The sequence below is a fragment of the Methylobacterium planeticum genome, from assembly GCF_008806345.1.
Taxonomy (GTDB): Bacteria; Pseudomonadota; Alphaproteobacteria; order Rhizobiales; family Beijerinckiaceae; genus Methylobacterium; species Methylobacterium planeticum.
Map to the genome: position 1 here is coordinate 111,026 of NZ_VZZJ01000007.1, position 55,147 is coordinate 166,172.

Consider the following 55,147-nt stretch of genomic DNA (forward strand, 5'->3'; position numbering starts at 1 on the left):
TGATCGGCGCGTCGAGGAAGTGGCGGCCGGTGGCCTCGAGGCGGGCCGCGAGGTCGCGGGCGACCGCCGGGTCCATGGTGGCGCAGGAGACGAAGACCGCGCCCTCCGGCATCGCCGCGGCGACGCCCCCGGCCCCGAACAGGACCGCCTCGGTCTGGGCCGCGTTGACGACGACGCAGACGACGATGTCGGCCCCCGCGGCGGCCTCGGCCGGCGCCCCGGCGCCGCTCCCGCCGGCCTCGGCGAACCGCGCCACAGCGTCCGGGTTCACGTCGAAGGCCGCCACCGACAGCCCCGCCCGCAGGAGCGAGAGCGCCATCCCGGTTCCCATCGAGCCGAGCCCGATCAGAGCGGCCCGGCCGGTCCGTGCTGGTTCAGTCATGACAGGTGTTCCGGTGTGTTGGAGCGGGATCAGCGGTTGACCATGCGGGCCGGCGTCACGAACACGCAGAGCGCGCCGACGACCAGCATCGCCGCGAGGGCGTACATGCCGGCGGCGGTGTTGCCCGTGAGGTCGCGCAGCGCCCCGATCACGTAGGGGCTCGCGAAGCCCGCGAGGTTGCCCACCGAGTTGATCAGCGCGATCCCCGCCGCCGCGCCGGTGCCGGCCAGGAACGCGGTCGGCAGGGACCAGAACAGGGGCGCGCAGGTGAGCACGCCGGCGGCGGCGACCGACAGGAACGCGATGGCGATCGTGGTGTCGGTCGCGGTCGCGGCCACGATGAAGCCGACGGCGCCGCACAGGGCCGGTCCGATGAGGTGCCAGCGCCGCTCCCGCATCCGGTCGGCGTTGCGGCCGAGGATGACCATCACGACCGCGGCGAACAGGAACGGGATCGCGCTGATCAGCCCGATGTTGAAGTTGCCCTGCACGCCCGTCGCCTTGACGAGGGTCGGCATCCAGAAGGTCAGCCCGTACTGGCCCGTGACGAAGGCGAAGTAGATCAGGCTCATGAACCAGACGCGGGGGTCGCGGAACACGGTCGCGATCGAGTGCGGGCTGTTGTCCTTGCCGGTGTTGTCCTGCGCGATGTCGCGCTCGATCACGGCCTTCTCGGCATCGGTCAGCCACTTCGCCTCGGAGGCGCGGTTGTCGAGGTAGAGGTAGACCGCCACGCCGACGAGGACCGCGGGGACCGCCTCGATCAGGAACATCCACTGCCAGCCGGCGAGCCCGTGCGCCCCGTTGAAGGCGTCCATGATCCAGCCGGAGAGCGGGTTGCCGAAGATGCCCGAGATCGGGATCGCCGACATGAACACCGCGATCACCTTGGCGCGGCGATGCGCCGGGAACCAGGCGGTCGTGTACAGGATGATGCCCGGATAGAAGCCGGCCTCCGCGAGGCCGAGCAGGAAGCGCATGATGTAGAAGCTCGTGGCCGAGTTCACGAACAGGAACGCGCCCGAGATCAGCCCCCAGGTGATCATGATCCGGGCGATCCAGACGCGCGCCCCGACCCGGTGCAGGATGACGTTGCTCGGCACCTCGAACAGGAAGTAGCCGATGAAGAACACGCCGGCGCCGAGGCCGTAGACGGTCTCGCTGAAGCCGAGCTGCTGCGACATCTGCAGCTTGGCGAAGCCCACGTTGACGCGGTCGAGATACGCGATGACGTAGCAGAGCATCAGGAACGGGACGAGCCGCCAGAACACCTTGGTGTAGGTCTGCTCGACGAAATCGGCCGGGGGAGCGGCAGCTCCCGGAATCCGGGCGGCTTGCACGGTCATGGACGTCCTCCTCAGCCGCGACGGAACGTTGTCCGCCACGGGCGCTTATGCTTTGCGCGACTCATTTTGGCAGCGCTTGCATCTTGCCTAACAGCATTTGGCAGCGCTGCCAATCTGGTTGTTCCGGAACCTGAAGCTTGGTATGTGCTCGGACGGGATGACGTCGTCTCCGCCCGGACGGCGGACGCCGTGTCCGGCTCGACGAGCCCGCAGGGTTTTGAGGGAGCGGTCATGAACGTTCATCAGCCGCGCCAGCGCCTCGTGACCCTCGCCGACGTCGCCCGCGAGGCGGGGGTCGGCGAGAGCACCGTCTCGCGGGTCCTGCGCAAGCACGGCTCGTTCTCGAAGGGCACGCAGGACCGGGTGGCCGAGGCTGTCGCGCAGCTCGGCTACGTGCCGAACCGCCTCGCCGGGAGCCTGGCGGGCTCGGCCACCTCCGCGGGCTCGCAACTCGTCGGCATCGTGATCCCATCGCTCACCAACATCGTCTTTCCGGAGCTTCTGCGCGGCATCGCGGGGGGCCTCGACGCGGTCGGCTTCCAGAGCGTCATCGCGGTCAGCGACTACGATGCCGAGCGCGAGGAGGCGCTGATCGGGGCGCTCCTGTCCTGGCGCCCGGCCGGGCTCATCGTCACCGGGCTCGAGCACACGCCGGGGGCGGTGGCGCGCCTCCGGGCGAGCGGCGTGCGCATCGTCGAGATGATCGACACGGACGGGCCGGGCCTCGACATCGTGGTGGGCTTCTCGAACCGCGCCGTGGGGCGCGTCAGCGCCGGGCATCTGCTCGGGCGCGGCTACCGCCGGATCGGCTTCGTCGGGCACGATCTCGATCGCGACCTGCGGGCGGGCAAGCGCCTCGCGGGCTTCGCCGAAGCCCTGGCGGCGGCGGGCCACCCGCTGCGCGACCGCGAGATCCTCGCCGGCCCCTCCTCGGCCGCCGCCGGCCGGGAGGCCCTTGGGCGCCTCCTGGCGCGCCGACCGGACCTCGACGCCGTCTACTTCTCGAACGACGACATGGCGCTGGGCGGCTATTTCCACTGCCTCGAGGCCGGCCTCTCGATCCCGGGGGGCATCGCGCTGTTCGGCTATAACGGCCTCGACATCACGGCGGCGATGCCGCAGCCCCTCTCCACCGTCCGGACCCCGCGCCTGCGCATCGGCGAAGTCGCGGCCGAGCGCCTGGGCGCGGGCGGCCCCTCGGAGACGGTGGATCTCGGCTTCGAACTCATCGAGGGAGCGACCGCATGAGCGAGGAGACGCGGCTTCGCGAGGAGATCTGCACTTATGGGCGCTCCCTGTTCGAGCGGGGCCTGACGCCGGGCTCCTCCGGCAACATCTCCCTGCGGCTCGACGACGGCGGCTGGCTCGTCACGCCGACGAACGCCTCCCTGGGCTTCCTCGACCCGGCCCGGATCTCCCGCCTCGACGCGGGCGGGAACCTCGTCTCGGGCGACAAGCCGACGAAGGAGATTCCGCTCCATGCCGCGCTCTACGACAGCCGGGTCGAGGCGCGGGCGATCGTGCACCTGCACTCGACCCACGCGGTCGCGGTCTCGATGCTGCCGGAGATCGACCCGAGGGCGGTGCTGCCGCCGCTGACGCCCTATTACCTGATGCGGGCAGGCGCGACGGCCCTGGTGCCGTATTTCCGGCCCGGCGACCCCGCGGTCGCCGACGCGATCCGGGGGCTTGCCGGGCGCTATGCCTCGGTGCTGCTGGCCAACCACGGCCCGGTGGTGGCCGGCAGCAGCCTGGAGAACGCGGTCTTCGCCACGGAGGAACTGGAGGAGACCGCCAAGCTCTACCTGCTCCTGCGCAATCTCAACCCCAGGACCTTGAGCCCGCAGCAGGTGCAGGACCTCGTCAGCCATTTCGGCCTGACCCTGCCGGAGGGGCAGGCGGAGGGGCAGGCGGAGAGGCAGGATTGTCCGTCATCGGGCGAGGGCCACCGGAACGGGTAGGCCGGCCCCCGAACCGCGGGGGTCAAGGCTCCGGGCGAAGCCCGACGCCGCCCCGGGATGGGGCGGGGCTTGAGCCCGCGCCCCATCCCGGGGGCGTGCCGGCCTCAGCAGAGCACCGAGGCGCGGTAGCGCGGCGCGCCGGAGGGGCCGAGCGGGACCGGCTGCGGATGCTGCAGTTCCAGGAGGACGTTCGAGCCGGCGACGATGTGGCCGGACGCGTCGCGCAACGGCGTCGGGTAGGGCATGAAGGGGACGCGCGTGCCGTCCGGGCGCTCGAGCACGGCCTGCACGCCGCGCACCGGCCGCCCCTCCCTCATGGCGACGGCCATCGGGCACTGGTCGAGGGGCAGGGGGGTTCCGTCCGGCCGGTAGATCCGCCAGGAGCCGCACCAGCGCTCGACGCCGAGGATCGGGCGACGCCCCCAGAGCTTGGCGGCGGCCTCGTTGTAATAGGTCAGGAAGCCGTCGGCATCGGTCGTGTAGACGGCGGATTCGATCTGCCGAAACAATTCCGCTCGGCTCGGCTCGTAGTTCCAGTCCGAGTCCGGCGCGTCAAAATCGTAGACCAGATCGTCATCGTCCATGGCGTTCTCCCACGACAGGCGGGCTCCGAAATGCCCGCTCTCAGCACTCCGTCTGCCCCCATCTGTCGTGGCCTCCTGGGGAACCGTTCCGGACCGACGTCGCGGACCTGCCCGGTTCTTGAGGCGGGCGCGCGAGCGCCCGGACTCCAGATCGTCCAACCATACGAGATTGTGCCTTGGAGCTTCCGGGGGCGGTCGCTCACTCGGCGCCATAACCGACGCTGCCGGTCTGGGCTCTCCCGTCTAGCCATGTACGGACGCGCCTCATTCGCACAAGATCTGACCAATGACAATACCCGAAGGCACAAATTGTTCTAACAAATGCTGGATACCGCATTGCACTGCGGTATGAAGGTATTTTGGAAAACAAATTTCTGTTCATATCCCAAGTGCCGCTTCGGTAATGCTCCGCAAATGCGATGCCGCGTGGATTGAATGCTCTCGCAATGCGTACGCCCTGGGCCGGAAGGGCCTGATGCGCGGCGCGGCTGGCGAGATCCGCATCCGCCAGGGACAGGCGAGGCGGGACAGGAGCGGCGCGGCGGGAACGGGGCTCACCTCCGCTCCCGGCACGGGTGACGGCGGCCCGGGCGCGCATTAATCTCCCGCCCGGAGACCCGCATGGCGCACGAACCCCACGATCCGCAGAACCACGACCACCCGCACGACCACCCGCATGATCACGCGCACGGATCCGGGAGCGAACTCTCCCCGATGGACCTGCGGGTGCGGGCCCTCGAATCGATCCTCGTCGAGAAGGGCTACGTCGACCCGGCCGCCCTCGACGCGCTGATCGAGACCTACGAGACGAAGGTCGGTCCCCATAACGGCGCTCGCGCGGTGGCCCGCGCCTGGGTCGATCCCGCCTTCCGGGATCGCCTGCTCGCGGATGCGACCCCGACCCTGCGGGAGATCGGCGTCGGCGGTCGCGGCGGAGAGCACATGGTGGTCGTCGAGAACACCCCCGACGCGCACAACCTCGTCGTCTGCACCCTGTGCTCCTGTTATCCCTGGCCGGTGCTCGGCCTGCCGCCGGTCTGGTACAAGTCGCCGCCCTACCGCGCGCGGGCCGTGATCGAGCCCCGGGCGGTGCTCGCCGAGTTCGGCGTGACGCTGCCCGGTTCCACCCGCATCCGCGTCTGGGATTCCACCGCCGAGCTTCGCTACATGGTGCTGCCGATGCGCCCGTCCGGAACCGAGGACCTCGACGAGGCCGGGCTCGCCGCCCTCGTCACCCGCGACAGCATGATCGGCACCGGCCTGCCGCGGCACCCCGGAGCGCGCGCATGAACGGCGGCCAGGATCTCGGCGGCATGCAGGGGTTCGGCCCGGTCGCCCCCGAACCGAACGAGCCGCGCTTCCACGCGGCCTGGGAGAAGCGCGTCTTCGGCCTCGCCATGGCGATGGGCCTGTCGGGCCGCTGGAACCTCGATGCCAGCCGCGCCGCCCGCGAGGCGCTGCCGCCCGGCGAGTACCTGACCTCGAGCTATTACGCGATCTGGCTCAAGGCCCTGGAGCGGCAGGTGACGGCCCACGGCCTCGCCACCCGCGAGGAAATCGCCTCCGGAACGGTCTCGGCGCCCGCCGCACCGGTGACGCGCGTGCTCAAGGGCGCGGAAGTCGAGCCGCTCTTCGACCGGGGCTTCCCGAGCGACCGTCCCCTCGACGTGCCGGCCCGCTTCGCGGTGGGCGAGCGCGTCCGCGCCCGGATCATCAACCCGCCCGGCCACACGCGCCTGCCGCGCTACGTCCGCGGCCGGACCGGCACGGTGGAGAGCGTGCACGGCAGCTTCGTCTTCCCGGATTCGAACGCATGCCTCGCCGGCGAGGCGCCGCAATGGCTCTACACGGTGCGGTTCTCCGGCGCGGAACTCTGGGGCGAGGCGGCCGAGCCCGGCCACGCGGTCTCGGTCAACGCCTTCGAGAGCTACCTGGAGCCGCTGGCGTGAGCGCGGATCCCATCCCGGTCGGCGCCGGCGCGGACCCGGTCTTTTCCGCGCCCTGGGAGGCGCAGGCCTTCGCGCTCGTGGTCTCCCTTCACGATCGCGGCCTGTTCAGCTGGAGCGAGTGGGCCGACGCCCTCGGGGCCGAGACCCGCCGCACCGGACGGGCGACCGATTACGCCGCCTGGCTCGCCACCATCGAGACGCTCCTGGCGGCCCGCGGCATCGCCGATCCCGACGCCCTCGCGGACCGCCGCGCCGCCTTCGCCCGCGCCGCCGCCGCGACACCGCACGGCGAGCCGATCCGCCTGGCGAACGACCCGCTCTCCCGGGACCGGGCCTGAGCGTGCCGTTGCTGACGCGCCCTCGTCACGGGGCGGGCGCTGGTCCACATTGAGGATCGCGCGTCGGGACCTTGCCGGCGGCGTCCCCGCGGGTAACTTTCGGGCCCGCGACGCGAGAAGCCTTCGCCGGCATGCGCTGGCCTCAGCCTCGAACCCGCTCGCCGCGCGAGGGCGCGAAGGAAGCTTGCCGGATGCGCGTCGTCGTCGACCTGAACCGCTGCCAGGGCTACGCCCAATGCTGCTACGCGGCCCCGGAGCACTTCGTCCTGCGCGGCCACGAGATTTTGTTCTACGACCCCGCCCCGCCCGACGCGAAGCGGGGCGAGATCGCCCGGGCGGTGCAGGCCTGCCCGGTCCGGGCCATCAGCGCTGAGGGGCTCGACGCGCCGGAGCGGCCCGAGGCGGGGGCCGCCTCGTGAGCCCGTCCCTGGATCCTGGGATCGTCATCGTCGGGGCCTCCCTCGCGGGGCTACGCGGGGCCGAGGCCCTGCGCCTGCACGGATACGCGGGCCCGCTCGCGATCGTCGGCGAGGAGCCGCACCCGCCCTACGACCGGCCGCCCCTGTCGAAGCACGTGCTGGCGGGCGAGCTGGCGCCCGGGGCGACCGCCCTGCCGAACCTCGTGCCGCTCCGGGCCACCTGGCATCTCGGCGTGGCCGCCACCGGCCTCGACCGGCCGGCGCGCACGCTCCGCCTCGGGGACGGGCGCGTCCTGCCCTACGGGCGCCTCCTCATCGCCACGGGCGCGCAGGCCCGGCCCTGGCCGGGATCCGAGGAGGCGGCCCTCGACGGCGTCTTCACCCTGCGCGGGCGGGACGACGCGGCGGCCCTGCGCGCCGTGCTGGCGCAGGGCCCGCGCCACGTCCTCATCGTCGGGGGCGGCCTGATCGGCTGCGAGGCGGCGTCCTGCTGCCGCGACCTCGGCATCGACGTGACGCTGGTCGACCCGAACCCGACGCCGCTCGCGCGGTCCCTCGGCACCTTCGTGGGCGGCGTCGTCTCGGGGCTGCTCGAGCGGGCCGGCGTCGATTTCCGCCCGGGCGTCCACGTGGAGCTGCTCGAGGGCGATACCTTCGGGCGTCTGCGGCGGGCGCATCTGCGGGGCGGCGAGACGATCGAGGCGGACGTCGCCATCGTGGCGCTCGGTGCCGTGCGCAGCACGGGTTGGCTCGCCGGTGCCGGCCTGATGGCGGATGCGGGCGGCCTCACCTGCGACGGCGCCTGCCGGGTCCTCGCGGCGGACGGTACGCCCTGCCAGGACATCTACGCGGCCGGGGACGTCGCGCGCTGGCCGAACCCCCATTACGGAGGGCGCCTCATCGCGGTCGAGCACTGGGGCAACGCCGTCGAGCAGGCCGGTCACGCGGCCCGCAACATGCTGGCCGCGCGCGAGGACCAGCAGCCCTACGCGCATCTTCCGGCCTTCTGGTCGAGCCAGTTCGGCGTCAACATCAAGGCGGTGGGCCTGACCGAGGGCGCGGACACGGTGGCGATCGTGCAGGGCTCCCGCGCCACGCGCCGCTTCCTCGCCGTCTACGGCCGCGCGGGGCGCAGCATCGCTGCGGTGTCCTTCGACGAGGGCCGCTGGCTCCCGGCCTATGCCGAGCAGATCCGGGCGGGCCGGCCCTTCCCGCCGATCCGCGACGCCACCGATCAGACCCGGATCGCGACCCACGTTCCGGGGTTCCCGGCGCCCCGCCGCGGACGCGCGGCGCCGGCCGAGACGGGAGGCATTCATGTCTGACACGCTTCTGGCCGAGGAGCCACGGGTCGCGCCCGCCGGGACGGCGCCCGCGCCGGACGACACCCTGTTCGCGCAGATCCTCGATCCGGCGAACCGGGCGAACCCGTACCCGCTCCTCGCGCGGCTGCGCGAGCGGCCGGTCGCGCGCCAGCGGGACGGCCGATACGCGGTCAGCACCCATGCGGAGATCCGCAGCCTGCTGTTCGACCCGCGGCTCAGCTCCGAGGACCTGCCGCCCTCGCGGCGCCCGCACACGGGACATGTCCTGAAGGACTGGATCCTCAACCCGATCAAGGATCGGGTCGCCACGGCGCACCGCCCGCTGATCTTCCGCGATCCGCCGGCCCACGACGCCCTGCGCCACCTCGTGATGCAGCAATTCACCGTGCGGCGCGTGCGCGGCACCCACGACCGGGTCACCGCGGTGGTCGACGCGCTGATCGAGCGCTGCCGGGGCCGCGACCGCGTCTGCCTTGTCGAGGACCTGTCCTACCCGCTCCCCGTGGCGGTGATCTGCGAGCTTCTCGGGGTGCCGGAGGCCGACGAGCCGCAATTCCAGGCCTGGGCGACGCAGCTCTCGACGGCGCTCGAGCCCGATGCGCGCCGCGACGAGGACACGCGCCGGGCCAACGTCGCCAGCTTCGACGCGATCGCGGACTACATGAAGCGGCTGATCGCCGAGAAGCGGCGCCGGCCCACCGACGACATGCTGAGCGGGCTCGCCAACCACGCCGACCCGGCGACCCCGAAGATGGGCGACTTCGACCTGATCTCGACCGCGATCCTGCTCCTCGTCGCGGGGCACGAGACCACCGTCAACCTGATCACCAACGGCATGCTGACGCTGCTGCGCCACCCGCTCGAGCTGGAGCGGCTGCGCCGGGACCCCGAGCGGGCGCCGCGCGTCATCGAGGAGCTGCTGCGCTACGAGCCGCCGGTGCATTTCCGGACCCGCAAGGCGCTCGGCGACATCGCCATCGCGGGCGAGACGATCCCGAAAGGCGCCGCCGTGATGCTGGTGCTCGCGGCGGCGAGCCGGGACCCGGCCTGCTTCCCCGATCCCGACACCTTCGACCCCGACCGGGCGGACAACCAGCATTTCGGCTTCGGGGGCGGCCTGCATTACTGCGTGGGCGCGCCGCTCGCCCGGATCGAGGTCGAGATCGCCCTGGTCAGGCTGTGCCAGCGCCTCGTCCGGCCGTGCCTCGCCCGGGATCCGCCGCCCTACCGGCCGGGGGCGGCGCTCCGCGGCCCCGCGAGCCTCGAGATCACGATCGACGGCATCCTCTGAGGCGGCCTCACTCCGCGGCCGGCTCCAACCAGGGGCGCAGCCCGTCCGCCGCGATGCGCTGCGCCGCGTGCCGGTAGCCGATCTCCGCCACGGCCGCGTAGGCGGCCCAGTCGCGCAGGTCGATGCCGGCGAGCGGCGGACGCAGGACCACGGCGGCGCGCTCCTTGGCCATCGCGGCCTGGGCATCGCTCGACACCGTCGCGGCCCGCAGCAGCAGCTGCGCGATGCCGGGCGTGGCTTGCGGCACGCCGAGGAGGCGCCGGATCATGCGGCCGCGCCAGGAGCGCATCGGCATCCGCGCGAAGGCGAGGTCGCTGCCGACGTCGACGGCGAGCACGCGGCCCCGCTCCAGGTCGGCGAGGAGGTCCGCCGGCAGGTTGTTCATGGTCCCGCCGTCGACGAGCACGCCGTCCTCGGCGATGACAGGGGGCAGCAGGCCCGGGATCGCGATGCTGGCGCGCAGGGCGCCGACGAGGTCGCCGCGGGTATGGACCATGGCGGCCCCGGTCGTCAGGTTCGCCGAGACGCAGAGGAAGGGAAGCCACAGATCCTCGATCCGGACCTGTCCGAAATGCTGGCGCAGGCGGGTGTCGACCTTGAGGCCGCGGGTGAGGGAGAGGACCGGCAGCGTGTAGTCGTTGAGGGGCGAGCTCGAGACGAAGGCCTCGAGGATGTGGGCCTGGATCTCGTCGAGGCTCCAGCCCATCGCGATGCTGGCACCCACCACCGCCCCGATGCTGGTGCCGCCGACGAAATCGATCGGATAATCCGCCTCGCGCAGCGCCCGCAGCACGCCGAGATGCGCGAAACCGCGCGCCCCGCCCCCGCCGAGCACGAGGCCGTGCGCCCGCCCGCTGACCAGCCGGCCGAGGCGCGCGTGGTCCGCGGCCCGGCCCGCCCGGACCTGATGGTGCATGGCGACGCCGAGGGCGTCGATGGCGGGGTCCGGCGCCCGGGGCACCGCCGCATCGGCGGCCTGCTCGATCACGAGATCGCAGCGCCGCCAGCCGTCCGGCGTGCCGAGGTCGACGCCCTGGAGCGCCGGGAAGGGCGGCTGGCCGGGCGCGGCGAGGAGCAGCACGTGGTCCGCCCGCCGCAGGCAGAGCCGGGTCCAGGCGCAGACCGGATCGTCGGCGGCGTAGACGACGCGCCCGTGCTCGGTCTCGTAGGCGTGGAACCAGGTCTCGTCGGCATGTTCCGGCCAGGCGGCGAGGCAGCCGGTGCGGGCGCCGAGGGCGCCCGCGAGGCTGTGGCCGAAGCCTGCGGCGGAGACCCCCGGCGTCACGCCGACCACCGCGAAGGTCATCGGCCGGTGCGGCGCGGCGCGGGCCGCGCCGCTGCGCAGCCGGTCGGCGAGGAGGCGGGCGAAGTAGAGCATCGCGCTCGGGTGCCGCGCCGCGATCTCGTCGAAGGCCTCCCGGCTCAGGCGCAGGAGGAGCGAGTCGCGCAGCACCGTGGCGGTCGCCGAGCGCGGCCCGTTCGACAGGAGCGCGACCTCGCCCACGGTCTCGGGGGGATACAGGCGGGCGATTCGCCGGATCAGGCCGGAGGCCGGATCGTGGTTCGCGACGCCGACCGCGCCCGAGACCAGCACGTAGAGGCTGTCGGCCTCCTCGCCCTCTTCGAACAGCACCCGGCCGCCCGCGATCGCGATGGGCTCGAGGCGGTCCCGGAGGGCGTCCGCCGTCACGGGGTCGAGGCTGTCGAGGAAGGGGACCCGGTAGGCGGTCCGCGCCAGGGTCTCGGCCGCGCTCATGCGGCGCCGGCCCCGAGCTTGCGCTTGAGTTGGGCCGCGGCCCCCGCGTAGCCGCCCTCGCCGCCATCGACGAAGTGGACATGGCCGCTTCCGAGCCGGTCGGGGGTGAAGCAGGTCACGACGGCCGATCCCTGGCGGACGAGGCCGTAATGCAGGAGCCCGTCCGCCTCGGCCTGCGCGAGGCGCGCCTCGATCGCCCGCGCCGTCTCGGGCGTGGCGTCGATCGTCATGCGCAGGCCGTCGTCGTATTTCCGGTAATCGGCGTTGGCGACGAGCTCGCGGAGATAGGTCGGGGCCGAGAAGCCCGGGACCGAGAGGCGCACCCGGAAGGCCAGGAACGAGGCGAGCGCCCCGGCGAGGCGCCGCCCCCGCGCGAGGAGATCCCGCAGGTGCCCGCCCCGCGCCGGCCTCAGCGCGACGGCGCCCGGGCGCCAGCCGAGATCCGGCCCGGCCTCCGGCAGCGGGCGCCCGAGGCGCGGGTCGGCCTGGACGAGCCCGATCACCGCAGCGAGGGTCCGCCGCAGCGCCGCCGCGTCGCCGCCCGCCCGCGGCACGACGATCAGCGACAGGATGAGGCCGTTCTGCGCCCGTGACGCCTCGAAGCGGCAGGACAATCCGGTGAGGTCCGGCTCCGTGCCGGGGGGCGCCGCCGGCAGGGCGTTGAGCCCGCCCTTGAGGGCCGCCTCCGCCCAGGCCAGGCCGCCGCCCCGGATCATCGCGTAGGCGACGTCGGGCGAGGGGGCGTAGCGCGCCACGCGGACGTCGTGGCCGGCCTCCCGCACGGTGCGCACGGGGATCAGGGCGGCGCGCAGGTCGAGGTCGAGACGCTCGCGCACGAAGGTGATGCAGGCCGACAGAACCGGGGCGGCGACCCGCTCCTCGCCCGGCGCCAGGAGGAAGCTCGCCCCGTCGCCGCCGAACACGAACGGGATCTCGGTGTCCGGCAGGGCGTTGCGCATCGCCGCGATGACGGCCGCGGCGGCGTAGTTCACCGCGCGGTAGCGCCCCGCCCCGATCGCCCGGGTCGAGCCGACGATGTCGCAGAGCCCGATCGTCCAGCCGGACGGAACGGGCCGAAACCGCGCCTCGTCGAGGACGTCGTCGAACCGCGCCAGGACGGGAAGATCCGCGTAGCGGAACCTGGCCTCCTCGGGCGTCCGCGTGAGCATCGCACCTGACCCCATGGGCCTCCCGTGCGGGGCGCGTCGAGGCCCCCCTCCCTGCATGCCAGCCTATCAGCCCATCGCCGCGAAGGCGCGTGCCTTCTCGCCTTCACCCGCATCGGTCCGATGGTTACGTCCCGGCGGATCGCGGGGCCCGCCGGGCCGTTGACGAGGCGATACCTCGTCCGGCGCCGGAGGGTTGTCGTGGCGCAGTTCGCCCGCCAGCGCGCCCACATGGTCGCGCGCCAGATCGCGGCGCGCGGCCTCACCGATGCGCGGTTGCTCGCGGCCGTCCGGGCGGTCCCGCGCGAGTGCTTCGTGCCCCCGCACCTGCGCGCCTTCGCCTACGAGGACGGACCGCTGCCGATCGCGGCCGGGCAGACCATCTCGCAGCCCTACATCGTCGCGCTGATGATCGATGCGGCGGCCCTGGCGCCGGGGGACCGGGTGCTCGAGATCGGCGCGGGGTCCGGCTACGCCGCGGCGGTGATGAGCCGCCTCGCGGCCGAGATCCTCGCCGTCGAGCGCCACGCGCTGCTGGCCGAGGAGGCGCGCCGATGCCTGGGGCGGCTCGGCTACGGCAACGTCGCGGTCCGCCACGGCGACGGCACCCTCGGCTGGCCGGAGGCGGCGCCCTTCGACGCCATCGTGGTCGCGGCCGGGGGCCCGGAGGTGCCCGGGCCGCTCCGCCGTCAGCTTCGGATCGGGGGACGCCTCGTGATGCCGGTGGGCGCGCGGCCGGGCAGCCAGCGCCTCGTGCGGCTGCTGCGTCGGGGAGAGGAGGATTTCAGCGAGGATGCGCTGGGGCTCGTCAGCTTCGTTCCGCTGATCGGAGCCGAGGGCTGGGCGGAGGATCCCGCCCGACGGGACGCGGGCCGGTATCAGGCCCGCTCGGAGGTCGAGTAGGACGGCGCCCGGGCGGCCCCGGTGTTCTGCTCGGCGAGCCGGCGGTCGAGCTCGCGCAGGATCGTGCATTTCGCCCGCAGGGCGTTCGAGCGCTTCATCCTGGCCTCCTCAGGCGCGGGCGACGCGGGGGTGGCGGACCACCACGGCCGGAGCCTCGCGCGGAACGGGCGGCAGGTCCGGGTACCACATCGTCACCCGCGTGCCGGCCCTGGAATCAATGATCGTGAGGGTCATCGTCGTCTCCACTCGTGATGCCCACAGGTTCGCCCGGTTTGCCGCCGGCGACTGTGAGCGGTCTCACGCATGGAGAGGATTCGAGACCGCCCACCCCGGTTTCGTCCCGATATGGGGATCCGCTGCCCGCGAAGCAGGTCCGCGGGCCGACGTTGCGCGGCCCGCGGTTACATCGAAGCCGCGTCGTTTCCGGTTGGATCGGTGTTTATTCTTGTCGCCTCTCCTCGCGCGGGCCAAGATCGCGCCGTGGCGGCCAGCCTTCAACGAGAGCCGTCCCGAGAGCCATGGACTGTCGACGCTCCGGGACATCGATCCCGGCGACATCCCGCACGAGCTTCGCGCCTGGACCGCACCCTCGCGGCGGCGTGGGAGCTGGGGCTCTGGCAGAGAAACCCTGGAGGAAACCACAGATGACACGACGCAATGGTCTGGCGCTCGCCGCGGCGCTGGCGGGCACGTTGACGCTGCCGCTCGGTGCCCACGCCCAGGACGCGGCCTTCTCGGGCGGCACGATCAAGCTCGGCATCCTGAACGACCAATCCGGCACCTATGCCGAGTTCGGCGGGCGCTCCTCCGTCGAGGCGGCCAAGATGGCGGTGGAGGATTTCGGCGGCAAGCTCAACAACATCCCGATCGAGATCCTCAACGCCGACCACCAGAACAAGCCCGACATCGCCTCCTCGATCGCTCGGCAATGGTACGACCGGGACGGCGTCGACGCGATCATGGACCTGACCACCTCGTCGGTCGCGCTCGCCGTCCAGGGCCTGTCCAAGGACAAGAAGAAGATCACCATGGTGACGGGCGCCGCCACGAGCGAGCTCACCGGCAAGCAATGCACGCCCTACGGCTTCCACTGGGCCTACGACACCCGCGCCCTCGCGGTCGGCACCGGCGGCGCGCTGGTGCAGCAGGGGGGCGACACCTGGTTCTTCCTCACCGCCGACTACGCCTTCGGCTATTCCCTGGAGGAGGAGACCAGCCGCTACGTGAAGTCGAAGGGCGGCAAGGTCGTGGGCGCCGTCCGCCATCCCCTGGCGGCGCAGGATTACTCGTCCTTCCTGCTCCAGGCGCAGGGGTCGGGCGCCAAGGTGATCGGGCTCGCCAACGCGGGCAACGACACCGCGAACACCATCAAGCAGGCCTCGGAATTCGGCATCTCCGAGGGCAACCAGCGCCTCGCCGCCCTGCTCTTCACCCTCGCCGAGGTGCACGGGCTCGGCCTCAAGGTGGCGCAGGGCCTGACCCTGACCGAGGGCTGGTACTGGGACCTCAACGACGAGACCCGCGCCTTCGGGCAGCGCTTCATGAAGCGCACCGGCAAGATGCCGAACATGGTCCACATGGGCACCTACTCGGCGGTCCTCCAGTACCTCAAGGCCGTGAAGGCCGCCGGAACCGACGAGACCGAGGCGGTGACGAAGCAGCTGCATGCCCTGCCGGTCGACGACGTCTTCGCCCGCGGCGGCAAGGTCCTGCCGAACGGCCGCATGGTCCACGACATGTACCTGTTCGAGGTCAAGAAGCCCGCCGAGTCGAAGTCGGAATGGGACCTCTACAAGCACCTCGCGACGATCCCCGGCGCCGAGGCCTTCGCCAAGGCGGAGGAGAGCGGCTGCCCCATGACCATGCGGTGACCGGGCCGGCGCGCTGATCTTTCTGGCGCGTTGACCTTGCCGACGCGCTGAGGCGGGTGGGCGGGCCTCAGCCCGCCCAGACCTCGCGGTAGAGCCCCACGATCTCCTCCGCGCTCGGCGCCGCCGGGTTGTTGGCGGGCGAGCCCGAGGCGAGCGCCTGCTCGGCCATCAGCGGCAGGAGGCGGGTCCAGCGCTCCGCGTCGAGCCCGTAGCTCTGCGGCGTCGGCACGTCGAGGTCGTCGTTCAGGGCGGTCAGGCAGGCGACGAGGCGCTCGCAGGCCGCCTCGTTGCCGTCCTGCTCGGAGGCGACGCCCATGGCGCGGGCGCAATCGGCGTAGCGGGCCGGCGCCGCCTTGACGGAGAACCGCGTCACGGCGGGCAGCAGCATCGCGTTCGAGAGGCCGTGGGCGACGTGGAAATGCGCCCCGATCGGGCGGCTCATCCCGTGCACGAGGGCGACCGAGCTGTTCGAGAAGGCGATGCCGGCCTGCGTCGCCCCGAGCATCATCGCCTCCCGGGCCGGCCGGTCGCCCGGATCGGTCCAGACCCGGCGCAGGTTCGGCGCGATGGCCCGCATCGCCGTGAGGGCGAAGCCGTCCGAGAACGGGTTCGCCTTGCGCGAGACGTAGGCCTCGATCGCGTGGGTGAGGGCGTCGATGCCCGTGTCGGCGGTGAGGCGCTTCGGCTTGCTCAGGGTCAGCTCGTAGTCGACGAGGGCGGCCACGGGCAGGTAGGCGAGCCCGATGCAGAGCATCTTCTCGTCGGTCTCCGCATCCGTCACGATCGTGAAGCGCGTCGCTTCCGAGCCGGTGCCGGCGGTGGTGGGGATCGCGACGATCGGCAAGCCCGGCGCGTCCTGCAGGTGGGGCGCCTTGTAGTTCCGCATGGGGCCGCCGTGACGCGCCAGCACCGCCACGGCCTTGGCGGTGTCCATCGGACTGCCGCCCCCGAACCCGACGACGCAATCGTGGTCGCCCCGGTGCAACGCCGCGAGGGCGGCGTCGACCGACGCGACGGTCGGGTCCGGCACCGTGTCGGAGAACACCGACGCCTCGATGCCCTTCGGTGCCAGGCGCTCGACCAGGGCCTCGACGCGGCCGCTGCCGGCGAGGAACGGGTCCGTGACGATGAAGGGCCGGCTCAGCCCGAGTTGGCCCAGGACCTCGGGCAGGAGCCCCGAGGCGCCGGCTCCGATCCGCATCAGGCGGGGCAGGGCGATCGCGCTGACCATGGTGTCCTCCGGGTTGGTTTCGGTCCGGCTGCGCCCGCGAGCCGCGGCGGCCGGACGAGGGGGCGGGTTGAGGGCGAGGCTAGAGGCTGCGCGTCCGCACGGGAACCGCTCCGGGTTACAGCGGGGGCCCCGCCACCGAGGGTCCGGCGAACAGGGCCTGCGCCCCCGCCACCTCGGCGGCGATGAAGGCCGCGACCTCGCGGATATGGGCGGCCTTCCGGTGGTCCTCGTGGATGTGCATGTGGAAGGCGCGCGTCAGGAAGAGGGCGTCCGCCAGCACGGGGGCGAGGCCGGGATGGGCCGCGGCGATGAAGGCCGGCAGGATGCACAGGCCCGCGCCCGCGAGCGTCGCGTGCACCTGCGCCAGCAGGTTGGTGCTGCGTAGCCGCGCCGTCGCGTCCGGACCGATCACGTTGAGGTAGTTGAGTTCCCGCGCGAACAGCATGTCCTCGATATAGCCGACGAACGGGTGCCGGGTGAGATCGCCGACGCTGCGGATCGGCGCCGCCGCCCGGAGATAGCTCTCGGCGGCGTAGACATAGAGCCGGTAATCCGTCAGGCGCCGGGCCACGACGCGCCCCTGCTCCGGGCTCGACAGGCTGATGACGATGTCGGCCTCGCGCTTCGACAGGCTGAAGATGCGGGCGGTCGCCAGGATCTCGATCTCGAGACCCGGGTGGCGCTCGGTCAGCCGGTGCATCCGGGGCGCCAGGAAGACGCTGCCGAACCCGTCCGGCGCGCCGATGCGCACGGTGCCGACGATGGTCCGCCCGGCGCCGCCCGCCGTCGCGGTCGCGGACACGAAGGCGCTCTCCATCGCCTCCGCCGCCGCCAGCAGGCCCTCCCCGGCCTCGGTGAGGGCGTAGCCCACGTGGCTCTTGTGGAAGAGGCGGCTGTTCAGCGCCTCTTCGAGGGCCAGGATGCGGCGCGCGACGGTGGTGTGCTCCGTGCCGGTCTGAGCCGCGGCCGCCGTGAGGGTGCCGGCCCGCGCCACCGCGAGGAAGAACCGCAGATCGTCCCAGTTCCGGCCCGGCTTCCGGCTGCTCATGGCACCGCCCACGCTTCCGGCCACCGTCGCGCGCGCTCGCACGCGCCGCGGCCCGCTGAAGAAGACCCGCTGACCGAGGGATACTGACCCAGGCCCGCCGACCAAGTTCCACTGACATTGTGCATCGATGCACAATCCTTGGGAAGTTGCCGCGCTTCCGTGTGCGCGAAACGCTGATACCCTCCCGCCCAAAGCCGGATCGCCTGAGGGTGCTCCGGATCCAGAGGAAACGGCAGAAGGAGCGCGGCCATGCGCACGATCGGGCATTTCATTGGCGGCAGGGCCGTCGAGGGCACCAGCGGCCGCTACAGCGACGTGTTCAACCCGACGACGGGCGAGGTCCAGGCGCGGGTGGCGCTCGCGAGCAAGGCCGAGCTGCGCGCCGCCGTCGAGAACGCCAACGCGGCGCAGCCCGCCTGGGCGGCGCAGAACCCGCAGAAGCGGGCCCGCGTGATGATGCGCTTCCTCGAGCTGATCCGCGGCGAGCAGGATGCCCTCGCCGAGCTCCTCTCGAGCGAGCACGGCAAGACGGTGCCGGACGCCAAGGGCGACATCCAGCGCGGCGTCGAGGTGGTGGAGTTCGCCACCGGCATCCCGCATCTCCTCAAGGGCGAGTACACCGAGGGCGCCGGGACCGGCATCGACGTCTACTCGATGCGCCAGCCCCTCGGCGTGGTCGCGGGCATCACGCCGTTCAACTTCCCGGCGATGATCCCGCTCTGGAAATGCGCGCCGGCCATCGCCTGCGGGAACGCCTTCATCCTGAAGCCCTCCGAGCGCGACCCCTCCGTGCCGATCCGGATCGCCGAGCTGTTCCTCGAGGCCGGGCTGCCGCCTGGGATCCTCAACGTCGTCAACGGCGACAAGGAAGCCGTCGACGCGATCCTGGAGGACGAGGACATCCGGGCGGTGGGCTTCGTCGGCTCCTCGCAGATCGCCGCCTACATCTATGTGCGGGCGGCCGAGACGGGCAAGCGCGCCCAGTGCTTCGGCGGCGCCAAGAACCACATGATCGTGATGCCCGACGCCGATATGGGCCAGGCGGTCGATGCCCTGATCGGGGCCGGATACGGCTCGGCCGGCGAGCGCTGCATGGCGATCTCGGTGGCGGTGCCGGTGGGCGAGGCCACCGCCGACCGGCTGATGGAGCGCCTGATCCCCCGGGTCGAGAGCCTGAAGATCGGTCCCTCGCATGACGGCTCGGCCGATTACGGCCCCCTCGTCACGCGCGAGGCGATGGAGCGCGTGCGCGGCTACATCGATACCGGCCTGCGCGAGGGTGCCGACCTCGCCGTCGACGGGCGCGACTTCAAGCTCCAGGGCTACGAGAACGGCTTCTACATGGGCGGCTCGCTGTTCGACCGCGTCACACCCGACATGACCATCTACAAGGAGGAGATCTTCGGCCCCGTGCTCTCGGTGGTGCGGGCCAAGGATTACGAGGAGGCGCTGGCGCTGCCCTCGACCCACCAGTACGGCAACGGCGTCGCGATCTTCACCCAGGACGGCGACGCGGCGCGCGACTTCACGGCGCGGGTCAATGTCGGGATGGTCGGCGTCAACGTGCCGATCCCGGTCCCGATCGCCTACCACACCTTCGGCGGCTGGAAGCGCTCGGGCTTCGGCGACCTCAATCAGCACGGACCGGACGCGATCCGCTTCTATACCAAGACCAAGACCGTGACCTCGCGCTGGCCCTCGGGCATCAAGAGCGGCGCCGAGTTCTCGATCCCGACCATGCGCTGAGCCGGAACGCGGGAGAGGGGCCATGGACCACGCGCTCGACGAGGACAGGGCCGCGATCCGCGCGATGGCGGCGGCCTTCGCGGCGGAGGAGCTCGCGCCCCGCGCCGTCCTGTGGGACCGGGAGCGCCACTTCCCGGTCGAGACCCTGCGCAAGGCGGCGGCGCTCGGCATGGCCGGCATCTATGTCGGCGAGGAGCACGGCGGCTCGGGGCTGGCCCGCCTCGACGCCGCCCTGATCTTCGAGGCCCTGGCCACCGGCTGCCCGACGGTCGCGGCCTTCCTGTCGATCCACAACATGTGCGCCTGGATGATCGACAGCTACGGCGACGCCGAGCAGCGCCGCCGCTGGCTCCCCGGCCTGATGAGCATGGACCGGATCGCGAGCTACTGCCTCACCGAGGCCGGCTCCGGCTCGGACGCCGCCGCGCTGCGCACCCGCGCCGAGCGCCGGGGCGACCATTACGTGCTCAACGGCGAGAAGCAGTTCATCTCGGGGGCGGGCGCCAGCGACCTCTACGTCTGCATGGTCCGCACCGGCGGGGAGGGCGCGCGGGGCATCTCGGCGCTCGTCGTGCCGAAGGACACCCCGGGCCTCGCCTTCGGGGCCAACGAGCACAAGATGGGCTGGAACGCCCAGCCCACCCGCGCGGTGATCTTCGACGACGCGCGCGTCCCGGTGGAGAACCGCCTCGGCCCCGAGGGCGCGGGCTTCCGCTACGCCATGGCCGGGCTCGATGGCGGGCGCCTCAACATCGCGGCCTGCTCGCTCGGCGGCGCGCAGGCCGCGCTCGACAAGACGATCGCGTATCTCGGCGAGCGCCGGGCCTTCGGGCAGCGCCTGAGCGACCTGCAGGCCCTGCAGTTCCGCCTCGCCGACATGGCGACGGAGGTCGAGGTCGCCCGCACCTTCCTGTGGCGCGCCGCCGCGGCGCTCGACGCCGAGGCGCCCGAGGTGACGCGCCTCAGCGCCATGGCCAAGCGCTTCGTCACGGACGTGGCCTTCCACGTGGCGAACGAGGCGCTCCAGCTCCATGGCGGCTACGGCTACCTCGCCGATTACGGCGTCGAGAAGATCGTGCGGGACCTGCGCGTCCACCAGATCCTCGAGGGCACGAACGAGATCATGCGGGTGATCATCGCCCGCTCGCTCCTCGGGGGACGCTGATGGGCAGCGACGTCATCGTCGAGGCGGTCGGCAGCCTCGGGCGGATCCGCCTCGACCGGCCGAAGGCCCTGAATGCCCTGACCCACGCCATGGTCGGCGACATCGATGCCGCCCTCGACCGCTTCGCCGCCGATCCCGGCATCGGGGCGGTGCTGCTGAGCGGGGAGGGGGAGCGCGGCCTCTGCGCCGGCGGCGACCTGCGCTCCCTCTACGCGAGCGAGGGCACGGGCTTCGCCGAGACCTTCTGGCGCGACGAGTACCGCCTCGACGCCCGGATCGCGCAGTTCGAGAAGCCCGTCGTGGCGGTGATGGACGGCATCACCATGGGGGGCGGCGTCGGGATCTCGGCCCATGCCCGCCACCGCATCGTGACGGAGCACTCGCAGGTCGCGACGCCCGAGACCGGCATCGGCTTCCTGCCCGATGTCGGCGCGACCTGGCTGCTGCCGCGGGCGCCCGGCGAGATCGGGACCTATCTCGGCCTCGCCGGCGAGGCGGCCGGCGCCGCCGACGCGATCTTCGCGGGGCTCGCCGACGCGATGGTGCCGCGCGCCGCCGTGCCGGACCTGATCGGCGCCCTCGCGGCCCTGCCGGCGGATGCGGGGCACGAGGGTGTGGGCGCCGCGATCGAGGCCCGCGCGCAGGATCCCGGACCCGCGCCGCTGTCCGAGGTCCGCGACGTGATCGACCGGTGCTTCGCCTACGACATGGTCGACGAGATCCTGACCGCGCTGGAGGCGGACGGATCGGACTTCGCCGCACGCACTCGGACCACGTTGCTCGCCAAGGCCCCCGCGAGCCTCGTGCTCACCCTCTGCCTGCTGCGCCGCGGCCGCACCGCGCCGTCGCTGGAGGCGAGCCTCGAGAGCGAGTTCCACGCCGCGCTCTGGATGCTGGCCGAGGGGGATTTCCGCGAGGGCATCCGGGCCGCCGTGATCGACAAGGACCGGCGGCCCCGCTGGCGCCCCGCGGCTCTGGCGGAGGTCGATCCGGCGCGGATCGCGCGCTGGCTCGAGCCGCGGGCGGAGACGGTGTTCCCGGGGAGGCGCTGAGGCGGGCGGAGGCGCGTCCGCCGGATCTGGGACGGGCGCCCGCGCCGTTGTCCCGCATCGCCGTTCACGCCTCGAGCCCCGGTTCGGGAAACCTGCGGACCACAAACCAGGTGCGGGCGCGACGCCCGGACCGCGAAGAACGGGAGGAACCGAAAGATGTCTGAGATCATCGGATTCATCGGTCTCGGCAACATGGGCGGACCCATGGCGGCGAACCTCGTCCGCGCCGGCTACCGGGTGCGCGGCTTCGACCTCGATGCCGCCTCCCTCGCCACCGCGAAGGAGGCCGGGATCGAGATCGCCGGCTCCGCCCTCGAGGCGGCCGAGGCCGCCGGCACCGTGGTGACGATGCTGCCGGCGGGCCACCACGTCATCGAGGTCTGGACGCAGCTCACGGAGGCCGCCCCCTCCGGCACCCTGCTGATCGATTCCTCCACCGTCGACGTCGCGAGCGCCCGCAGGGCGCATGCGCTGGCGGAGGCCCGCGGCTGTCCCTCCGTCGACGCGCCGGTCTCGGGCGGCACGGGCGGCGCGAAGGCCGGGACGCTGACCTTCATGGCGGGCGGCAGCGAGACCGCCTTCGCGCGCGCCGAGCCGATCCTCAAGGGCATGGGCCGCAGCATCTTCCATTGCGGCGAGGCCGGCGCGGGCCAGGCCGCCAAGATCTGCAACAACATGATCCTCGGCATCTCGATGATCGGGGTCTGCGAGGCCTTCGCCCTCGGCGAGAAGCTCGGCCTCTCGCGGCAGGCCCTGTTCGACGTGGCCTCGGTCTCCTCCGGCCAATGCTGGTCGCTCACCACCTATTGCCCGGTGCCGGGCCCGGTCCCGACCTCGCCCGCCAACAACGCGTACCGTCCGGGCTTCGCCGCGAGCCTGATGCTGAAGGACCTGCGCCTCGCCCAGGCCGCCGCCGGCACCGCGGGCGCCGCGACCCCGCTGGGCGCGGAGGCCGCGCAGCTTTACGCTGTGTTCGAGGGCCTCGGGCATGGGGGGGACGACTTCTCCGCCATCATCAACATGCTCCGGGGCCGCCACACGGGAGACCAGGGCTGATGGCCTACGAGACGATCCTCACCGAGACGCGCGGCCGCGTCCTGCTGATCACCCTCAACCGGCCGAAGGCGCTGAACGCCCTGAACGGGCAGCTCACCGAGGAGCTGATCGCCGCGGTGCAGCAGGCCGACGCCGATCCCGAGATCGGCTGCATCGTGATCACGGGGTCGGCCAAGGCCTTCGCGGCGGGCGCCGACATCAAGGAGATGCAGAGCGCCACCTACGCGGAGATGTATGCGGGCGACCGCTTCTCGGCCTGGGACCGGTTCGCCGCCCTGCGCATCCCGACGATCGCGGCGGTGGCCGGCTACGCCCTCGGCGGCGGCTGCGAGCTCGCCATGATGTGCGACATCATCCTGGCGGCCGACGACGCGGTCTTCGGCCAGCCCGAGATCAAGCTCGGCGTGATGCCGGGCATCGGCGGCAGCCAGCGCCTGACCCGCGCGATCGGAAAGGCCAAGGCGATGGAGATGTGCCTGACCGGCCGCACCATGGATGCGACCGAGGCCGAGCGCGCCGGCCTCGTCGCCCGCGTGGTGCCGGCCGAGGGGCTCCTCGACGACGCCCTGCGCACGGCCGAGACCATCGCCGGCATGTCGAAGCCGATCGCGATGATGACCAAGGAGGCGGTGAACCGCGCCTACGAGACCACGCTCACGGAGGGCGTCCGCTTCGAGCGCCGCGTCTTCCACGCGATGTTCGCCACCGCCGACCAGAAGGAGGGCATGGCCGCCTTCGTGGAGAAGCGGCCGGCGAAGTTCCAGCACCGGTAGCGCGGCCCTTCGGGACGGCGCGGATGACGGGCGCCGCACGAGAACGACGCCAAAAAGGCGATGCCAAAAACGATGCCAAGCAACAATTGGCCGAAGACGACCTTGGGAGAACGTCCATGCCGAGCTTTCGGGAGTCCCGTGATTTCCTGCTGACCCACCGCACCGACTACGGGGCCGCCTATGCGGGCTTCCGCTGGCCGGACGCCTCGCAGTTCAATTGGGCGCTCGACTGGTTCGATGCCGACCTCGCCGCGCGCCCCGAGAGCCGCGACCGCCCGGCGCTCCGGATCGTCGACGCCGCCTCGGGCGACGAGACGACGCTGACCTTCGCCGAGATGGGAGCCCGCTCGAACCGGGTCGCGAACCACCTGCGCGCGCTCGGCCTGAAGCGGGGGGACCACCTGCTGCTCCTGCTCGGCAACGTCCCGGCCCTCTGGGAGACGATGCTCGCCGCGATGAAGCTCGGCGCCGTGGTGATCCCCGCCACGACCCTCCTCACCGCCGAGGAGCTGGCCGACCGGATCGACCGGGGCCGGGCCCGCATGATCGTGGCCGGGCCGGATCAGGTCGCGAAATGCGACGAGCTCGCCACCGAGGGCGTCATCCGGATCGTCACCGGGCCGAGCCAGGCGGCGGGCTGGCACGCCTATGCGGGGGCCGACGCCGCCTCGGATCGCTTCGATCCCGACGCCGAGACCGGCGCGGAGGATCCGCTCCTCCTCTACTTCACCTCGGGAACCACCGCGAAGCCGAAGCTCGTCCGGCACAGTCACAGCAGCTACCCGGTCGGGGCCCTCTCGACCATGTACTGGCTCGGGCTCCAGCCCGGCGACGTGCACCTCAACGTGTCCTCGCCCGGCTGGGCGAAGCATGCCTGGAGTTCGTTCTTCGCCCCCTGGAATGCCGGCGCCACGGTGTTCGTCTGCAACCAGGCGCCGTTCAGCGCGACGGCCCTGCTCGCCGTGATGGCGCGCTGCGGGGTCACCACGCTCTGCGCACCCCCGACCGTCTGGCGCCTGATGATCCAGGAGGACCTCACGGCCCAGTCCCTCGCGCTCCGCGAGGTCTGCGCCGCCGGCGAGCCGCTGAACCCGGAGGTGATCGAGCGGGTGCGCCAGGCCTGGGGCCTCACCATCCGCGACGGTTACGGCCAGACCGAGACCACGGCGCAGATCGCGAACTCGCCCGGCCAGACCGTGAAGGTGGGGGCGATGGGCCGGCCGCTGCCGGGCTACCGGGTGCGCGTGCTCGACCATGACGACCAGCCGGCGAGCGAGGGGGAGGTCTGCCTCGCGCTGGGGGCGGAGCGACCGGCCGGGCTGATGCAGGGCTACCAGACCGAGACCGGCGGCATCGCGCCGGTGGAGGGCGCGGTCTACCGCACGGGCGACGTCGCCTTCCTGGACGAGGACGGCTACCTGACCTTCGTCGGGCGCTCGGACGACGTCTTCAAGTCCTCGGGCTATCGCATCAGCCCGTTCGAACTGGAGAGCGTGCTGATCGAGCACGAGGCGGTGGCGGAGGCCGCGGTGATCCCGGCTCCCGACGCGATCCGCTCCACCATCCCGAAGGCCTACGTGTCCCTCGTGGCCGGCGCCGAGCCGAGCCGCGAGACCGCCCTGGCGATCTTCCGCTTCACCAATGCGCGCCTCGCTCCGTTCAAGCGCCTGCGCGGCATCGAGTTCGTCGAGGAACTGCCGAAGACGATCTCGGGCAAGATCCGCCGCGTCCAGCTCCGGCGCCTGGAGCACGAGGGCCGGACCGAGGATGCCTACCGGGGCACCGCCTTCGCGCAGGGCGACTTTCCGGAGCTGCGGGGCGGCGGGGAGACGAAATAGGCGGCTTGTCCGGTCCGGGTTTCAGGCCCGGACCGGACATGGCGGGGCGGTGCCCCGATGGGAAGCCGTTCGGGATCGGCGAAACGTCCGAGCCTCGCGCCAGCGGCCGGACTTGCCCGCCCCGGAGGACCGGCGGCGTCCCGGAAGCTTTCCCGGGATCCATGGAACACGGGACATTCCCGATCTCTTCGGCATGCCGCATCGTCTCGCGCCGAGCCGGCAGCCGCCCCGGCGCGATAACCGCTAGCGCAGCCGCTCCACCGCGACCGCCGTCGCCTCGCCGCCGCCGATGCAGAGGCTCGCGACGCCGCGGGCGAGCCCGTGGGTCTTGAGCGCGGCGAGCAGCGTCACGAGGATCCGCGCGCCCGAAGCCCCGATCGGGTGGCCGAGCGCGCAGGCGCCGCCGTGGACGTTGACGCGCTCGTGCGGCAGTCCGAGATCCTGCATCGCCGCCATGGCGACCACCGCGAAGGCCTCGTTCACCTCGAAGAGATCGACCTTGCCCGGCTCCCAGCCGACCCGCTCTAGGAGCTTGCGCATGGCGCCGACGGGGGCCGTAGTGAAGAGGCTCGGAGCCTGCGCGTGCGAGGCGTGCCCGCGGATCGCCGCGAGCGGCGTCAGGCTCCGGCGCTCGGCCTCGGAGAGGCGCATCAGCACGAGGGCCGCCGCCCCGTCCGAGATCGAGCTGGCATTGGCGGCCGTGACGGTGCCGCCCTCGCGGAAGGCGGGGCGCAGGGACGGGATCTTGTCGGGCCGGGCTTTCGTCGGCTGCTCATCCTCGCCGACCACGCGCTCCGCCTTGCCGGACCCGACCGTCACGGGCACGATCTCGTCGTGGAAGCGACCGGAGGCGGCGGCGTCCCGCGCGCGGGCCAGCGAGGCGAGCGCGTAGGCATCCTGCGCCTCGCGGCTGAACTGGTAGGATTCGGCGCAATCCTCCGCGAAGGTGCCCATCAGCCGGCCCTTGTCGTAGGCGTCCTCCAGCCCATCGAGGAACATGTGGTCCCGGATGGTGCCGTGGCCCATCCGGTAGCCCGCGCGCGCCCGGTCGAGCAGGTAGGGGGCGTTCGTCATGCTCTCCATGCCGCCCGCCACGGCCACTCCGACGCTGCCGACCGCGAGGGCATCGTGGGCGAGCATCACGGCCTTCATGCCGGAGCCGCACATCTTGTTGACCGTGGTGGCCCCCGCCCCGAGCGGAAGCCCGGCACCGAGGGCGGCCTGGCGGGCGGGCGCCTGACCCTGGCCGGCCGGGAGCACGCAGCCGAACACCACCTCCTCCACCGCCTCCGGCGCGAGGCCGGCGCGGCCGAGGGCCGCCGCGATGGCAGCCGCGCCGAGACGCGGCGCGGGCAGGTCCGAGAAGGCGCCCTGCAGGGCGCCGATCGGGGTGCGGGCGGCGCCCACGACGACGATCGGATCCGGCCTCATGTCGTCCTCCCTCATCCTAGCGCGGCGCCATCCGGAGCGCGCCGTCGAGGCGGATGACCTCGCCGTTGAGCATCGGGTTCTCGCAGGCGTGCTGCACTAGGGCCGCGTACTCGGCCGGGCGCCCGAGACGGGGCGGGAACGGCACGGCGGCGCCGAGCGAGGCCTTCACCTCGTCGGTCATTGCCGCCATCATGGGCGTCTCGAAGATGCCGGGGGCGATCGTCACGACCCGGATGCCGAAGCGGGCGAGCTCGCGCGCCAGCGGCAGGGTCATGCTGGCGACGCCACCCTTCGAGGCCGCGTAGGCCGCCTGACCGATCTGCCCGTCGAAGGCCGCGATCGAGGCGGTGTTGACGATGACGCCGCGCTCGCCCCCCGCGTCCGGCTCGTTCCGGCCGATCGCCTCGGCCGCGAGGCGGATCATGTTGAAGGTGCCGACGAGGTTGATCTGCACCGTGCGGACGAAGCTCTCGAGCGCGTGCGGCCCGGAGCGCCCGAGCACGCGCTCGCTCACCGCGACGCCGGCGCAGTTCACGAGGCCGGAGAGGCCGCCGAAGGCCTCGACCGCGGCCGCGACGGCGGCTCGCCCCTCGGCCTCGCTGGTGACGTCGGTGGGCACGGCCCGGGCGGCCGGGCCGAGCGCGTCGGCCACGGCCGTGGCGCCGTCCCGGTCGCGGTCGGCCAGGACGAGGCGGGCGCCGAGCCCGGCGAGGTGCCGCGCCACCGCGGCGCCGAGGCCCGAGGCCGCACCGGTGACGAGGATGCTGCTGCCGTCGATCCGCATCGGTCTCCCGCCGCTACAGCGGCTTTCTCAGCTTGCGCGCGACGAGTCCGACGACGCCCTCGCGGAACACGAGCACGCAGACCACGAAGACGCAGCCCTGGATGATCGTCACCCAGGCGCCGAACTCGGCGAGGTAGTTCTCCATCGCGACGATCACGAAGGAGCCGGCGATGGGCCCGAACACCGTGCCCATGCCGCCCACGAGGGTCATCAGGACCACCTCGCCGGACATCGACCAATGCACGTCGGTCAGCGAGGCGAGCTGGAACACGATCGCCTTGGTGGCGCCGGCGAGGCCCGCCAGCGTTGTCGAGAGCACGAAGACCGCGAGCTTGTAGCGGGTGGTGCGGTAGCCGAGGGAGATCGCCCGCGGCTCGTTGTCCCGGATGGCCTTGAGCACCTGCCCGAAGGGCGAGTGGATGATGCGGTAGATCAGCAGCAGGCCGCCGAAGAAGATCAGCGCGACCAGCACGTAGAGCACCCGGTCGTCCGCGAGGTCGATCAGCCCGAACAGGCGCCCGCGCGGCACCGCCTGGATGCCGTCCTCGCCGCCGGTCATCTTGGCCTGGAGCGAGAAGAAGAACACCATCTGGGCGAGCGCCAGGGTGATCATCGAGAAGTAGATGCCCTGGCGCCGGATCGCGAGGGCCCCGAAGGCGAGGCCGAGGAGCGCCGCGGTGAGCGTGCCGGCGAGGATCGCGACCTCGGGCGTGACGCCCCAGTTCTTGGCCGCGTAGGCGCTGACGTAGCTCGCCATGCCGAAATAGGCGGCGTGGCCGAACGACAGGAGGCCGCCGTAGCCCAGCAGCAGGTTGAAGGCCAGCGCGAACAGCGCGAAGCACAGCACCTTCATCAGGAAGACGGGGTAGAGCCCGAAGGGCAGCACGGCGAGGAGCACCGCGAGGCCGATGAAGACCATGCGGTGCAGCGCCTTCGCGTCCCGGCTCTCCGGGAGGGCGGCGGCGATCGGGGCGGCATCGACCGGGGCGGCGGCGTGGGCCATGGGTCAGGTCCTCGGGCGGGTCGGGCGCGGCGTCACGCGGGTTTGCCGAACAGGCCGGCGGGCTTCACCAGCAGCACCAGCACCATGATGACGAAGATCGCGGTGGCCGAGGCCTCCGGGTAGAAGACCTTGGTCAGGCCCTCGACGAGGCCGAGGGCGAAGCCGGTCAGGATCGAGCCGAGGATCGAGCCCATCCCGCCGATGACGACGACCGCGAAGACCACGATGATGATGTCGGCGCCCATATTCGGGTTCACCGAGTAGACCGGCGCGGCGAGCACGCCCGCCAGCGCCGCCAGCGCCACGCCGAAGCCGTAGGTGAGCGTCAGGAGGAGGGGCACGTTGACCCCGAAGGCCTGGACTAGGGTCGGGTTCTCGGTGGCGGCGCGCAGGTACGCGCCGAGCTTCGTCTTCTCGATGACGAGCCAGGTCACGATGCAGATCACGAGCGAGAAGGCGACGATCCAGCCCCGGTAGTTCGGCAGGAACATGAAGGGCAGGCGCTGGCCGCCGGAGAGCTCGGACGGGATCGCGTAGGGCAGGCCGGACACGCCGTATTGCTGGCGGAACAGGCCCTGGATGATCAACGCGAGACCGAAGGTCAGGAGAAGGCCGTAGAGGTGGTCGAGCTTGTACAGCCGCGCGATCAGGAGCCGCTCGAGGATCACCCCGAACAGCCCGACCACGAGCGGGGCGAGGATCAGCGCCCACCAGTAGCCGAGCCCGGCATAGTTCAGCAGCATCCAGGCCACGAAGGCGCCCATCATGTACTGCGCCCCGTGGGCGAAGTTGATGATGTTCAGGAGGCCGAAGATGATCGCCAGCCCGAGCGAGAGCAGGGCGTAGAAGGAGCCGTTGATCAGCCCGAGGAGGAGCTGGCCGAACAGCGCCTGGGTCGGGACGCCCAGGATCGTCATCATGGGAGGAACGTCATCATGGGAGGATCATCCTCATGGCAGGGCCGTCATCATGCTCGGTTGCGCCTCGTTCCGCCGATGCGGGCGGCCGGGTCCCGCGACCCGGCCGGGATCCGGGATCAGCCCTTGACCAGCGGGCAGCCGCCCTCGGCGAGGGGACGGAAGGCCTCCTTGCCCGGGATGGTGGCGAGCAGCTTGTAGAGGTCCCACTCGCCCTTCGATTCGCCGGGCTTCTTGACCTCGAACAGGTACATGTCGTGAATCTTGCGGCCGTCCTGGCGGATCTCGCCCTTGCCGAAGAGCGGGTCGTCCGTCGGCAGTTCCTTCATCTTGGCGACGGTCGCCGCGCCGTCCTTCGCCGATTTCAGGGCCTCGACGGCCTTGAGGTAGTGGATCGTGCCCGCGTAGACGCCGGCCTGGGCCGCCGTGGGCTTCTTGCCGCCGAAGAGCTTGGAGAAGCGGTCCGAGAAGGCCCGAGTGGCGTCGTTCAGGTCCCAGTAGAAGGGCTCGGTCAGGACGAGGCCCTGCGCGACCTTCGGGGTCAGGGAGTGGATGTCGGAGGAGAAGATCAGGAGGCCGGCAAGCGCCTGCCCGCCCTCGGTGATGCCGAACTCGGCCGCCTGCTTGACCGCGTTGATGGTATCGCCGCCGGCATTGGCGAGCCCGATCACCTTGGCCTTCGAGGCCTGGGCCTGGAGCAGGAAGGACGAGAAGTCGGAATTCGGGAAGGGCGTCTTCACCGAGCCGACGACTTTGCCGCCGTTCTTGGTGACGACCGCCGAGGTGTCGCGCTGCAGCGCCTGGCCGAAGGCGTAATCGGCCGTGATGAAGAACCACGTGTCACCGCCGCGCTTCACCATGGCGCCGCCGGTCCCGTTGGCGAGGGCCGCGGTGTCGTAGGTCCAGTGCACGGTGTTCGGCGTGCATTGCGAGCCGGTGAGATCGGCGCTGCCGGCGCCCGAGTTGATGTGGACCTTGTTCTTCTCGCGCGTCACCTGGTTGATCGCGAGCGCCACCGAGGAGGTGACCACGTCCATGATCACGTCGACGCCGTCGCGGTCGTACCATTGCCGGGCGATGGCGGAGCCGACATCGGGCTTGTTCTGGTGGTCGGCGGAGACGATCTCGACCTTGAGGCCGTGATCGGCCGGCTTGAAATCCTCGAGCGCCATGCGGGCCGCGACGACGGAGCCCTCGCCGGAAATGTCCGAGTAGACGCCGGACCGGTCGTTCAGCACGCCGATCTTGACGGGGACCGGGCCGTCCGCGCGCGCGGCCACGCTTCCTGCCACCAGCACGCCGAGTGCCGTGGCGAGCCGCATTCCTCTGAGCATGTTCCACTCCCTGTCGCCGCATGGTCTTCGGATCGATGGCACGGGCAGGAACGCCCGTCGCTCGCACGATCCGTGAGGCGGCTCTTCTTATCTTCTCTGGCGGACGATGAGGCCCGCCGGCCCCCGGAGCTGCTACACTCCGAGATAAGCGTGCAGTTTGCCGATATTGGCGTCAAGCTCGGCATTCAGGATACAATCGACAACCCGCCCCTGTTCGACAACGAAATGGCGGTCGGCGATGGTCTGGGCGAAGCGGAAGTTCTGCTCCACGAGGAGGATCGTGTAGCCCTCGCTCTTGAGCCGCGCCAGGGTATGCCCGATCTGCTGCACGATGACCGGGGCGAGGCCCTCCGTCGGCTCGTCGAGCAGGATGAGCTTGGCGCCCGTGCGCAGGATCCGGCCGATGGCGAGCATCTGCTGCTCGCCGCCCGAGAGCTTCGTGCCCTGGCTGGCCGCCCGCTCCTGCAGGTTCGGGAACAGGGTGTAGATCTCGGGCACCGTCATGCCGCCGGGCTTCACCCGCGGCGGCAGCATCAGGTTCTCGTAGACGGAGAGGCTGGAGAAGATGCCGCGCTCCTCCGGGACGTAGCCGATGCCGAGGCGCGCGATGGCCCGCGAGGAAAGGCGGATCGTCTCGACGCCGTCGTAGCGGATGCTGCCGGCCCGCCTGCCGAGGATGCCGATGATCGCCCGGAGCGTCGTGGTCTTGCCCGCGCCGTTGCGCCCGAGCAGGGTCACGACCTCGCCGGGGCGCACGTCGAAGCGCATGCCGTGCAGCACGTGGCTCTCGCCGTACCATCCCTCCAAGCCCTCGATGGCAAGGCTCGGCGCCGCGGCGGAAGCGGGGGCGGCTCCGCGCTCGGCGAGGGCGGATTCAGGCATGACCGGCTCCGATATAGGCCTCGACCACCCGCGGGTCCTTCGAGACGGTGGCGTAGTCGCCCTCGGCCAGGATCTTGCCGCGGGCCAGCACGGTGATGTGGTCCGAGAGCGAGGCGACCACCGAGAGATTGTGCTCGACCATCAGGATGGTGCGGTCCTTCGAGATCCGTCGGATCAGCTCCGCGGTCCGGTCGACGTCCTCGCGGCCCATCCCGGCCATCGGCTCGTCGAGGAGCAGCATCTCGGGATCGAGCGCGAGCGTCGTGGCGATTTCCAGGGCGCGCTTGCGGCCGTAGGACAGCTCGACCGCCAGGGTGTCGGCGAAGGACGAGAGGCCGACGGCCTCGACCAGGGCGAGCGCCTCCGCGTCGAGGGCCCGCAGCACGCGCTCCGAGCGCCAGAAGTCGAAGCTGTCGCCGCGCTTGTGCCGCTGCAGCGCGATGCGGACGTTCTCCTTCACGGTGAGGTGCGGGAACACCGCCGAGATCTGGAAGGAGCGCACCAGTCCGAGCCGGGCCACGTCCGCCGGCTTGGCGCGGGTGATGTCCCGGCCGTTGTAGCGGATCGAGCCGGCCGTCGGCGTGAGGAACTTCGTCAGGAGATTGAAGCAAGTCGTCTTGCCGGCCCCGTTCGGGCCGATCAGCGCGTGGATGCTTCCGCGACGGACACGCAGGGCCACTCCGTTCACGGCACGGAAGCCCTTGAATTCCATGGTCAGGTCGTCTGTTTCCAGAGCGATGTCGCTCATCGTTCCTCCCGTTGCCGCGCCGCTTGCGCGCTTGTTGTTCTCGCTCACCCTTGGGCGGCCGTATTCTCGCGGCGACATTTCTTGTTGGGCCGGCATCGTGTCTCGCCGGCGCCGGGAGAGTGCTGCATCACAACACGGGCTGCAAGGCGTCCGGGGGATCGGCGGCTGAGGGAAGCGGTGCAAATGTCAGGATTCCGATGCCGCTCCCGGAACCCGATCCCGTCCGCGCCTGAAACCATCCGCGTCCGAGATCGTTCGACTCCATACAGGCTGCCTCGGATCAAACCGCCGATCGGAAGGATCGAGCCCGCATCGCCGGATGGCTGCCCAGGCGCGGGCGGACCGGCGGCACGTGCTCGCAGTTCGGAAATCCGTGTCCCGGCACCCGGCCGCGGCGCGGGAGCCGGCAGGGCGCGAGGCGCGACAGGTCGAGGCACGCTCAGAGGCTGCGAAGCCGGGAGGGAAGAGTAACGATGCGGAAGGTTACGCACACGGCACCGATGGCCCTCGTGGTCGACACCGATGCCGCCGCCCGGGCCCGCGCCGTGGCGCTGCTCGAGGAGACGGAACTCGACGTGATCACCTGCGCGAGCGGCGAGGCCGCCGTCGAGGTGCTGCAGAGGTGCGGCGACGATATCGCGATGCTGTTCACGGGCTTCTCGCTCGCCGGCGAGATGAACGGCGTCGAACTGGCGCGGGCGGTCGGAAAGCTCTGGCCGGCCGTGCGCCTCGTCGTGACCTCCGCCCCGGAATGCGGCGGCCTGCGGCTGCCCGCGGACGCGGTCCACATGCCGAAGGCGTGGCTGCCGCTCGACGTCCTGATGCAGGCGCACCGGGCCGTGCGTCATCCCGACCCGCTCGTCGCCTGATGCCGCGCCGCCGACCCGCAGGCGGAGCCGTCCGGATGACGCCTCAGATCTTCCCGTCGAGGCCCATCTGATAGTATTTGTGCACGATCCTGTCCTGGTTCTCGAGCAGCCAGTCGATCGAGGGCTCGTTCGTCATCGCCTTCCGGATCGCCTCCGTCATGCCCTTGCGCTGGATCTCGAACAGCGCCTTGTGGTCGACGGTCTCGGCCTCGATCACGCCGGGGCTGAGCCAGACCGAGCAGATGATCCCGAGATCGTTGGCCTTCTCCTTCGGGATGTAGCCCGCGCGCACGGCGTCGAGGACGCCGTTGGCGATGGCGAACTGCACGGTGCCCATCAGGATCGAGGTGTATTTCGCGGTCTCGACGCTGACCTTCGAGACGCAGAGCGTCACCGGCCGGACCATGATGTCGGTGTTGAGAAGCGCGAAGACGCGGCTGTGGCCGACGACCTGATCGCCGGTCAGCGTCGCGAGCGCGGTGCCGACCGGCCCGTCGAGCTCGCCGATGATCACCTCGGGCTCGGAGGCGGTGTTCGGCGGTCCGCCCGCCACCAGGGCCTCGCCGGCTCGCAGGATGATGCGCTCGCTCATGGGTCCGCTCCGTCGTGTCGGTTCCCGGTCCCTGCCGCGGATGCGGCGGAGGCCGGCTCCGAGCGGGTCTTAGCGACAGGCCGCCCGAGGCACCAGTGCGCGGGGCGCGATCAGGCGACGCGTGTGGCGTTGCGAGCCCCGGAGGATGCCGGGGCCGCGCTCAGCGCAGGTCGCGGGCGACGAAGAGCGCGGCGCAGCCCACCACCTCCAGCTCGACCTGCCGGAAGCGCCGCTCCAGCACGCGCCGCAATCCGCCCAGGCTGTCCGCCTCGTTCGCGAAGACGCCCTTGCGGTTGTAGAGCCGCATCAGGGCCCGGGCCGGGCCGGAGCGCTCGACGCCGTCCGACAGGAGCGTCGCACCGAACATCGTGCCGCCCGACCAGAGGAGCGGCGCCAAATGATCGAACACCGCGCCCTTCCGGGTGATGTCGCCGGGCAGGCAATGCAGCAGGTAGGTCAGGCTGATCGACCGGAACGGCGTCGCCGGGAGCGACAGCGGCTCAAGCACGTCGGCCCGGAAGGTCTGCGGCCGGTAGCGCGCGATCCGCTTCGCGGCGGCGGCGAGGGAATCCGGGTTGAGGTCGAGGAGGCCGATGCGCGGCTCGGGCACCGGGAAGCGGCAGCGGTCGAGGTACCAGCCCGTGCCGACGCCGACGTCGAGATGGCTGTCGGTGGCATGCTGATCGTAGAGGTTCAGTATTCGCTGGGTCGGGCAGTGCCAGATCAGCGGGTTGGACAGGCGCAGCACGACGAGATCGTAGAGCGCGAGCGTTCTCGGCGCGTAGATCGCCTGTCCTGCGTGGGTCGAGAGGTTCGGTGCCTGCATCTTGCGGCTTCTACTACCGCAAAGCGAGCGAGTTAAGCGCTTCTTTACGCTAGCGCCGCCCGCGTCGCCGGCCTTCAGCTCGGGCGGAAAACCACCAGGGTCATGTCGTCCCGCCGGGTCTCGCCGCCGCGATAGGCGGCCAGGTGCGCCTCGAGGGCGGAGACCTGCTCGGACAGGGGCAGCGTCGCGGTGGCAAGGAGCTGCTCGGCCACGGCGCGCTGACCGATCAGCCGGGGCGGTGCTTCGGGTGCGGGCAGGCCCATCTGGTCCGTGATGCCGTCGGTCATCAGGTAGAAGGTGGCGCCGGGCACGACCGGGATGACGATGTCGGTCTCCGGCAGCGCCTCGCGGCCGGTCCGGGGATAGCCGAGGCCGCGGCGCCCGCTGCGGATGCGCGACGCCTGCCCGTCCGTGATGGCGGTGAGGGCGAGGCCGGCACCGGCGAAGCGCAGGGTTCGGGTCTTGGGATCCCAGACGCAGATGCCGCAATCGAGCCCGTCGTCGGATTCGGCGCCGCGCCCGTCCTGGCGGAGCTGCGCCCGCACCATCTGGTCGAGACCCGCCAGAATCTCGGCCGGCGAGCGCAGGCCGCGCTCGTGCAGGAGCCGGTCGAGGGCCGTCGCCACGATCAGCGTCAGGAAGGCGCCGGGCACGCCGTGGCCGGTGCAATCGGCCACCGCCACGATGCTGAGGCCGTCGATCTCCTCCAGCCAGAAATAGTCGCCGCCGACGAGGTGCAGCGGCTCCCACAGCACCGCCACATCGACGCCGGCTCCCGCCAGAGCCGTCCGCTCCGGCAGGACCGAGGCCTGGATGCGACGGGCGTAGCCGATGCTCTCGATCACCAGACGGTTCGCGTGTTCGAGCTTGGTGTGGGCGGCCTCGAGCTCCTGCAGGAGCAGCTTGGCCTCGTCGCCGGTCCGCAGCCCTTCGACCATGCGGTTGAAGGCCGAGGTGATCACGTCGATCTCGTTGCTGGCGCGGTAGGCGCCCCCGAGGTCGACGGTCGCCCAACGCTTGTGCTCGACCTCGCGCATCGCCGTCAGAAGCCGCTTCAGCGGGGCGAGGACATGCCCGCGCACGTTGGCGTGCAGCGTCACCACGAAGGCGAGCATCAGGACGAGGCTCGTGCCGAGCGCCAGCATGGCCTGCTTCTCGGCGTTGCTCCGCAGCTCCACCGCCGAGAGCGTCACCGTGAGGCTGCCGAGCGCCGGGCTCTCGCCCGCCCGCGTCAGCTCGGCGGAAACCTGGACGAGGTCCCAGTTGCGGCCCCGCGGCAATTCGCCGGCGCTCGCCACGAGGTGCCCTTCGGCATCCCGCAATGCCGCGTAGCGGAAGGCCGGATCGAGGGAGAGGGATTGGAGCTGGGGCCTGGCGGTCTCGGCGTTCAGGCGCCCTTCCGCCCGCGCGAGGGTCGCGGCCGTGAGGCTCGCCAGCAGGTTGGCGCGGTCCGTGTAGAGCCGGAACTGGTCGTTATAGTTCACCCAGGCGATGCCGACCTGCGTCAGCAGCACCACCGCGGCGATCACCGGGTAGATGCGCAGGAACAGGGTGTGGGCGAGGCTGTCGAGGTCGCGCCCGCGGGCCGAGCCGCGCAGAGCCCCGGGCTTCATCGTGCCGGCGGCCCGGGCCTCGTCGGCCGTCACATCCGCGAAGCCGAGCCGGGACAGCACGTCCCCGCCGCGCATCGGGCCGGCGCCGCGCAGGGCGCCCCCGCGGCGCGGGGCGGGGGGCGGGGCCGGTTCGATCATCGGGGTACCTGATCCTCGACCTCGCCGCGCACGCCGTTGCGGCCGGCGTTCTTGGCCGCGTAGAGCGCCGCGTCGGCGCGCCGAAGGGCGTCGGCGAGGGGCTCGCCGGGCCGGAAGGCCGCGAGCCCGACGCTGACCGTGATGGCCACCGGCCGCTGACCGGCCGCGATCGGCGTGGCCGCGACGGCCGCGCGCAGGCGCTCCGCCACGAGCATCCCGGCGGACGCGTCGGTGTCGGTCAGCAGGATCGCGAATTCCTCGCCGCCCATGCGGCCGAGCGCATCGAGGGAGTGGAGGTTGCTGCGGCAGATCTCCACGAAGGCGACGAGGGCGGCATCGCCCGCCCCGTGGCCCATCGTGTCGTTGATCATCTTGAAGCGGTCGAGGTCGAGCATCAGCAGGCAGGCCGGGTTCCGGCTGTGCGCGGTGCGCAGCCACTCGCGCTCGCTGATCTCGAGGAAGCGCCGGCGCGTCAGCGCACCGGTGAGGTGGTCGGTGTCGGCGAGCCGGCGCAACTCGGCCTCGAGGCGGGTGCGGTGCTCGATCTCGCCGGAGAGCGCCTCGTTCAGCGATTGCAGGTCGCGCTGCTGGTCGGCGAGGCGCAGGTTGGCCCGCTGCAGGTCGCCCTGCATGCGGTCGCTCAGGCGCACGAGGCGGCGCTGCTCGCGGTAGCCCCGACGATAGGCGCCGGCCAGTTCCTGGACCCCCTCGGCGACCTCGGCGAGGCGCGCCAGCATCACCTCGGTCCGGCCGAGGATCGCCTCCTCGTTGTCGAACAGGCTGAAGGCGTCCGTCGCCGCGGCCCGCTCGATCTCCGCGGCGGCGGCGCGCCGGGTCTTCATACCCGGGCTTCCTTCACCATCTCGAAGCAGGCGTGGTCGAAATCGGCGGCGAAGTCCTCGCCCGCCTCCTCGATCGTGTCGTCGCCGTCCGCGTAGAGCCAGCGCACGATGACCGGGCGCCCGTCGGCGGCCGCGTCCTCCAGCGGCATGAACAGGTTCATCAGGGCCTTGGCGCTCGACGAGTTGAAATAGGCGAGGCCGACCTCGAAGGTGATGGGAGCCGCGTCCGAGGCGCTCAGGTAGCTGCGCAGGGATTGCAGCAGCGGCCCGAAGAACGCAGCCGCGTCCTCCGGGTAGGATTCTCCGCGCAGGACGAAGCGGCCGCTGGCGAAATCGAAATCGACCTCCGGTGAGCGATCGGTGCCGGGAAGCTGGATGCGGTTCATCGGTGCCCTCTCCCTCAGATGTAGGCTTTGAGGCAGAACAGGCTGCGGTCGGCGTTGATCGTCTGAAAATCGTACTCCACCGGAGCGCTCGCCCGCCGCGCGATCTCGATCAGGCCGATGCTGCCGCCGAGGCTGCCCTCGTCCGGCGGCTGGCGCAGCTTCTCGCGATAGAAGCGCTTCAGCTCCTCGCTGCTCAGGGCGGTGATGTGGTCGAGGCGCTCGCGCAGGCCCGTGACCTCGCCCTGGCCGACCTCGTTGCCGCAGACCACGAAGAAACGCCCGCCCTCGGTGCCGACCGCGATCATCCCGCCGCTGATCCACCGGGCGGCGGGCTTCTCGGCCGGCACGACCTTGTCGGCGGAGTAGCGGATGATGTTCTGGGCCTGCTCGACGAAGATCGAGAAGACCCGCTTGGCGACGCTGGCATCGGTGTCGTCCTGCTGCATCCGCAGCTTCAGGACTTCGCCGAGGGAGAACAGGACGCTCTCCGAGAGGTCCCCGCCGAAGGACAGGATCACGCCGTTGCGCTTCGACGCCTCATGGAAGGACATGAAATCTTGGGCGAGCACGGGGGCCTCCTGGCCGGGAACGCGATCGACCGCTCCCGGCAACAGATTCGATCAGGCCCCTGCAGGCTTACAGGCGGAAGCATCAACAGAGTCTTACTTCCGGTTACGCTGGGGAGGACATTCAACCTGAGCAGGAATTCTGACTAGGTGGCCGGCCGGCTTATTTTTCGCGCAAGATGCACGCGATTTGGTCTTTGCAAGGCATCGCGCCCCGCCCCGCCCGGCACGGGCCATCGTGGGCCCGAGGGCGTCGCATCGGACAACCGCGCCCGATCGTCCGGCGCCGGCCGCCCGCGCCGGATCCGCCGAGCGGTTCGGCGCAAAGCCCCAGCCCCGCGGGGCGCCGGAAGCGTTCGACGCAGGCCAGGCCCGCCCCGCGCGGCGCCGGAGGCGGGTTGCCGGGGCAGGTTCCGCGCCTAAGACTTGCGCGCAGGGGAGCGCCGCGGCGATCGGTGCCGGCCCGGGCGTCCGGCCGGCGCCGACCGCCGTTTCAGACAGAGCGAGGATCCGATGGAATACCGGCAGTTCGGGCGATCCGGCCTCAAGGTGCCTGTCCTCAGTTTCGGGACCGGCACCTTCGGGGGCACCAATGAATTCTTCCAGCGGTGGGGACAGACGGACGTCGCGGAAGCGAGCCGCCTCGTCGATCTCTGCCTCGAGGCGGGGGTCAACTTCTTCGACACGGCCGACATCTACTCGCAGGGCGCCTCGGAGGAGATCCTGGGCCAGGCCCTCAAGGGCCGGCGCAACCAGGCGCTGATCTCCACCAAGGCGACGTTCCCGGTCGGGGAGGGGCCCAACGAGACCGGGTCCTCGCGCTATCATCTGGTGCGCGCCTGCGAGGCGAGCCTGCGGCGTCTCGGCACCGACCATCTCGACGTCTACTTCATGCACGGCTTCGACGCGCTGACGCCGGTCGACGAGACCCTGCGCGCCCTCGACGACCTCGTGACCGCGGGCAAGATCGGCTATATCGGCGCCTCGAACTTCTCCGGCTGGCAGCTGATGAAGGCGCTCTCCACATCGGAGCGCCACGGGCTCGCCCGCTACGTGGCCTACCAGGGCTACTACTCGCTGATCGGACGCCACTACGAGTGGGAGCTGATGCCGCTCGGCCTCGACCAGGGCGTCGCCCTGATGGTGTGGAGCCCGCTCGGCTGGGGTCGCCTCACGGGCAAGATCCGCCGCGGCCAGTCGGCCCAGGGCGGGCGCATCGCCTCCGGCGGCGCGGAGGGCGGCCCCCCGGTCTCGGACGAATACCTGTTCGGTGTGGTCGACGCCCTCGACGCGGTTGCGGCCGAGACCGGTCGGAGCGTCGCGCAGGTCGCACTCAACTGGCTGCTCAGCCGGCCGACCGTCGCCAACATCGTCGTCGGCGCTCGCAACGAGGAGCAGCTCCGGCAGAATCTCGGGGCGGTGGGCTGGTCTCTGAGCCAGGATCAGGTCGCGCGCCTCGACGCGGCGAGCCAGGAGACGCCGACCTATCCCTACTGGCACCAGAAGGGATTCGACGCGCGCAACCCGAAGCCGACCGTCTGGTGACCCGGCCGGCGCCGCGCGCAGGGTCGGGCGGGCGCGGGCCGGGCGTAAGGCTCCGGTTCAGAGCCCCTCGGCTGCCGCGTGCGCGTCGTCGAAGCCGAGCAGCCCGGCGAGATGCGTCCGCGCCCGGCTGACACGGCTCTTCACGGTGCCGACCTGACACTGGAGCCGGCTCGCGGCCTCCTCGTAGGTATAGCCCTCGGCTCCGACGAGGAGGAGCGCCTCGCGCTGTGCCGCCGGGACCTTGGCGAGGGTCGTGTAAAGGCGCTTGAGGGCGATGACGTCGTCCTGTTCGGGTCGCGCGGTGAGGCGCGCCGCGTGGGCACCGTCGGCGTCCTCGACCTCGCGCTTGGCCTTGCGGATCTCCGAGTAGAACTGGTTGCGCATGATGGTGAAGAGCCAGGCGATCATGTTCGAGCCCGGCTGGAAGCGGTGCTGGTTGGCCCAGGCCTTGACCAGGGTCTCCTGAACCAGATCATCCGTGCGCGTGCCATCCCCGGTGAGCGAGAACCCGAACGTGCGCAGCGCCGGCAGCGCGCTCATCAGGCCGGCGCGAAAATCCTTCGAGACCCGCTCGCCGCGCTCCGCCAGGATCGCCTCGAACCGCGCGAGCAGGCCGAGGAGCCGCTCCGGCACCGCCTCCGTCAGCGCATCGCCGAAATAGGCCTGGAGCTGACCCCCGAGGTGATCCCGGACGACGACGGCGACATCGATCTCGCCGGCGTCTCGATCGCCGATGTCCGGTGCTGCGTTTCGCGTCATGAGGTATCCGTGGAAAGCGAGGATCCGTCACTTTTAAGAGGTTCTAACTTGAACGCCTCTTGAACGATTGGACCATGGTGAACAAAATCGTCTCTCGATGCCTGCGCGCCGCCCGGTGGCCCGACGGACCGGCCGCGTGCCCGACCGATCGGTCGCCGCCGACAGGGTGCGGACGGCTGGCTGAAACCCCGCCACGAGCGTGTGCATAGCGCACAGAGCGGAACCGGAACGGCGCTCGCCCGGAGGCGAACGGAGCGCTCAGTAGTTACCGCTGGGGCGCCGAGACTGAACTCCGGCACAGCCCGCCCGTTGAGCTTCGCATGCGCGGCCCGGCATTGCGGGCGGCGCTCTTCTGCTTGACGACAAGGAGGGTCTGCCATGCGGCACCTCGCGATGCTCGGGCCCATGATCGCCCTCGGCGCCGGCCTTACCGCCTTCACCCCGGCGCGCGCGGAGGCGCAGGTGGCGCCAGCGGCCGCACCCGTCCACGTTCTCCCGGCGCCGGGCTGCTTCGGCGGCTGCCGGGCCGCCCTCCCGCCCTGCCGCGTCGGACGGCGCTGGTATGGGCCCTACGGCTATGTCTGCTACCGGCCGGAGCCGTATTACCGCCCGTCCTGGCTGAGCCGCCTCTGATCGGGATCGCCCGGGTCGCCTGATCCAGTCCCGCGGGCCAGTGATGGCGTCGATGCCCAGACAAGCGGCGATCTGATCGCTCGCATTGCATTGGTCTGCGCTTACCTTCAACCGATCTCCGGCGCTGCGCGATGTCATGATCCGGGCCGGTAGGGCAATCTCGTCGGTTCCACCAAATCTCGCCCGCTCGCGACCGGTGTCCCGGCGATCGAGCCAGCGCGATCCTGCCGCCTCAACTGGGTGTTAACCGATTATTAACCCTATCGACTGAGCATCGCGGCTGCTGTGCGGCGCACCATCGCGCTCCGGTTCCGATCGGCTTCGAACGGCTGCGCGTGTTGATGACCAAGCGTCGGTTTCAGGTTTCGCTGCGCACCTTCGCGGGCGCCTCCGTCGCCCTGGCGGTGGGCCTCGGCGGTGCCCTCGTGCTCGTCGCCTCGAGCTTCCAGGAGAGCGCCGCGCGGGTCGAGCAGACGCGGGCGACGCTGCAGCGCGCGGCGCCCCTCCTCGCCGAGCGCCTGGACCGGACCCTGCGCGACGTCGGGCGGGATGTCAGCCTCGCCGCCCTCAGCGAGCAGCTCGGCGAGGGCGCATCCTCCGCCAGCCTCGAGCGCTTCCTGGCCACGTGGCAGACGCTGCGCCCGGACTACGCCGACATTCTGGTTGCGGACCGCACGGGCCGCGTCCGCGCGACCGCGAGCGGCAAGTTCCTCGATGCCGACGTGTCCGGCAGCCTGTGGTTCGGCCGCGGCCTGCAAGGCATGGCGGCCGCGGACGCCACGGAGAGCAGCAAGGCCGGCACGCAGGCCCCACGCAACGTGATCGTGAGTGCGCCGATCGCCGAGGGCGCGAGGGGCGTCGTCGCGGTTCAGTTGACGCCGCGCTGGGTCGAGGAGGCCACGCAGGGCGTTCGCCGCAGCCTCGGCGAGCCGGGGCGGGCCGTCGCCTTCTCGGTGATCAACGCGAGCGGGCGGGCCATCATCCAGTCGGACCCGCAGGCACCCGGCGAGCGCGCGGCGGGACCCCTCGAATCCTCGGCCTCCCTCGGGGGTGACGAGGGGCCGGGCCTCGGATGGCTGATCCTCGCCCGCGGAACGCCCGAGTCCGTGGCCGGCCCGCATTCCGACCTGCATCTGCTGCCGCTTCTCCTGCTCGCTCTCCTGACGGCCGGCGGCGCGGCCTGGCTCGGGGGCGGGATCCTGGGGCGGCGCCTGCGCCGGATCGAGGCCTGGTGCGCCCGGGAGGAGACGGGGCAGCCGGTCACGTCCTTGCCGATCCGGGAACTGCAGGGCCTCGCGGAATCAGCCCTCGCCTCGATCGCCCGCGGGCGGAGCCGGGAGCGCATCGTCCAGGATACCCGCTCCGCGCTGGTGCGCAGCCGCGAGCGGGTCCGCGCCTTCAAGACGATGGCGGGCTGGAGCTGCTGGGAAGTCGATCTCACCAACGGGCGGGTGACCTGGACCGACGCGGTCCTGCCGATCATGCCCTGCGCCACCGAGCGCGCGACCTCCCTGGACGAACTCGTCAACCGCCTCGACCCCGACGACCGCGACCTCATGCGGGTCGCGATGCGGGCCGCGATCGCCGCCGGCGGCGCGCCCCAGGACGTTACCCTCCGGACCCTGCCGGTGAACGACGAGCGCGCCGGGCGGCGCCTCCTCCTGCGCATGGCCCGGGTCCTCGACGACGGCGACACGCGCGAGCGGCTGCACGTGCTGAGCCGGGAGGTCGGTGTCGTCAACGCGGTCAAGGGCTCCGTCTCGCCCGTCGTCGGTCCCCTCGCGGCAGGGCCCGTCGAGCCCACGCTCGAGCGGCGCAAGGACGGGCTCCTGCGCAGCGTCACGGACGGCATCGTGCACGACATCAACAACGCGATCGCGGTCGTCATGACGGCGCTCGGGATGCTCAAGCATTACGGCGACGACCTTCCCGAGCACAGCCAGCGCATGGTCGATGTCGCGCTGCGCGGCGCGCGGAACGGCGCAGCGCTGACGCGGCGGGTGACCTCGCTGACCCGGCGCGAGGCGTCGTCCTTCGGCGAGACCGACATCGCGTCCGTCATCGACGATCTGACCGAGTTCCTGAAATCCTCGGTCGCGCCCCAGATCACCATCGGCCTGTCCCTCGACGACAACCTGCCGCCCGTCCTGTGCAGCGAGCGGCACTTCGAGATCCTGATCCTGAACCTCGTCCTCGACGTGAAGACGGCCGTCCCGGGCGGCTGCGGCGTCTCCCTCATCGTGGAAGCGGCGCAACCGCCCGCCACCAGCCTGCTCGCGACGCGGCCGAGCCTGCGCCTGACCTTCTCGGCACCGGCCGACCTCTCGAAGGGGCGTGGGCTCACCTCCGTTGCCAATCTTGCCGACGAGATCGGCGCCGCCTTCGAGGTGCAGGCCGTCGGCGGCAGCACCAACGTCCTCCTCTGGCTTCCCGCCGGGGAGCGGCAGCCGGTCGTCCAGGCGCCGGACTCCGTGCCGGCCGACGAGCTCAAGATCCTCCTGGTCGAGCCCGACATGCTGCTGCGCTCGACCGCGGCGAACGCGCTTGCCGAACTCGGCCACGAGGTGACGGTGGCGGCCGCGAGCGAGCAGGCGATGGAGATCCTGTCGGCGCGCCGGGATTTCGATGTCCTGATCGCCGATTACGCGATGCCCGGGATGGGCGGCCTCCATCTCGCCGCCACCATCTCGCGGACACATCCGCGCCTGCGGATCATCCTGGCCGGCCCGCGCGGCCACCTGCCGGCGAATGCCCAGGTGTTCCAGCAACTCCACAAGCCGTTCGGTTTCGCCGAACTGACGCTCGCCCTCGAAACGCAGGCCGACAGGTCCGCGCGCGCGGCCTGACCCCAATCCGGGCCGCTCCGGACCGGGCTCCGACCGGTCGGGGCATCGAGGGTCCGTTCCTCGCGACGCTGCCCCGGCTCTGGCCGGCCGTCCGGCCTCGTCGGCGCCGCCCCCGCGCACCGGACGGCGAGAGGCGGCGGGCTCCCGAGCGCCCGCTTCAGCCTGCCCTCGGGACCGTGAGGCGATGCCGCATGCCGGGGCGCGCGGGTCCGTCCCGTGCCCGGAGCCGGCCGGCACCGGACCAAGCCGCGCGATCTTGCGCCTCCGGGACGCGATCCCGGACGACGCAACCGCAATGCCGTTCAGATCGAACCACGCGACCGCGCTGAACCGATCCCCGCGCGGCGCGCATCGGGATTTCGCAGCCATCTTCGACTTCGGCACGACGTCAGCTGAGGTTGCGCGCATCCTGGCGCGGTCTCATCCAATCTGCCCAATTTCTGTTCAGATTAGCCGCGGGCCGGGACACCGATAAGCGGATCGTTCGCTGTCAAACCGGCGATCGAGTACCCGGTTCGCTGATGCAAATGAGACACAGAGGAATGAAAGTGACCAGATAAAGTGGTGTTAACCATTCGTTAACCGGGATAATTGAACAAAATCAACTAACGTTCGCTAAGCTCATTTGGCGAAATCCGCTGGTTGTGGAGAGGTTCCGTGGTTCAGGGCACGCCATTGGTCGCGCGGGGAATGAGCCTCGCCCTCGCGCTGCTCTGGGCCGGATCGGCCTGCGGCGCGGATTGGTACACCGGCACCGAGCGGGCCGACCGGGCCGACGACTACATCGTGGCCTTCGACGGCGCCGCGACGGTGACGTCGAACAGTTCGGCCTTCGGCGCCCTGACGACGACGATCGCGCCCGCCGGCTCTCTGGTCGAGAGCGGCCCCCGCATCCGCGTGCAGGCCATCGCGGGCACCTACTCCTATCCGGGCGCCACCGCGGGAACGCGGGTGCGCGGCGAGCAGGAAGAGGGGACCGTGCTCACCGGATACGAGTGGATCTGGGATCAGGCCGCGATCGCCGGCTATGTCGGCTTCAACGTGCGGCACAACGAGCTCTCGATCCTCGATCCGCGCAATCCGGTGGTGGGCACGGGCATCGGCGCGAAGGTCGCGGCCGATATCTACCTCAACCCGACGCTGAACACGCTGGTCGCCGCGAACGCGTCGTACTCGACCCTGTTCAACGCCTATTACGTCCGCGCCAAGCTCGGCTTCATGGTCGCGGACGGCGTGTTCGTCGGCCCGGAGGGCACGCTCCTGGGCGATGCCTTCTTCAACCAATGGCGCGTCGGTGCACACCTGACTGGTTTCACGGTTGGCCCGATGAAGTTCTCGCTTGGTGCGGGCTATGCATATGACCGTGTACAGAAGGGGGGCTACTACACCAGTGTTGAAGGGCGCGCGGCATTCTAGCCAATTCTGAGACGATTGCCTCAAAACGGCAGCGCATCCCGATCAAGACTCGCGTAGGCGCGTCCTATTCTGAAACACATTGAAGCCGCTTCGTCGAATGTTTCGGCGGGTGCAGCCCGGGCAACGTCAGGACTTTACCTCGATGCCGATTTTCCTCGTCCGGCTCTCGTGGCTTGTCACCACCGCGGTGGTCGTCGCGCTGCTGCTGCAGCCGGTCGGCACGGCGGTGCAGCTGGAGATGAGCCTCTGCGCGATCGCCGCGATGCTCGGCATCTGGCTCTTCACGCGTGGACGTGCCTCGCATTACGTCTTCCTCGGGATCGGAAGCCTGGTCGTCATCAAGTATTTCTACTGGCGGATCACCCGGACGCTGCCGTGGTCGGCCGATCCGCTCAGCCTGACCGCCGGCCTGATCCTTCTGGCGGCCGAACTCTACTATCTCTATATCCTGTTCCTCAGCCTCGTCATCAATGCCGACCCGCTCAACCGCGAACCCGCGCTGATCAAGGACGAGGACGCGCTCCCGAGCGTCGACATCTTCGTGCCGAGCTACAACGAGGACGAGTCCATCCTAGCCACCACCCTGGCCGCGGCCCGCTCCCTCGACTATCCGGCGGACAAGCTGACGGTCTGGCTCCTCGACGATGGCGGCACCGACCAGAAATGCGCCGATCCCGACCGACAGAAGAGCATGGCGGCGCGCGCCCGCCGCACGACGCTCCAGCATCTCTGCGAGGCGCTCGGCGTCCGCTACCTCACCCGTAGGCGCAATCTCCACGCGAAGGCCGGCAACCTGAACAATGGGCTCGCCCACGCGACCGGCGACATCGTGGTCGTCCTCGATGCCGACCACGTGCCGTTCCGCTCGTTCCTGCGCGAGACGATCGGGCATTTCGCCCGGGATCCGCGCCTGTTCCTGGTGCAGACGCCGCACGCCTTCCTGAACCCCGACCCGATCGAGCGGAACCTGCGCACCTTCGAACGCATGCCCTCCGAGAACGAGATGTTCTACGCCATCGGCCAGCGCGGGCTCGACAAGTGGAACGGCTCGTTCTTCTGCGGATCGGCCGCGCTCCTGCGGCGCAAGGCCCTCGACGAGGCGGGGGGATTCTCGGGCATCACCATCACGGAGGATTGCGAGACCGCCTTCGAATTGCACGCGCGCGGCTGGACCAGCGTCTACGTCGACAAGCCGCTGATCGCGGGGCTGCAGCCCGACACCCTGCGGGATTTCATCGGCCAGCGCTCGCGCTGGTGCCAGGGCATGCTGCAGATCATGATCCTGAAGAACCCGATCTTCAAGCGGGGCCTCAAGTCGATCCAGCGCCTCTGCTACATGTCGAACATGACGTATTGGTTCTTCCCGATACCGTGCCTGATCTTCATGTTCGCGCCGCTGCTGTACATCTTTTTCGACATGAAGATCGTCGTCGCGAACGTCGACGAGGCGCTGGCCTACACCGCAACGTACATCATCGTGAACATGATGATGCAGAGCTATCTCTACGGCCGCGTGCGCTGGCCCTTCGTCTCGGAACTCTACGAGTATGTTCAGGGGCTGTTCCTGATCAAGGCGACCGCCTCCGTCATCCTGTCGCCGCGCAAGCCCACCTTCAACGTCACGGCGAAGAACGTCACGCTCGACCACGACCACCTCTCGCCGCTCGCGCTGCCCTTCTTCATCGTCTACGCCATCCTGCTGACGGGCAGCCTCGTGGCGGCCTATCGCTACCTGTTCGAGCCCGGCATCACGAACCTGATGCTCGTGGTCGGCCTCTGGAACCTCATCAACGTCATCAAGGCCGGCGCGGCCCTCGGCGTCACGGCGGAACGCCGCCAGGTCGAGACCACACCCTCGCTCGCGGTCGATCGGCAGGCCGTGCTGACCCTGAACGGGCTCGCCATCGACGTCCGCGTCGAGCGGGTCTCCGCCGAGCGCTGCCGGCTGCGCATGGACGCGATCGTGCCGATGCGCCGGGGTGACGATTCCAGCGCCGGCCTCCTCGCCATCGTGCCCCTGCGCGAGGGCCAGGGGCCTTCGGCGGCATCCGGCACCTGGCCGACGATCCCGGTGGTGCTGTCCGGCTCGACGCCGGTCGGCGAGGAGACCCTGTGCGAGTGCCGCTTCGAGCGGCTGCGGCCGCAGGACCACTTCGCGCTCGCCGACCTGATGTACGGCGATGCCGGGGCGATGACGCGCTTCCAGGCGCGTCGGCGCCGGCACAAGAACCTGTTCGCCGGGACCGCCCAGTTCATCTGGTGGGGCGTCACCGAGCCGTTCCGCGCGCTCTCCTACGCCGTCGCGGGCCTGCGCACGCGGCGCCCCGCCGAGGCGGAGGCCGAGATCCCGGTGCCGAAGACCATCGGCATGCGGCGCAAGCTCATCGGCGCCGCCGCCCAGAATCCGCTGCCGGTGGGCGCCGCGGCCCGGGTCACCGAGCCGGCCCCGGATGCCGGTGCCGAGATCGCCTCGGAGCCCGCGGGCGAGCCGCCACCGACCTGGCTGCAACTGATGATCGATGCCGAGAACGAAGCGCTCGCCCGCAATCGCAAGCGCCGCGCGGCCGATCTCGGGCCGACCGCCGAGCCGGCGGCGGGCTGAGGCCATGATGCTGATCCCGGCAGGGCCGATGTTCCGGCCCCTCTCCCCCTCACGCGAGCGCTGACGGTCGAGATGTCCCCTTTCCGCATCCATCGCGACCCCGGCGCATCGGCGCGGCGCCCCCTGCGCCGCGCGCTCGCCGCCCTCATGGCCACGAGCCTCGGCCTGCTCCCGATCACCGCCGCGCAGGCGCAGAGCTTCCTCGGGCGCTCCGCGCCGAAAGGCCTCGTCCTTCCGTCCGAGCGGCCCGCCAGCCCCGAGATTCGTCAGACCCGGCCCGCACGCCCCGTCGCCGACGTTCCGGTCGTGCAGGCCTCCGCGCCGATCCCGCAGCGGCCCCTCCCGAGCGTTGCGGAGAATCTCCGGCTGATCGGCGAGGAAAGCAGCCTGCAATGGTCGGTCTACCTGACCGAGGCGCAGGTCCGCGAGCGCGTCCGCTTCCGGATCGGATACCTCGCGGCGATCTCGGTGATGCCGGAATCCTCGTTCATCACCACCTCGGTGAACGACACGGTGATCGGGCGGGCGCAGATCAACGCGCCCGGCGCCGTCAAGATCATCGAGTTCGACATCCCCGAGGGGGTTCTCAAGCCCGGATACAACGCGATCCACCTCTCGGGCGTCCAGCGCCATCGCGTCGACTGCTCGCTGCAGGCGACCTTCGAGCTCTGGACCCAGATCGATCCCTCCTGGACCGGCCTGATCCTGCCGCCCGGGACCGGTTCCGTCGCGAGCCTGCGGGACCTGGCGGCGATCCCTCCGAACGAGCAGGGCATCGTGCCGATCCGCATCGTGTTGGGTGGCCGTCCGAACCCGGCGAGCTTCGAGCGGATCATCCGCGCCGCGCAGCAGCTCGCCCTCGTCGGGCGGTTCTCGCAGGCGGTCGTCGAGTTCGGCCCGTTCATCCCGGGACCGGCCGGCCTCAACCTCGTCGTCGGGACGGCCGAGGAGCTGCGCGCGGTGCCGGGCCTCGACGCCTCCGGCGGCACGGCGCTCAGCTTCCAGCCAGCGACCGAATCCCGCGCCGCCACGCTCGTGGTCACGGGACAGTCCAGCGACGACCTCGACGCGGGCCTCGCCTCGCTGAAGCGGCGCGACGGCTCGGACGGCCTCGTGGGCAGCCCGCAGGGCCTCCGGGTCCTGGCGCTCGCGCGGGGCGTTCCGGTGCGCGGCGGCGAGACGATCGGCCTCGACACCCTCGGGGTCCAGAACCGCGAGTTCAGCGGCCGCCTGTTCCGCTCCGGCTTCGACCTGACGCTGCCCGCCGATTTCGTCCCGGCCGACTACGCCAAGATCGGCCTCGCGATCGCGGGCGGCTACGCGCCGGGCCTCGAGGTCGGCGCCCAGATCGTGGTCGACATCAACGGCCGCAACGCCGCCAGCATCCCCCTGCCCAAGGCCGCGGGCGATCGGCTGCGCGGCGAGCCGATCGCCCTCGGCCTCGATCTCTGGCGGCCGGGTCGCAACCACGTCGACATCACGGCGCTTCTGCCGAGCGAGGCGGATCGCACCTGCGATACCGCCAACCCGAGCGACGATCACAAGCGCTTTCTGTTCTTGAATAGTTCCACCGTGAAGGTGCCCCAGCTCGCCCGGGCGCTGCGCGTGCCGGATCTCGCCGCGACGGCGACGGGCGCGCTTCCCTACACGCTCGCCGACAAGCGTCCGCGTCTCGTCGTCCCGACACCGGATCGCGACACGATGGCGGCGGCCGCCACCATCGCGGTCCGGCTGGCGATCGCCGCCGATCGGGTCATCGACTTCGCCCTGAGCGCGGAGCGCCCGGTCGACCGGGATGCGCCGGCCATCATCGTGGCGCCGGCCCGGGCCCTCGATCCGGCCCTGCTCCGCAACATCGGCATCGATCCGGACCGCCTCCGTAAGATCTGGCAGGGCCGCGCCGAGGCCCCGCCGGCCTCGCCCGGATCGGAAGGCGAACGCGCCACCGGCCTTGCGGCCGCCACCGACGGGATGAGCCTCGACAGGCTCCGCAACAACGTGCCGCCCGCCTGCACCCTGCCGGCCGCGAGCGCGCGCGTCGCCGCGCTGTCCTCCGAGCGCCCGCGCTCGGGCTACCGGACGCGCAACGACGCGGTGGAGATCGCGACCGCCTGGGATGCGGCCCTGCGGCCAACCCCTTCGCTCACCGACCAGATCTCGAACGCGGCCGGCGAGATCGGCACGGCCGCGCAATCGGCCTTCGAGGGCGCCGTCGGCTGGGCCAAGGGCCAGATCAAGGATCCGCCGATCGAGGTCCACTCGCGCGCCTCGCTCGTCGTCGGGCAGGGCGTCGACGGCGAGAGCCTGAACTCGGTGGTGACGGTGTTCACCGCCCCGAATGCCGCTCTGCTTCAGGCGTCCGTCGCCTGCCTCAGCACGCCGGCCCTGTGGGGCAAGCTGCAGGGCCGGGTCGCGGTGCTCGACGCCAACGACGGCACGATCTCGACCTACGACGCCAACCGGACGCGCCTGCTCGAGACCGAGCCCCGCGGCTTCGGCAACCTGCGCCTCGTCTTCGCCGGCTGGCTCTCGATGAACCCGTCGATCTACGTCCTCGTGCTCTTCGCCGCGGCGATCGCGCTGGGTCTGAGCACGAACGCCGTGCTTCGCGATGTCGGTCGGGCGAACGCCGCCGGGCGCGCGGCCCCGCGGCCCGACGCGGCCGGCGACGATGCGGACAAGAAGGACATGCGCTCATGAGACGCGCCCAGGCCGGCCTCTTCCTGCTCCTCGGCCTTCTCGGCGCGCAGGCCGCCGCGCAGACCACCGATGCCACGCCCGACTCCGTCCCGCCCCCGACCGAGATGCGCCGGCCCGGAGCCGAGACCGAGGCGAAGCCGCAGGCCGAGGGGGGCTCCACGCTCTTCAACGCCCTCGGCAACCCGACGGCGTGGCTCGCCTACAAGTCGCGCTTCGTCACGGATCAGGGCCGGGTCGTCGACACCGGCAACGGGCAGATCAGCCACAGCGAGGGCCAGGGCTACGCGATGCTGCTCGCCGTCGCGGCGGGGGATCGCGACGCCTTCCAGCGCATCTGGAACTGGACGCGCGCCAACCTGATGGTGCGCGACGATGCCCTGCTCGCCTGGCGCTGGGAACCGGACAAGCGGCCCGCCGTGGCCGATCTCAACAACGCCACGGACGGCGACATCCTGGTCGCCTGGGCCCTCGTCGAGGCGGCGGATGCCTGGTCCGACCTCGGATATCGCGTCGCCGCGCGGCGGCTCGCGGTCGATATCGGCCGGCGCACGATCCTGTTCAAGGCGGAGGGGCAACCGCTTCTTCCGGGGATGTCCGGCTTCTCGGCCGAGGACCGGGCGGACGGGCCCGTCGTCAACCTGTCCTACTGGGTCTTCCCGGCCTTCCCCCGCCTCGCATCGGTCGCGGGCGAGATCGACTGGGCGAGCGTGACGCGGAGCGGGCTCGACCTTCTGGCAAAGGCGCAGTTCGGCCCCGCGAAGCTGCCGACGGAGTGGATCTCCCTGCGGGACCCGACGCCGAAGCCGGCGGCAGGATTTCCGGCGGTCTTCTCGTACAATGCGATCCGGGTGCCGCTCTACCTCGCCTGGGCGGGGATCGGCGACCGGCGCGCCCACGCCGCCTTCGGCCAGAGCTGGACGACCCGGGAGCGCACCGGCCTGCCGGTCATCGACACCGCCGACGGCCAGGCGATCGAGTGGATGCAGGAGCCCGGTTACGCCGCCCTGTCGGCGCTCGAGGCCTGCGCCCTGTCCGGCGAGGCCGTGCCGGCGAGCTTCATGACGCCCGCCAAGGCCGAAAACTACTATCCGGCGACACTCCATCTCCTCGCGCTGGTCGCGGCACAGATGAGGTACAGAGCATGCCTTGGGCGTTAGAGCAGGGCGGCCCGTCCCCGCGCCACCGGCTCGGTTGCACCGTGTTGCTGGCCGTCCTCGGCCTGTTCGGCGGGCCGGTCGCATCCGGCCACGCCCAGACGCTGCCCGGCCGGCCCGTCGCGACCGGGGTGCTGCAGCCTTCCGAGCGGCGCGCGCCGGTGATCCTCGACAATGCCCTGGCGCCGTCGATCCAGGCCGAGATCGTCGATGAGAGCGCGCTGCGCTACTACGCGGCCAACGGCCAGACGAAGCGCGTGCAGGCCGAGATCCGCCGGCTCCAGCGCCGCCACCCGAATTGGGCGCCCCCGAACGATCTCGACAGCCTGAAGCCGAGCCCGCCCGAGGAGGCGCCCCTCTGGGACCTCTTCACGGCCGGCCGCTTCGACGACCTGCGCGCCTCCATTACCGCGCGGCGGGCGGTCGACCCGGATTGGCAGCCCTCCGAGGAGCTCGCACGCAAGCTCGGGCGCGGCACCTTCCGCAGCGAGGTCAAGGCCGCCGCGCAGAGCGGCGCCTGGGCCGACATCGTCGCGCGCATCCAGTCCGATCCGGACGCGATGCGCGCCCCCGACATCGATATCGCGTGGTTCGTGGCCGAGGCCTACGCCCGCACCGGACAGGCCGCGGCGGCGGGCGCCGTCTACCGCGGCATCCTCGAGCGGCAGAGCGAGACGGCCCTGCGCCTCGCCACCATCCAGAAGGCGATGGCCAGTCTCCCGATGGCCCAGGTCGAGCCGCTGCTCGCGATGGGACGGGCCGCCGCCGACGGATCGAGCGAATTCCGGCCGATCCAGCCCGACATCACCCGCGCCCGGATCGCCGCCTTCCTGCACGGGGAGACCGACACGCGCGTCCAGCCCGCGGACCTGACCGCATTCGGGGAGAACGCGCGCAAGATCGGCGATGCCGGGCAGATGAGCATGCTCGGCTGGTACGCCTACCGGCGCCGTCAGTTCCGCGAGGCGCTGGACTGGTTCAAGGCCGCGGTCGGGCGCGGCGGCGACGCGATGGTGGCGCATGGTCTCGCCCTGAGCCTGATGGAGATGGGCCAGGAGCGGGAGGCCGAGGAGGTGGCGTTCGCCTGGCGCGGTCCCTCGATCGTGAACACGGTTCTGTACATCGACCTGATGGAGCGCCGCCTGACGCAGTCGCCCGTCTCGCCGCTCGAGCCGAACCGGATCGACCGCTTCGCCAAGTTCGTGCTCGCGACCTCATCGGGCGAGGGCGCGCAGGCGCTCGGCTGGTACGCCTACAATTCCTGCCAGTTCGACACGGCGCTCGAATGGTTCCAGCGGGCCTCGGCGTGGATGCCGCGCGAGCCCGTCATCGTGGGCTACGCCATCACGCTGGCGCGTCTGAAGCGGACCCGGGAGTATTTCGACGTCCTCAACCGCTACGACGGCCTCTTCCCGAAGGTCGTCGAGCAGGCCTTCCCGAGCGAGACGCAGCAATCCGATCCGACGCCCTGCGCCCCAGCCCGGGTCGCCCAGCCGGTCACGCAGGTCGTGCTGGCAGCGGCGACGGCCGCGCCCGGCCGCGTGCCGAAGCCGAATGCGGCCCGGACGCCCCAATCCCAGGCCCTTCCGGTGAAGCGGACCGACTTCCCCATCGCGGTGGCGGCCGAGAACCCGCTGCGGTTCGCCGGCGGCTCCATCGTGCCCGATCCGTCGCGGGATGGGGAGTACCTGCGCGAGACCCGAGCCGCACCGCCCCTCGTGGCACGCCGCGTCGTCGGCGCGTCGGCGATGCCCTACGAGCGCTACGGCTACACCCTGCTGCCGGGTTGGAACGGGACCGACAGGCCGAGCTTCCAGATCGGCAGCGGCTCCCCGCCGGTCGGAACCCTGGCGCATGCCGACATCGCTGCCGAAGCCCGCGTCGGCGGCGCTGCCCGTGCGCCGATGAAGGGCGAGACCGACCGTTTCGGCGCCTTCGACCTCGGTTCGGGCAATCCGCGCCCGGATCCCCGAGCCCTGGGACAGTAAGATGGATTCCCGTTCTCTCATCGGTTCGTCGCTCGGGCGGGCCGTCAGACCCGCTTTGGCGCTCGGCCTGATCGCCCTCGCGCTGCCGGCCTGCAACACGACGGGCAACCGCTCGGCCTTGAGCCGGAGGGCGGCGCCGGAGGCCTTCTTCAGCTCCCTCGAGACGAACGCCATTCCGGCGCAGCGCGGCCCGCTCGTGTCGCTGCCGCATGGCGGCTCGGTCCAGTCGCTGCAGGAGACCCCTTACGCCAACGGGCGGCGGCAGCGGATCAGCCTCGAGGGCGCCGACACGACGAGCCGCATCGAGGTCATGCTGCGCACCGGTGGCCGCGGCGGCGTTCCGATGGAGCGGCCGACCCGATCCGGGATCGCCGGTGAACTCGCGCAATTGTCGAGCGAGGGCGCCTACCGGATCGTGCGGCAGCCCATGCGGAACCGCTACGGGCCGTTCGGTGTCGCCCTGTCGGAGCGCTGCGCCTACGCGTGGCAGTGGATCGACAATCTTCGGGGCGGCGAGGCGGGGGGCAGCCGCTGGACGGGCGGGGAGATCGCCGCATCGCTGCGCATCCAGCACTGCCAGCGCCGGCCGTCGGCGTCGCAGAACCTCATCGCCGACCTCCAGCGGCTGGTCATCCGGACCGGCGAAGGGCCGGACGTTGCGCGGGTGCGCCGGCCGAGGCCGCACGTCGCCAAGGTGGTCGAGCCCGAGCCGTCCCCGGTTCTGTCGCCGGCCCCGCTCCAGCCCGTCCCGCCCGCCGTGGCGATCAACGGGAGCCGGACCCTGATCACGGTGCCGTCCGAGGCTCCGCGCTCCGCACCGCTCCTCACGGGCGAGGTGCCGCGCACCGCTGCCCCGCAAGCCTATGCCGGCCAGGGCCCCCAGACCTTCGTCGTGCCGAAGCCGGCCGGCGAGGCCGGGGCAGCGAACCAGCCGCGCTTCCTCACCGACCGCGTCGCCCCGCCCGTCGAGCGACGCATGAGCGAGCCCCCCATCGCCGTGCCGCCGCCGCCCGCGCGCACCGCCCAGCCCGACCGGCTCTCGAGCGATCTTCCCGCACAGGCCTACCGGGGGCCGGCGCCGCCGCCGTTCGGGTGGTAGCGCCGGCCTGGCGCCCCCCGGCCCGCGAGCGCGGGACCGAGGCGGGCGTCGTCAACGGTCGCTCATGGCCGGTGTGTGAAGTTTCGACAGGATCAGCAGCGTCGCGCTCAGGACGCAGTTCCCGTCCCCATCCCGGACCTCCGTGCAGATCTGCACGCCGCCGTCATCGGCGGCGTGGTTCGCTGCGAGTTCGGTGAGCGCGCGATAGGCCTCGGCCCGCACCGCGTCGAGATCCGGCAGGTCCATGCCGCTCTCGTCGCGGACCGAGATGCAG

At 71.3% G+C, this 55,147-nt stretch carries 50 protein-coding genes (2 of these 50 cut by a window edge); 26 read left to right on the top strand and 24 right to left on the bottom strand.

What is annotated here, in order from left to right:
• On the bottom strand, nt 1-382 hold the 5' end (the start) of the coding sequence (gene ltnD, locus F6X51_RS10785; protein WP_150963429.1) for an L-threonate dehydrogenase. The gene continues 539 nt to the left of window position 1, outside the view; 382 of the gene's 921 nt are visible here — the first part of the coding sequence; its start codon is at nt 380-382; the stop codon falls past the left edge of the window.
• A 29-nt stretch (nt 383-411) separates the two neighbouring features.
• Complete coding sequence (locus tag F6X51_RS10790) at nt 412-1,728, bottom strand: MFS transporter (protein WP_150963431.1); 1,317 nt, start codon at nt 1,726-1,728, stop codon at nt 412-414.
• 231 nt (nt 1,729-1,959) lie between these two features.
• On the opposite strand from F6X51_RS10790, the gene F6X51_RS10795 reads away from it, so the two are divergent.
• The gene (locus tag F6X51_RS10795; protein WP_150963433.1) at nt 1,960-2,976 is read left to right on the top strand and encodes a LacI family DNA-binding transcriptional regulator; all 1,017 of its coding nucleotides are present in this window, start codon (nt 1,960-1,962) and stop codon (nt 2,974-2,976) included.
• Entirely contained in the window at nt 2,973-3,689 is a 717-nt protein-coding gene (gene otnC, locus F6X51_RS10800; protein ID WP_246696741.1) for a 3-oxo-tetronate 4-phosphate decarboxylase, read from the top strand. Before F6X51_RS10795 ends, otnC begins: the two co-directional genes overlap by 4 nt.
• A 104-nt stretch (nt 3,690-3,793) precedes the next feature.
• On the opposite strand, the gene F6X51_RS10805 is transcribed toward otnC, so the two are convergent.
• Entirely contained in the window at nt 3,794-4,273 is a 480-nt protein-coding gene (locus tag F6X51_RS10805) for a PAS domain-containing protein (protein WP_246696742.1), read from the bottom strand.
• Between the two features lie 621 nt (nt 4,274-4,894).
• On the opposite strand from F6X51_RS10805, the gene nthA reads away from it, so the two are divergent.
• The 6 genes from nthA (at nt 4,895) to F6X51_RS10835 (ending at nt 9,595) form a co-directional block, all read left to right on the top strand.
• Nucleotides 4,895-5,563, top strand: a complete 669-nt coding sequence (nthA, locus tag F6X51_RS10810; protein WP_150963435.1) for a nitrile hydratase subunit alpha — start codon at nt 4,895-4,897, stop codon at nt 5,561-5,563.
• Nucleotides 5,560-6,222 carry a nitrile hydratase subunit beta gene (nthB, locus tag F6X51_RS10815; RefSeq protein WP_150963437.1) on the top strand — a complete coding sequence of 221 codons (663 nt, stop codon included), beginning with the start codon at nt 5,560-5,562 and terminating at the stop codon, nt 6,220-6,222. The genes nthA and nthB overlap by 4 nt, the downstream gene beginning before the upstream one ends.
• Nucleotides 6,219-6,560, top strand: coding sequence for a nitrile hydratase accessory protein (locus F6X51_RS10820; RefSeq protein ID WP_246696743.1), 342 nt, complete (start codon nt 6,219-6,221; stop codon nt 6,558-6,560). Before nthB ends, F6X51_RS10820 begins: the two co-directional genes overlap by 4 nt.
• A 191-nt stretch (nt 6,561-6,751) precedes the next feature.
• Nucleotides 6,752-6,979: a ferredoxin gene (locus F6X51_RS10825; RefSeq protein WP_150963441.1), complete on the top strand. Its 228-nt coding sequence runs from the start codon at nt 6,752-6,754 to the stop codon at nt 6,977-6,979.
• Nucleotides 6,976-8,304 carry an NAD(P)/FAD-dependent oxidoreductase gene (locus F6X51_RS10830; RefSeq protein ID WP_150963443.1) on the top strand — a complete coding sequence of 443 codons (1,329 nt, stop codon included), beginning with the start codon at nt 6,976-6,978 and terminating at the stop codon, nt 8,302-8,304. The genes F6X51_RS10825 and F6X51_RS10830 overlap by 4 nt, the downstream gene beginning before the upstream one ends.
• Nucleotides 8,297-9,595 carry a cytochrome P450 gene (locus tag F6X51_RS10835; protein WP_150963445.1) on the top strand — a complete coding sequence of 433 codons (1,299 nt, stop codon included), beginning with the start codon at nt 8,297-8,299 and terminating at the stop codon, nt 9,593-9,595. Before F6X51_RS10830 ends, F6X51_RS10835 begins: the two co-directional genes overlap by 8 nt.
• Before the next feature lie 7 nt (nt 9,596-9,602).
• Here the strand turns inward: F6X51_RS10835 and F6X51_RS10840 are convergent, their stop codons facing one another.
• Together F6X51_RS10840 and F6X51_RS10845 are read right to left on the bottom strand one after the other, a co-directional pair.
• Complete coding sequence (locus F6X51_RS10840; protein WP_150963447.1) at nt 9,603-11,351, bottom strand: patatin-like phospholipase family protein; 1,749 nt, start codon at nt 11,349-11,351, stop codon at nt 9,603-9,605.
• Entirely contained in the window at nt 11,348-12,520 is a 1,173-nt protein-coding gene (locus F6X51_RS10845; RefSeq protein ID WP_150963449.1) for a DUF3095 family protein, read from the bottom strand. The genes F6X51_RS10840 and F6X51_RS10845 overlap by 4 nt, the downstream gene beginning before the upstream one ends.
• 198 nt (nt 12,521-12,718) lie before the next feature.
• On the opposite strand from F6X51_RS10845, the gene F6X51_RS10850 reads away from it, so the two are divergent.
• Entirely contained in the window at nt 12,719-13,420 is a 702-nt protein-coding gene (locus F6X51_RS10850; protein WP_246696744.1) for a protein-L-isoaspartate(D-aspartate) O-methyltransferase, read from the top strand.
• On the opposite strand, the gene F6X51_RS28875 is transcribed toward F6X51_RS10850, so the two are convergent.
• Together F6X51_RS28875 and F6X51_RS28880 are read right to left on the bottom strand one after the other, a co-directional pair.
• Nucleotides 13,396-13,518 carry a hypothetical protein gene (locus tag F6X51_RS28875; RefSeq protein ID WP_281407635.1) on the bottom strand — a complete coding sequence of 41 codons (123 nt, stop codon included), beginning with the start codon at nt 13,516-13,518 and terminating at the stop codon, nt 13,396-13,398. The genes F6X51_RS10850 and F6X51_RS28875 overlap by 25 nt on opposite strands.
• A 10-nt stretch (nt 13,519-13,528) precedes the next feature.
• Nucleotides 13,529-13,654: a hypothetical protein gene (locus F6X51_RS28880; protein ID WP_281407636.1), complete on the bottom strand. Its 126-nt coding sequence runs from the start codon at nt 13,652-13,654 to the stop codon at nt 13,529-13,531.
• Between the two features lie 410 nt (nt 13,655-14,064).
• Between F6X51_RS28880 and F6X51_RS10855 the strand changes: the two genes are divergently transcribed.
• A complete protein-coding gene (locus F6X51_RS10855) occupies nt 14,065-15,291 on the top strand; it encodes an ABC transporter substrate-binding protein (protein WP_150963453.1) in 1,227 nt (408 codons plus the stop codon).
• A gap of 67 nt (nt 15,292-15,358) precedes the next feature.
• Here the strand turns inward: F6X51_RS10855 and F6X51_RS10860 are convergent, their stop codons facing one another.
• Together F6X51_RS10860 and F6X51_RS10865 are read right to left on the bottom strand one after the other, a co-directional pair.
• Nucleotides 15,359-16,522 (bottom strand): iron-containing alcohol dehydrogenase, encoded by a 1,164-nt coding sequence (locus F6X51_RS10860; RefSeq protein WP_150963455.1) that lies wholly within the window; start codon nt 16,520-16,522, stop codon nt 15,359-15,361.
• Nucleotides 16,523-16,637: 115 nt separating this feature from the next.
• Complete coding sequence (locus F6X51_RS10865; protein WP_150963457.1) at nt 16,638-17,570, bottom strand: LysR family transcriptional regulator; 933 nt, start codon at nt 17,568-17,570, stop codon at nt 16,638-16,640.
• A 249-nt stretch (nt 17,571-17,819) separates the two neighbouring features.
• Here F6X51_RS10865 and F6X51_RS10870 point away from each other — a divergent pair, with 249 nt between their 5' ends.
• The 6 genes from F6X51_RS10870 to F6X51_RS10895 all read left to right on the top strand — a co-directional run bounded on the left by F6X51_RS10870 (nt 17,820) and on the right by F6X51_RS10895 (nt 25,200).
• A complete protein-coding gene (locus F6X51_RS10870) occupies nt 17,820-19,316 on the top strand; it encodes a CoA-acylating methylmalonate-semialdehyde dehydrogenase (protein ID WP_150963459.1) in 1,497 nt (498 codons plus the stop codon).
• 22 nt (nt 19,317-19,338) lie between these two features.
• A complete protein-coding gene (locus F6X51_RS10875) occupies nt 19,339-20,481 on the top strand; it encodes an acyl-CoA dehydrogenase family protein (RefSeq protein ID WP_150963460.1) in 1,143 nt (380 codons plus the stop codon).
• Nucleotides 20,481-21,533, top strand: a complete 1,053-nt coding sequence (locus tag F6X51_RS10880) for an enoyl-CoA hydratase/isomerase family protein (RefSeq protein WP_150963462.1) — start codon at nt 20,481-20,483, stop codon at nt 21,531-21,533. Before F6X51_RS10875 ends, F6X51_RS10880 begins: the two co-directional genes overlap by 1 nt.
• A 156-nt stretch (nt 21,534-21,689) precedes the next feature.
• The gene (gene mmsB, locus F6X51_RS10885) at nt 21,690-22,589 is read left to right on the top strand and encodes a 3-hydroxyisobutyrate dehydrogenase (RefSeq protein WP_150963464.1); all 900 of its coding nucleotides are present in this window, start codon (nt 21,690-21,692) and stop codon (nt 22,587-22,589) included.
• On the top strand, nt 22,589-23,362 hold the full coding sequence (locus F6X51_RS10890; RefSeq protein ID WP_150963466.1) for an enoyl-CoA hydratase: 774 nt from the start codon (nt 22,589-22,591) through the stop codon (nt 23,360-23,362). Before mmsB ends, F6X51_RS10890 begins: the two co-directional genes overlap by 1 nt.
• A 116-nt stretch (nt 23,363-23,478) precedes the next feature.
• The gene (locus tag F6X51_RS10895) at nt 23,479-25,200 is read left to right on the top strand and encodes an AMP-binding protein (protein ID WP_150963468.1); all 1,722 of its coding nucleotides are present in this window, start codon (nt 23,479-23,481) and stop codon (nt 25,198-25,200) included.
• 243 nt (nt 25,201-25,443) lie between these two features.
• Here F6X51_RS10895 and F6X51_RS10900 read toward each other — a convergent pair whose 3' ends face one another.
• The 7 genes from F6X51_RS10900 to F6X51_RS10930 form a co-directional block, all read right to left on the bottom strand.
• Entirely contained in the window at nt 25,444-26,631 is a 1,188-nt protein-coding gene (locus tag F6X51_RS10900; protein ID WP_150963470.1) for an acetyl-CoA C-acyltransferase, read from the bottom strand.
• A 16-nt stretch (nt 26,632-26,647) separates the two neighbouring features.
• A complete protein-coding gene (locus tag F6X51_RS10905) occupies nt 26,648-27,415 on the bottom strand; it encodes an SDR family NAD(P)-dependent oxidoreductase (protein ID WP_150963471.1) in 768 nt (255 codons plus the stop codon).
• A gap of 13 nt (nt 27,416-27,428) precedes the next feature.
• Nucleotides 27,429-28,418 carry a branched-chain amino acid ABC transporter permease gene (locus F6X51_RS10910; RefSeq protein ID WP_150963473.1) on the bottom strand — a complete coding sequence of 330 codons (990 nt, stop codon included), beginning with the start codon at nt 28,416-28,418 and terminating at the stop codon, nt 27,429-27,431.
• A gap of 32 nt (nt 28,419-28,450) precedes the next feature.
• A complete protein-coding gene (locus F6X51_RS10915) occupies nt 28,451-29,338 on the bottom strand; it encodes a branched-chain amino acid ABC transporter permease (protein WP_150963475.1) in 888 nt (295 codons plus the stop codon).
• 116 nt (nt 29,339-29,454) lie between these two features.
• On the bottom strand, nt 29,455-30,669 hold the full coding sequence (locus F6X51_RS10920) for an ABC transporter substrate-binding protein (protein ID WP_150963477.1): 1,215 nt from the start codon (nt 30,667-30,669) through the stop codon (nt 29,455-29,457).
• Between the two features lie 132 nt (nt 30,670-30,801).
• Entirely contained in the window at nt 30,802-31,551 is a 750-nt protein-coding gene (locus tag F6X51_RS10925; protein WP_150963480.1) for an ABC transporter ATP-binding protein, read from the bottom strand.
• Nucleotides 31,544-32,299 (bottom strand): ABC transporter ATP-binding protein, encoded by a 756-nt coding sequence (locus F6X51_RS10930; protein ID WP_150963482.1) that lies wholly within the window; start codon nt 32,297-32,299, stop codon nt 31,544-31,546. Before F6X51_RS10930 ends, F6X51_RS10925 begins: the two co-directional genes overlap by 8 nt.
• Nucleotides 32,300-32,772: 473 nt before the next feature.
• Between F6X51_RS10930 and F6X51_RS10935 the strand changes: the two genes are divergently transcribed.
• Nucleotides 32,773-33,168, top strand: coding sequence for a response regulator (locus F6X51_RS10935; protein ID WP_150963484.1), 396 nt, complete (start codon nt 32,773-32,775; stop codon nt 33,166-33,168).
• Between the two features lie 43 nt (nt 33,169-33,211).
• Here the strand turns inward: F6X51_RS10935 and F6X51_RS10940 are convergent, their stop codons facing one another.
• From F6X51_RS10940 to F6X51_RS10965, 6 genes are all read right to left on the bottom strand, one after another.
• Entirely contained in the window at nt 33,212-33,760 is a 549-nt protein-coding gene (locus F6X51_RS10940; protein WP_150963486.1) for a formaldehyde-activating enzyme, read from the bottom strand.
• A 160-nt stretch (nt 33,761-33,920) separates the two neighbouring features.
• Nucleotides 33,921-34,586, bottom strand: coding sequence for a class I SAM-dependent methyltransferase (locus tag F6X51_RS10945; protein ID WP_150963488.1), 666 nt, complete (start codon nt 34,584-34,586; stop codon nt 33,921-33,923).
• Nucleotides 34,587-34,660: 74 nt separating this feature from the next.
• The gene (locus tag F6X51_RS10950) at nt 34,661-36,337 is read right to left on the bottom strand and encodes a SpoIIE family protein phosphatase (RefSeq protein WP_191970073.1); all 1,677 of its coding nucleotides are present in this window, start codon (nt 36,335-36,337) and stop codon (nt 34,661-34,663) included.
• Entirely contained in the window at nt 36,334-37,179 is an 846-nt protein-coding gene (locus tag F6X51_RS10955; protein WP_150963490.1) for a GGDEF domain-containing protein, read from the bottom strand. The genes F6X51_RS10950 and F6X51_RS10955 overlap by 4 nt, the downstream gene beginning before the upstream one ends.
• On the bottom strand, nt 37,176-37,565 hold the full coding sequence (locus tag F6X51_RS10960; RefSeq protein ID WP_150963492.1) for a DUF1987 domain-containing protein: 390 nt from the start codon (nt 37,563-37,565) through the stop codon (nt 37,176-37,178). Before F6X51_RS10960 ends, F6X51_RS10955 begins: the two co-directional genes overlap by 4 nt.
• 14 nt (nt 37,566-37,579) lie before the next feature.
• Nucleotides 37,580-38,134 carry a SiaB family protein kinase gene (locus tag F6X51_RS10965; RefSeq protein ID WP_150963494.1) on the bottom strand — a complete coding sequence of 185 codons (555 nt, stop codon included), beginning with the start codon at nt 38,132-38,134 and terminating at the stop codon, nt 37,580-37,582.
• A 510-nt stretch (nt 38,135-38,644) separates the two neighbouring features.
• On the opposite strand from F6X51_RS10965, the gene F6X51_RS10970 reads away from it, so the two are divergent.
• Entirely contained in the window at nt 38,645-39,676 is a 1,032-nt protein-coding gene (locus F6X51_RS10970) for an aldo/keto reductase (protein ID WP_150963496.1), read from the top strand.
• Between the two features lie 57 nt (nt 39,677-39,733).
• Here F6X51_RS10970 and F6X51_RS10975 read toward each other — a convergent pair whose 3' ends face one another.
• On the bottom strand, nt 39,734-40,435 hold the full coding sequence (locus tag F6X51_RS10975; RefSeq protein WP_150963498.1) for a sigma-70 family RNA polymerase sigma factor: 702 nt from the start codon (nt 40,433-40,435) through the stop codon (nt 39,734-39,736).
• Between the two features lie 378 nt (nt 40,436-40,813).
• On the opposite strand from F6X51_RS10975, the gene F6X51_RS10980 reads away from it, so the two are divergent.
• From F6X51_RS10980 to bcsN, 8 genes are all read left to right on the top strand, one after another.
• The gene (locus tag F6X51_RS10980) at nt 40,814-41,068 is read left to right on the top strand and encodes a hypothetical protein (protein WP_150963500.1); all 255 of its coding nucleotides are present in this window, start codon (nt 40,814-40,816) and stop codon (nt 41,066-41,068) included.
• Nucleotides 41,069-41,409: 341 nt separating this feature from the next.
• Nucleotides 41,410-43,914 (top strand): response regulator, encoded by a 2,505-nt coding sequence (locus tag F6X51_RS10985; RefSeq protein ID WP_150963502.1) that lies wholly within the window; start codon nt 41,410-41,412, stop codon nt 43,912-43,914.
• 690 nt (nt 43,915-44,604) lie between these two features.
• Nucleotides 44,605-45,330 carry a cellulose biosynthesis protein BcsS gene (gene bcsS, locus F6X51_RS10990; RefSeq protein ID WP_150963637.1) on the top strand — a complete coding sequence of 242 codons (726 nt, stop codon included), beginning with the start codon at nt 44,605-44,607 and terminating at the stop codon, nt 45,328-45,330.
• A gap of 142 nt (nt 45,331-45,472) precedes the next feature.
• Nucleotides 45,473-47,932 (top strand): UDP-forming cellulose synthase catalytic subunit, encoded by a 2,460-nt coding sequence (gene bcsA / locus F6X51_RS10995; protein WP_150963504.1) that lies wholly within the window; start codon nt 45,473-45,475, stop codon nt 47,930-47,932.
• A gap of 72 nt (nt 47,933-48,004) precedes the next feature.
• Complete coding sequence (locus tag F6X51_RS11000) at nt 48,005-50,632, top strand: cellulose biosynthesis cyclic di-GMP-binding regulatory protein BcsB (protein ID WP_246696745.1); 2,628 nt, start codon at nt 48,005-48,007, stop codon at nt 50,630-50,632.
• Nucleotides 50,629-51,789, top strand: a complete 1,161-nt coding sequence (locus F6X51_RS11005) for a glycosyl hydrolase family 8 (RefSeq protein WP_150963506.1) — start codon at nt 50,629-50,631, stop codon at nt 51,787-51,789. The genes F6X51_RS11000 and F6X51_RS11005 overlap by 4 nt, the downstream gene beginning before the upstream one ends.
• A complete protein-coding gene (locus F6X51_RS11010) occupies nt 51,774-53,774 on the top strand; it encodes a tetratricopeptide repeat protein (RefSeq protein ID WP_150963508.1) in 2,001 nt (666 codons plus the stop codon). The genes F6X51_RS11005 and F6X51_RS11010 overlap by 16 nt, the downstream gene beginning before the upstream one ends.
• A 1-nt stretch (nt 53,775) precedes the next feature.
• Nucleotides 53,776-54,873, top strand: coding sequence for a cellulose biosynthesis protein BcsN (gene bcsN, locus F6X51_RS11015; RefSeq protein ID WP_150963510.1), 1,098 nt, complete (start codon nt 53,776-53,778; stop codon nt 54,871-54,873).
• Nucleotides 54,874-54,924: 51 nt separating this feature from the next.
• Here bcsN and F6X51_RS11020 read toward each other — a convergent pair whose 3' ends face one another.
• Nucleotides 54,925-55,147: the 3' portion of a DUF6894 family protein gene (locus tag F6X51_RS11020; protein ID WP_150963512.1), read on the bottom strand. 29 nt of this gene lie beyond the right edge of the window; 223 of the gene's 252 nt are visible here — the last part of the coding sequence; its start codon lies beyond the right edge, outside the window; the stop codon is at nt 54,925-54,927.

Excerpts from the sequence above, each read along its gene's own strand:
- F6X51_RS10790 (WP_150963431.1), bottom strand. The coding sequence starts at position 1,728 with ATGACCGTGCAAGCCGCCCGGATTCCGGGAGCTGCCGCTCCCCCGGCC.
- F6X51_RS10795 (WP_150963433.1), top strand. The coding sequence starts at position 1,960 with ATGAACGTTCATCAGCCGCGCCAGCGCCTCGTGACCCTCGCCGACGTC.
- otnC (WP_246696741.1), top strand. The coding sequence starts at position 2,973 with ATGAGCGAGGAGACGCGGCTTCGCGAGGAGATCTGCACTTATGGGCGC.
- F6X51_RS10805 (WP_246696742.1), bottom strand. The coding sequence starts at position 4,273 with ATGGACGATGACGATCTGGTCTACGATTTTGACGCGCCGGACTCGGAC.
- nthA (WP_150963435.1), top strand. The coding sequence starts at position 4,895 with ATGGCGCACGAACCCCACGATCCGCAGAACCACGACCACCCGCACGAC.
- nthB (WP_150963437.1), top strand. The coding sequence starts at position 5,560 with ATGAACGGCGGCCAGGATCTCGGCGGCATGCAGGGGTTCGGCCCGGTC.
- F6X51_RS10825 (WP_150963441.1), top strand. The coding sequence starts at position 6,752 with ATGCGCGTCGTCGTCGACCTGAACCGCTGCCAGGGCTACGCCCAATGC.
- F6X51_RS10835 (WP_150963445.1), top strand. The coding sequence starts at position 8,297 with ATGTCTGACACGCTTCTGGCCGAGGAGCCACGGGTCGCGCCCGCCGGG.
- F6X51_RS10840 (WP_150963447.1), bottom strand. The coding sequence starts at position 11,351 with ATGAGCGCGGCCGAGACCCTGGCGCGGACCGCCTACCGGGTCCCCTTC.
- F6X51_RS10845 (WP_150963449.1), bottom strand. The coding sequence starts at position 12,520 with ATGCTCACGCGGACGCCCGAGGAGGCCAGGTTCCGCTACGCGGATCTT.
- F6X51_RS28875 (WP_281407635.1), bottom strand. The coding sequence starts at position 13,518 with ATGAAGCGCTCGAACGCCCTGCGGGCGAAATGCACGATCCTGCGCGAG.
- F6X51_RS28880 (WP_281407636.1), bottom strand. The coding sequence starts at position 13,654 with ATGACCCTCACGATCATTGATTCCAGGGCCGGCACGCGGGTGACGATG.
- F6X51_RS10855 (WP_150963453.1), top strand. The coding sequence starts at position 14,065 with ATGACACGACGCAATGGTCTGGCGCTCGCCGCGGCGCTGGCGGGCACG.
- F6X51_RS10860 (WP_150963455.1), bottom strand. The coding sequence starts at position 16,522 with ATGGTCAGCGCGATCGCCCTGCCCCGCCTGATGCGGATCGGAGCCGGC.
- F6X51_RS10865 (WP_150963457.1), bottom strand. The coding sequence starts at position 17,570 with ATGAGCAGCCGGAAGCCGGGCCGGAACTGGGACGATCTGCGGTTCTTC.
- F6X51_RS10870 (WP_150963459.1), top strand. The coding sequence starts at position 17,820 with ATGCGCACGATCGGGCATTTCATTGGCGGCAGGGCCGTCGAGGGCACC.
- F6X51_RS10875 (WP_150963460.1), top strand. The coding sequence starts at position 19,339 with ATGGACCACGCGCTCGACGAGGACAGGGCCGCGATCCGCGCGATGGCG.
- F6X51_RS10880 (WP_150963462.1), top strand. The coding sequence starts at position 20,481 with ATGGGCAGCGACGTCATCGTCGAGGCGGTCGGCAGCCTCGGGCGGATC.
- mmsB (WP_150963464.1), top strand. The coding sequence starts at position 21,690 with ATGTCTGAGATCATCGGATTCATCGGTCTCGGCAACATGGGCGGACCC.
- F6X51_RS10890 (WP_150963466.1), top strand. The coding sequence starts at position 22,589 with ATGGCCTACGAGACGATCCTCACCGAGACGCGCGGCCGCGTCCTGCTG.
- F6X51_RS10895 (WP_150963468.1), top strand. The coding sequence starts at position 23,479 with ATGCCGAGCTTTCGGGAGTCCCGTGATTTCCTGCTGACCCACCGCACC.
- F6X51_RS10900 (WP_150963470.1), bottom strand. The coding sequence starts at position 26,631 with ATGAGGCCGGATCCGATCGTCGTCGTGGGCGCCGCCCGCACCCCGATC.
- F6X51_RS10905 (WP_150963471.1), bottom strand. The coding sequence starts at position 27,415 with ATGCGGATCGACGGCAGCAGCATCCTCGTCACCGGTGCGGCCTCGGGC.
- F6X51_RS10910 (WP_150963473.1), bottom strand. The coding sequence starts at position 28,418 with ATGGCCCACGCCGCCGCCCCGGTCGATGCCGCCCCGATCGCCGCCGCC.
- F6X51_RS10915 (WP_150963475.1), bottom strand. The coding sequence starts at position 29,338 with ATGATGACGATCCTGGGCGTCCCGACCCAGGCGCTGTTCGGCCAGCTC.
- F6X51_RS10920 (WP_150963477.1), bottom strand. The coding sequence starts at position 30,669 with ATGCTCAGAGGAATGCGGCTCGCCACGGCACTCGGCGTGCTGGTGGCA.
- F6X51_RS10925 (WP_150963480.1), bottom strand. The coding sequence starts at position 31,551 with ATGCCTGAATCCGCCCTCGCCGAGCGCGGAGCCGCCCCCGCTTCCGCC.
- F6X51_RS10930 (WP_150963482.1), bottom strand. The coding sequence starts at position 32,299 with ATGAGCGACATCGCTCTGGAAACAGACGACCTGACCATGGAATTCAAG.
- F6X51_RS10935 (WP_150963484.1), top strand. The coding sequence starts at position 32,773 with ATGCGGAAGGTTACGCACACGGCACCGATGGCCCTCGTGGTCGACACC.
- F6X51_RS10940 (WP_150963486.1), bottom strand. The coding sequence starts at position 33,760 with ATGAGCGAGCGCATCATCCTGCGAGCCGGCGAGGCCCTGGTGGCGGGC.
- F6X51_RS10945 (WP_150963488.1), bottom strand. The coding sequence starts at position 34,586 with ATGCAGGCACCGAACCTCTCGACCCACGCAGGACAGGCGATCTACGCG.
- F6X51_RS10950 (WP_191970073.1), bottom strand. The coding sequence starts at position 36,337 with ATGATCGAACCGGCCCCGCCCCCCGCCCCGCGCCGCGGGGGCGCCCTG.
- F6X51_RS10955 (WP_150963490.1), bottom strand. The coding sequence starts at position 37,179 with ATGAAGACCCGGCGCGCCGCCGCCGCGGAGATCGAGCGGGCCGCGGCG.
- F6X51_RS10960 (WP_150963492.1), bottom strand. The coding sequence starts at position 37,565 with ATGAACCGCATCCAGCTTCCCGGCACCGATCGCTCACCGGAGGTCGAT.
- F6X51_RS10970 (WP_150963496.1), top strand. The coding sequence starts at position 38,645 with ATGGAATACCGGCAGTTCGGGCGATCCGGCCTCAAGGTGCCTGTCCTC.
- F6X51_RS10975 (WP_150963498.1), bottom strand. The coding sequence starts at position 40,435 with ATGACGCGAAACGCAGCACCGGACATCGGCGATCGAGACGCCGGCGAG.
- F6X51_RS10980 (WP_150963500.1), top strand. The coding sequence starts at position 40,814 with ATGCGGCACCTCGCGATGCTCGGGCCCATGATCGCCCTCGGCGCCGGC.
- F6X51_RS10985 (WP_150963502.1), top strand. The coding sequence starts at position 41,410 with ATGACCAAGCGTCGGTTTCAGGTTTCGCTGCGCACCTTCGCGGGCGCC.
- bcsS (WP_150963637.1), top strand. The coding sequence starts at position 44,605 with ATGAGCCTCGCCCTCGCGCTGCTCTGGGCCGGATCGGCCTGCGGCGCG.
- bcsA (WP_150963504.1), top strand. The coding sequence starts at position 45,473 with ATGCCGATTTTCCTCGTCCGGCTCTCGTGGCTTGTCACCACCGCGGTG.
- F6X51_RS11000 (WP_246696745.1), top strand. The coding sequence starts at position 48,005 with ATGTCCCCTTTCCGCATCCATCGCGACCCCGGCGCATCGGCGCGGCGC.
- F6X51_RS11005 (WP_150963506.1), top strand. The coding sequence starts at position 50,629 with ATGAGACGCGCCCAGGCCGGCCTCTTCCTGCTCCTCGGCCTTCTCGGC.
- F6X51_RS11010 (WP_150963508.1), top strand. The coding sequence starts at position 51,774 with ATGCCTTGGGCGTTAGAGCAGGGCGGCCCGTCCCCGCGCCACCGGCTC.
- bcsN (WP_150963510.1), top strand. The coding sequence starts at position 53,776 with ATGGATTCCCGTTCTCTCATCGGTTCGTCGCTCGGGCGGGCCGTCAGA.